Genomic DNA, 57446 nt, shown 5'->3' with positions numbered 1-57446 from the left:
TTCGCCTCGGCCAGGATCGTGGGTTTGCCTGGGCTCACGGCCACGCCGTGGACCAGCACCCGCGCCTGCGGCAGGCTGTCCAGCGCGGCCACGGTGCAGTCGCGCGCGCCAACGGAACTGCCGCCCGAGAGCAGCACCACGTCGTGATCGGCGAGCGCGGCCCCAAGCGCCTTGGCCAGGGCGGGCGTCTCGTCGGGGACGATACCGAGCATGGAGGGCAGGGCCCCGGCCTCGCGCACCATGGCCGAGAGCGCGTGGGCGTTCACGTCGCGGATGCGGCCCGGCGGCGGGGTCTCGTGCGCGGGCACGAGCTCGTCGCCCGTGGAGAGGATGGCCACGCGCGGCAAACGGCCCACGCGCGCGGCCCGGATGCCGAGCGCGGCCAGAAGGCCGATCTGCGGCGCGCGCAGGAGCGTTCCGGCGCGCAGCGCGATCTCGCCTTTTGTGGCGTCCTCGCCGCGCAGGAGCACGTTGTCGTTGGGCGCCAGCGGCTTTCTGAACTCAACGGTTCCGGCCCCCAGGTCGTGGGTGTGCTCGACCATGGCCACGGCGTTCGCGCCCTCGGGCAGCCAGCCACCCGTGGTGATGGCCGCGCACTGGCCGGGAAGGAGCGCGAACGTCGGCGGCTCGTGGATGGCCACGCTCCCGGCCTTTTCCAGGTAGGCCGGGCCGGATTCCGAGGTCCCGAAGAGGTCGGCCGCGCGTACGGCGTAGCCGTCCATGGAGGCACGCGCGGCCGGCGGCAGATCCTCGGGCGCGGACAGGTCGTCGGCCAGGAAGCGGCCATGGGCCGTGGCGAGGTCCGCCTCCTCGGCTGGCAGGCGGGGCCAGGCGGCGAGCAGGGCGCGGAACTCGTCCGCGGGCATCAGCGTCAGGAAATTGTGCGCCGGGTTCGGTTCTGTCATGGCGGGCAGGATAGCCTCGGCCGGGCGCATTGGGCAAGTGCGGTCAGGGCTGTGCGGACCGGGGTACAAAGGATTTGTTGACGCGACATGATAAAGCGGCGATTTTTGTGTAGAGCGATTCTTTACGGCTCGTTTCCCAAGTGGGACGGCCGCAAGGAATCAGCCGGAGGTGCGACGCATGGGTGGCAAGAAATCCAAGATCGAGATGGCCTTGAGGCGCGACGAGACGGCCGCCTTCTTCCGCAGGCTCGCGGACGGGCTCGAGGCCGGGAGTATGGATGTTTCGGGCGTTGCCCTTGAATTCGGGAACTTTTCCTCCATCAAGCTCGCGGCCAAGGGAGTGGGCGAATCCGTGTTCGTCTCCCTGAGCGTCAAGCGCGAGGCCGTGGGACCGGTTTGCGTCTGCGAGGAGAACGTCTGCGCCTGTGGCGCGGCCGAGGCCTTGGCCGAGCAGATGGGCGCGGAGCCCGGCGCGGGCGGCAAGCCCAAGTACAAAGGGCTCAAGAAGCGTTTGGAGAAGACCTGGAAGACCGTGCGCGAGGGGCTGGCCCTGGGAGTTTTGCCCGAAAAGATACTCATGGACCTTCTGGGCGGGGACTTCAGGGCCATGCTGACCTATCCGGGCAAGGGCGACGAGCACTACGAGGAGAACCGCAAGGCCCTGGAGGAGTTGCAGGAGGCAGTGGCGCAAGGCGATCTGGAGCGCGCCAGGCAGGCCGCCGCCCTTGTCGAGCGCCTGAAAAAGGAATGTCACAGGCGCTACAAATAGCGCCCGGCCGGACCTTTCGGCCCCTCGCAACCGGGATGTAACAATACGGTGATAGCCATGAACGCAATGGAAGTCGTTTCGCTCAAGCAGGGCGCGAATCGCCGCTGCGCCCTCCTCGACCTCGACGCCGTGCCGCGCGAGGTCACGGAGGATGACGCCCGCGCTTACGCGCGCGTCATTGACACCACCCTCACGCCGGAGCAGGCCGCCCGCATCGCCGAACCGGGCAAGACCTTCCCCATGCAGGCCGAGACCATGGCCGTGCACTGGCACCCCGAATTCGTGCCCATGGATCTCATCCGTGCGCGGATCCGGGCCTTGTACCCCAACAGCGGCAAGGAACTGATCATTCCCACGCAGCATAACGAGTTGCTCTTTTGGGACGACTACGCGGGCGTGGAGGTGGACTGCTACTCCTCCGGCTTCAACCGCAAAGTGCAGCTTCTGTTGCATTTTCGGCGCGACAAGGTGGAGGGAGAGCACCAGGCCGAGACACTCAAGTCCATGCTCGCCCACACCTTCGAATACCGCTCCGGGCAGCTTTTCGAGTTCCTGGACGCGGCCACGCTTCCGGGCATGGAACATCGTCGCCAGCAGGCGGCCGCGCTTTCCAACGCCGACGCCGAGATCGTGGAGTTCTCAGGCATCATCGCGGCCAAGCTCAAGCGGCTCATCGAGGACACGTGGGGCGAAACCCCGCGAGAGACCATCAAGAACAAGCTCCTGCGCAACTTTCTCGACGAGTACCGGCCCGCTTACGGCGATCTCGCCGTGAACAGGGCCCAGGTCTACCTCAAGGCCCTCAAGGAGCTGGTCAAGCAGGGTTTCTCCTTGACCTACTTCTATCGCGCCTCGGAGATCATCGAGGAGGCGCGCTCCTTGGGCGCGGGCGTCGTCATTCCCCATCCGGAGCAGTTCTGGCCCATCCTCCTGGCCGACTACGACGTGGACGGCATCGAGGTCTGGAATCCCCAGTCGCGTGAATACACGGAGTTCCTCATCCAGGCCGTGAACCGTCAAAACGAGAATCGCTGCCGCAACAGCCCGCAGATGCTCGTTTTCATGGGCGACGACTGCCACATGAGCGAGAAGGTCAAGGAGCCCGCGCTTCAGGATGCGGACAAGGCCGCGCGCGAGGTGGGGCTGCAACCCGTGTGGGACGACCTTTCAGTGCGCAAGAGCCTTATCCTGTGCGGAGCCTCGCGCGCCAAGATGATCGACGAATACAAGGCCCGGCTCGACGGATGAGCGCGGGAAAAGGCGGAACCCCGATGCCCGAAGCGAAATATTTCAAGTACGAGTCCGTGCAGGACATGGAAACCATCGTCCGCTACCTGGAGGCCCTGGCCGAGGGATTCCGCAAGGGCGAGTTGACCTTGGCGCGCGAAGGCGAGACGCTGGTCATGAAGCCCGCCGGTCTGCTCGGATTCTCCGTGGAAGCCAAGCTCAAGGGCGTGCGCCGCAAGCTCAAGTTCACCCTGGGCTGGAAGGAACAAGCCGAGTCCACGGCAGGCGGACAGCCTCCGCTCATCATCCGCGCGAGCGGCGAGCCGGGCGGCGGAAACGAGTAGCGGCCATGCAGGATCTCGAACAGAACATCCGCTTCATGCTGCTTGAGGTCACCAAGCAGATGGAGGGCACGCTCAAGGCTCTCGAAAAGCCCTCGGACGAAATCATCGAGAAGATCGAGAACCGCGACAACTACATCGACAACATGAAAAGCGTCATCGAGAACATCTGCTTCTCGCGCCTGCACGGCAAGGAGACGCTCACCAAGCGCGGAGTGGACCGGCTGCGCGCGGCCCACATCATTGCAAACAACCTGGAGCGGCTCGCGGACCACGCCGTGAACATCGTCCGCCAGACGCGCTATCTTTCCGACCCGGAGTTCCTGCGCCGCTACGACTACAAGCCCTTTTTCGACGAGTTGTTCAACTCCCTGGAGAAGGTCTACGATGCCTTGTTTCGGCAGGACATGTCACTGGCGTTTCGCATCTGCATCTCCGAATCCACCCTGGACAAGCTCTACAAGAAACAGTTCGACCGCATCTTGAACGAGCTGCGCGCGGGCGTGGAGACCGGGAACCTCATCACCACTCTGTTCATCTTCCGCTACCTGGAGCGCATCGGCGACGCCCTGCTGAACGTGGGCGAGGCCATCATCTTTTACATCCTGGGCGAGAAGTTCAAGATCCACCAGTACAACGCCCTGCGCGACACGCTCTCGGCCGCTGGCAAGGAAGTGCCCATCTCCGACGTGGAGTTCCAGTCCATCTGGGGCACACGCTCGGGCTGCCGCATCGGCCGCGTGCGCGAGGGCGGCGGCCGGGCCGAGTCCCAGGGGGTCATTTTCAAGGAAGGTGAAGCCAGGAAACTGCTCCAGGAGAAGGCCAACATCGAGAAGTGGGACGCCATCATGCCCGGACTGCCGCCCAAGGTGGTGGCCCTGCGCGAGGACGGGGCCTCGGCCTCGCTGCTGCTCGAATTCCTCTCGGGCTGCACCATCCAGGACATCGTCCTGTCCGGCGAGATGCAGTACCTGACCGACGCCATGCTGCTTCTGGAGCAGACCGTGGCTGAGGCCTGGGAATTCACGCTCAAGCCCGAACCTGTCAACGCCGACTACATCGGGCAGTGCCAAAAGCGGCTGCCCGACGTCTATCGCCTCTATCCCGAATTCGACACGCCCGTGCGCTGTCTGGGCAAGGTCACCATCCCGCCCCTCAAGGGGCTGCTCGGTGAGGCTAGGCAGATCGGCAAGACGCTCAACTCCCCCTTCTCGGTCTTCATCCACGGCGACTTTAACATCAACAACATCGTCTACGACCACGCCAACCAGCGCATCCACTTCATCGACCTGCACCGCTCGGCACAGACAGACTATCTACAAGACGTCTCGGTGTTCATGGTCTCCAACTTCCGCCTGCCCATCTTCGACCCCCAGGCCCGCGACCGCATCCGCATGGTGATTTCGGAGATGTACGCCTTTGCCCGCGAATTCGCGCGCAGGCACGACGACGTCACCTTCGACGCGCGGCTGTGCCTGGGGCTGGTGCGCTCGTTCCTGACCTCGTCGCGTTTCGAATTGAACCGCCGCTTCGCCAAGGACATGTACCTGCGCGGTGTGTACCTGTTGGAAAAGATAGTGGGCTTTCGCAAGCCCTACGAGGAGTTCCGCATGCCGCTGAACGTCCTCTCCTCGACCTGAGCCGGATTCCGGCGAAAACCAAGGATCGGATGGATGAAACGCATAGGTGTCGTCGGCATTCCGGGCGGCTGGTCCACGGAGCGCATGGTCGCGGCCGTGGAACAGCGCACAGGCTTTCGGCTGCTCGTGGACATGTCCAAGGTGCGCCTGGATCTTTCGAGCGGCAAGGTCTTTTACGGCGAGCACGACCTGAGCGCGCTCGACGCCCTGGTCGTCAAGAAGATCGCACCCTCCTATACGCCTAGCGCCCTGGACCGCATGGAAATCCTGCGCTTTCTGGAGGAGCGCGGCCTGCCGGTATTCTCCAGGGCCAGAAGCATCATCAGGCTCATCGACCGCCTTTCGTGCACCGTGGGACTTCGCTCCGGCGGCATTCCCATGCCGCCCACGACCGTCACCGAGGATGTGGAGGAAGCCATGGCCGCAGTCGAGGACTACGGCCGCGCGGTCTTCAAGCCGCTCTTCTCCTCCAAGGCGCGCGGCATGACCGTCATCGAGCCCGGCCCCGAGATGCAAGAGCAGATCGAGGACTTCAAGGCCGAGGGCAACCCCGTCATGTACATCCAGAAGATGGTCGAGCATCCGGGCCTGGACCTGGGCGTGACCTTCATCGGTGGGGAGTACGTGACCACCTATGCGCGCAAGGGCTCGGGCGCGTCTTGGAACACCACCACGCAAAGCGGCGGCAAGTACGTGGCCGTGACGCCCTCGCAGGAGGTCATCGATTTGGCCCACAAGGCCCAGGCGCTCTTCGACATGTCCTTCACCTGCGTTGACGTGGTCCAGACCCCCGATGGGCCGCAGATCTACGAGGTCTCGGCCTTTGGCGGCTTCCGGGGGCTGCTCGACGCCTGCGGTCTGGACGCGGCTGCCATGTACGCCGATCACGTGCTCGGGAGGCTCTCGTGAGCGCTCGCGTCGCGGCCCTGGCCGAAAAATTCCTGCGCGAGGCCCCGCTCACGCAGCAACTGGGCCTTCGCTTCGGCGACACGCGCATCGACGTGCGCTCCAACTCGGCCGCGCTCGTGGCCAAGCTCAGGGACTACTACCGTGATTTTCTGGGCGAGGGCGGCATCGCCGACATCGAGGTCGCGGCCATCGAGCGCGAGGCCGTGGATATAGGCCTGCCGCTGGCCCCCAAGACCCCGGAGCCGGGCAAGCGCAAGATCAAGGAGGAGTTCCTCGACCTGCCCGACGGCCGCGTGGTGCGCAAGCGCCTGACCGGCCTGGTCTGCCTCTTCGGCGGCGGCCTGAACCTGATCGTGGGGCCGTGCATCGCCAACGACAATCAGATCGTGAACTTCATCAACAACCGCTACATCGAGCGGCTCATCAAGCGCGGTTGCCTGCTGTTCCACGCCTCGGGCGTGGCCGTGGGCGAGCAGGGCCTGACGCTGGCAGGGTTCGCGGGCATGGGCAAGTCCACCCTGGCGCTGCACATCATGCGCCACGGCACGGACTTCGTCTCCAACGACCGGATGATGGTCGAGCGCGACACCGAAGGGCTCGTCATGCATGGCCTGCCCAAGATGCCGCGCGTGAACCCCGGCACCGTGCTGCACAACGACTCCTTGGGGCCGGTCATCCCGGCCGACGAGCGCGAGCGGTTCCTGGCCATGCCAGCCGAGGAGCTGTGGGATCTGGAGCACAAGTACGACGCCTTCATCGATGAGTGCTTCGGGCCGGACCGCTTCCGCATCCGCTGTCGCATGAAGGCCCTGGTGCTGCTCAACTGGCGGCGCGAGAAAGCCCCGTTGTCTATCGCCCGCGTGGACCTTACAGCGCGGCGCGACCTGATGCCCGCTTTCATGAAGGAGCTCGGGCTGTTCTTCGAAATGGACGCGGAGACGCGCGGGCGGGACATGTCCGAGGGTGCCTACTTGGCCATGCTCGGCGATTGCCCGGTGTACGAGCTTTCCGGCGGCGTGGATTTCGAGGCCGCAGCGGTCTTCTGCAAGAATCTGCTCGCTCCCTGACAGCCCGGGCCGCTTCGTTCGGTCTGGCCAAGCTCGCCTTGGCAAGGCGGGATGCAGCAACGCTTCAGTTTTTTGTCGGCGGCCAATCGTCGGCGGACGGGCGTCTTGCGCGGAGTGTGGCTGGCGATCGGGGGGCTTTTTCGTCGAAAATACGGCGAAACCCCCATTTGCGCACTGGCGTATCGCATATTATGAACTCCAGTGGCCATGCTTGGTCCAACCGGGCGCGGCATCGCATTCGACGACGGGGAGGGGCGACGTGGAAACGGTTCTGTTGATGCTTGTCTTCATCACGGCCACAGTGGTCATCCTGTATCTGTATTCCGCCTACGACAGGAACCGCCGCCGACTGGATCTGAAGCGTCAGGCAGCGAATCGCTTCCGCATGCAGGCCGAGCACCGCATGGGCTGCCTGCGCAAAACCAACGAAAATCTTCGCAGGCGTCTGGCCGACATCCACGGCCGCCTCATCGACATGGAACTGCGCGACGGGAACGCCTAGCCATGGGCGTGTTTCTTTCCGTGCTGGCCCTGAGCTTCATCGCCGTGGCCGGAATTCTCGTGGATAGACACCTGCGCGCCAGGTTCGAACAGGAAGAGCGCGATCTGGTCGCCGCCGAGGAAGACGTCAAAACCAAACTCGCCGAACTGTTGAGCGAGAAGCGCAAGCTCGAAAGCGACCTCATTCAGGCCGAGAGCCAGTTGACCGTGGCCGACTGGCATGCGCACGAACAGCAAATGCCCAAGGAATCCGCCGCGCCTGCCACCCCTCTCCCGCCTCCGGCCCGGCCCAAAGCCGCGGGAAAACCTCCCATGACATCGAACCAGCGCAACGAGCGCCAGGGACGCTGGCTTCTGAGCAACGGCAAGATCAGTCTTGAGCAGCACGAGAAGGCCGTTCGCCTCGTGGGTCAGGTGGCGCCCGATTTGCTTCAGACCTGCCTGCTTTTGAACTACATCGACAAGGATACGGCCAAGAAGGCCCAGGAAGCCTCCGCCTGATCGCGCGCGCGTGTGCCGCGCGTCGTTGCCGTATCGTCACATGGAAGAATGTATGCTATTCTTTTGCGCATGTGACGCACGTTCTCCATCCGGAGCCTCCCGATGACCCAGAAGATCAGCATCCGCAAATCCGCAACCGTGCCCAACGCCATGAAGCTGGCCCGCTTCAGGCGCTCCCCGGACCTTGGCCCGCGCGTGCTTTTCTTCAGCGGCGGCACCGCCCTGCGCGGTCTTTCGCGCGCCATCATCGACTACACCCACAACTCCATCCACCTCATGACCCCCTTCGATTCGGGCGGTTCCTCGGCCATCATCCGCGACGCCTTCAAGATGCTCGCCGTGGGCGACATCCGAAACCGGCTCATGGCCCTGGCCGACAGAAGCCTGAAGGGCAACCCGGAGATCTTCGCGCTCTTTGCCACGCGCCTGCCCAAGGACGAGGCCCAGGCCGCCCTGTGCGTCCGGCTCGAAGCCATGGTCCGGGGCCGCGATCCGCTCGTGGCGGCCGTGCCCGACCCCATGCGCAAGATCATCCGCAACCATCTGCAGTTCTTCCTCGAACGCATGCCCGCGAGCTTCGACCTGCGCGGGGCCAGCATCGGCAACCTGATCCTCACCGGCGGCTTCTTCAACCAGAAGCGCCACATCGACCCGGTCATCTACCTCTTCACCAAGCTCGTGGAGGCGCGCGGCGTCGTGCGCCCCGTGGTCAACCGCGACGCGCATCTCGCCGCCCGGCTGGCCAACGGCCGGGTGCTCGTGGGCCAGCACCTCATCACCGGCAAGGAAAATCCGCCCATCGATTCGCCCATCGAGGAACTCTTCATCAGCGACGACAAGGACGACCCCAAATCCGTCAGGCCCGCCATCAGGGCCAAGGTCAAGCGACTCATCGCCTCGGCCGAGCTGATCTGCTATCCCATGGGCTCTTTCTATTCCTCGCTCGTTGCCAACCTTCTGCCCATGGGCGTCGCCGACGCGATCCGCGAGAACGAATGTCCCAAGGTCTTCATCCCCAACACCGGCCGCGATCCCGAAATGATGGGGCTGAACGTGGCCAAAGCCGTGGCCGAGTTGTTCCGCTACCTGGACCAGGGGTGCTCAAAGATCGCCCCGCGCGATGCGCTGCTCAACTTCGTGCTCGTGGACAGCAAAAACGGCGACTACGGCGGCCCCATCGACGTCCACAAGATCAGACGCTCCGGCGTCGAAGTCATCGACACCCAGCTTGTCACGCCTCGTTCGGCACCCTACCTCGATCCCGATCTGGTGTTGGCTAATCTCCTCTCCCTCGTCTGAGGGGGCGGGTCGCTGAAAATTCCGCGATCACTGCGTTGCCGCGAAAGCGCCGACCCCTCGCGTATTTGTAATACGCGTCGGCCCTGGATTCGTCTTGCGCTTTGCCCTCGCGGTTTTTGACGTCTTGCCTTGATGGGTGGAAAGCGGGGCTTTGCCCCGCGCCCCGTCGGGGGGAATCATTCCGGGGGGAGATGATCTCCCCCGGACCCCCTGCGGTTCCCGAAACCGTCTGCGACGGTTTCGGGAAAGCATGGTTCTGGGGCGGACCACCGCCGCACCGGCGTCGGCTTTGCCAGCAATGGTTTCGAAGCGAATCGCGGGGTCCAGGGGGCTTGAGCCCCCTGGCGGAGGAGGTCAGGAGGAGGCAGCGCCTCCTCCTGCGGCCTGCGTCAGCCGACCTTGGCGTAGAGGCTCCAGGTTTGGTCGAAGGCCTTTTCGAAGGAGCGCGGCTCCATGATGCGCCTGGCCTCGGCGGCCATGGCGGCGCGGGTTTGCGGGTCCATGGCGAGGCGTTCGACGGCCCGGGTGAGTTCTTCGGAACTGCCCGCGCTCACGACCAGTCCGGTGACGCCTGGCTGCATGTTTTCGCGCGGCCCGCCCACGTCCGTAACGATGACCGGCAGGCCCGAGGCCTGGGCTTCGAGCACCACGTTGCCGAAGGTGTCGGTGGCGCTCGGAAAGACGAAGATATCGGACGAGGCGTAGCAGGCGGCCAGATCCTCGCCTTCGAGGATGCCGGTGAAGACCGCGCCGCTGCCCGCGAGCAGGGCCTGCATCTGGGTCCGGTAGGGGCCGTCGCCCACCACGACCAGATTCAGGTTCGGCATGTCGCGGCGCAAGGCCAAGTAGGTCTCGGCCAGCAGGTGCAGGTTCTTTTCCTTGGAGATGCGGCCCACGTAGAGCAGGGTCAGGCCTTTTTCCAGGCCGTGGCGCTTGAGGTAGCCGTTGCGTTTGGCCGGGTGGAAGAGTTCGGTGTCCACGCCGCGCGGATAGACCACGAGCTTTTCGGGCGGCAAGCCGCGTTCGGCCAGTTCGTCGGCCGTGGCCCGCGACGGCGCGTACACTAGGTCCATCTGGTTGTAATACCAGATGGTATAGCGCCAGGCCATGTCCTCCATGCCGGTGTCGCCCGTGAGCTGGTGCGCGTACTGAGGAATCTGGGTGTGGTAGGTGCCGTGGATGGGCAGCTTGAAGAGCCGGGATACGAGCAGCGCGGCCAGGCCGATGGGGCCGGGCGTGGCCGAGTGGACGTGGGTGAAGTCCTCTTCGAAGGCGAACTGGAGCATGTCCAGCACGGGCGGGTAGAAAATCTTCTGCTGCGGGTATTCGGGCAGGTCGTAGACGCCGATGGGCGCGAAGTTGCGCACGCCGGGCCGGGCCTCGCCGGGCGCGGGCGTGCAGGTCACGAGGGTCAGGTCCTTGCCGGTGCGCGCGGCCAGGGCCACGCTGCGCTGCAGGGTCTTGGCCACGCCGTTGATCTCATAGAAGGTGTCGGTGAAGTGGGCGACCTTGGGCTCGCGGGCGGCGGGCCGGCCGAGCACCGTGGCCAGGACTTCGCGGCTGAAGCGGCGGTCCTGGTGGAACAGGGTGTAGGCCAGGAAGTAGGGGGCCAGCATGGAATACAGGGCCCCGGCCGAGCCGACGGTGTGGAAGATGTCGAAGAGATTGCCGCCGGATACGTTGGAGAGCAGCTTGTCCGCGAAGCGGGTCAGGACCTTGTTCGTGGCCCCGGTGCAGAAGCGGTACCACAGCCCGCCCTTGTTCTCGGGCAATGGGCCGCCGAGGCGCGCGATGCGGGAAAGCTCGGGGTCGTCGTGGATCAGGCGTGCGGCCTCGCGGCGGCAGACGTCCTGCACCCGGCCGCTGTCGCCCGGCCGGGTCGAGAGATAGCGCCGCGTGGTCCAGTAAGTCTGGAGCCGGTCGATGACCGAGGAGGTCCGCGCCTCGTCCGCGCCCAGGAAGCGGTCCACGAAGCGCAGGAAGATGTCCTTGTTGACGTAGCGCTGCAGGCTGAACTTGTTTTTGTAGAACTGGTAGGCGATGGCGTAGAGGTTGTGGGCCATGGTCTCGGGCCTGGCCGCCTCGCCCCGGGCCTGCGAGAGCCCCTGGTCCACGCCGCGCAGGAAGTCGGCCAGGGTCTGGGCGCCGGGCACCTCGGTGTGGATGCGGGCGATGTTCAGCGCGCCGTGATCGTCCGATCCGCCGGTGAGACTCTTCTGCCAGGGCGCGGGGCCGTATGGCTCGATGCCCTGGCGCTCGGCCATGCGCTCGATGTCTTCGGGGCGCAGCGCGGCCGCGATGAGCCTGAGCGCCACGTTGGGCGCGTTGTCGCGCGCGCCGTTGATCTCCAGGTTGTTGAAGAGCAGCAGGAGGCGCTCCACGTGGTCCGGGGTCAGGCGGTCGTTGACGCCGAAGAGCGGGTGGGCGCAGACGTGGGTCACGTTCTCGCGCCTGAGATAGGCGGTTAGGTCGAAGATGTTCTCGCGGATCTTCTGGATCTCGGCGAAGCGCTTCTCATCGATGTCCAGCGCCAGGACGTGGACCTTGCAGCCGTCCTCGGGGAAGTAGGTGGTGACCTCCACGCTGACGAAGGCGTCCGGCAGGTGGGCGATCTCGAGCGCGCCGTTGATGGTGTTGTGGTCCGCGATGGTCACCATGTCCATGCCCTGTTCGCGCGCCAGGCGGACGATCTTCATGGGTTCGGTGAAGCTCTCGGGGCAGCCGATCTTTTGCAGCACCCATTGCGAGGGCCTGGTGGAGTGTTTGGAGTGCACGTGCAGGTCGATCTTCATGCCGCTCCCCTGGCGGCCGCGCGGATGCGCGAAGCGGCGGGAGTTCCCAGGGTGGGACGTCCCGCCGCTTCGGCGTTTCGCGCCGCTGCCGCGCGTCGTGTGATGAGGTCTTTTCGCATCGTCGTTCCCGAGCGGCCCCTGGCCGCAGGTTCCGGATGAACCGATCGAGGGCTTGACGTGCTCTAGGCCTTGGCCGTGACGACCGCATGGCGGATGGGGGCGCGCGTGTTACGGCGCGATTGATTTTTGGTTGCGGCGTAAAGGGCGGTAACGCGGCAGGCGGTGTTTTCGGGACGGTCTGCTGTCAGCCTTTCTTGATCCTGAGCCCGGCGGAAAAGGCCGGGGCCACGATCTCGCCCAGGCGGGCGTAGCTTTTGGCCACGCCGGAGATATAGATCAGGGGATCCATCTTCACGGGATCGGGCAGGCCGTCGGTGACACACGATTCGCTGACGTGCGTTTCCATGATCTCGCCCAGCACCAGAGTGTGCGTGCCGAGCTCGATGAAGCGGTCCAAGCGGCATTCGAGGTTCAGCGGGCACTCGGCAATAAGCGGAGCGTTGCTCTGGTTGCCGAAGAAGATAGTGAAGCCGCAGGCCGAGGTCTTGTCCTCCTTGGCGCCGCTGACGAGCCCGCAGTAGTCGGCCTCGACCACCAGCGAAGACGACGGGATGTTCACGGAAAAGGCCATGTTGGCGCGCAAACCCTTCATGGTCAGGCGCGACTCGCGCACGGCCACGGTGAGCATGGGCGGGGTCTGGTTGGCGATGCCGCCCCAGGCCGCGTTCATGAAGTTGGGACGGCCTTCGATGGTCGTGCCGACGAGCATCACGGGCATGGGATAGAGCAGGGGCGCGGCCCCCATATGCACCTTTTTCATGAACGTTCTCCTTCTTGCGGTCTCGTTATGCCTCCGGGCTCGCGTCCGGTCAGAAGAAATCCACCGCGCTTTCACTGGCAAAGAAGATGCGGCGCTTGTCGGCCGTGCTTCCCGGTTCCGCCGGGCGGCTGTCGGCCAGGGTCATGCGGTATCCAAAGGTCAGGAAGAGCGACCCGCGCTCGATCTTTTCTGGCTTGAGCAGGAAATCGAAGGGCGTGCCCGCTTCGGGTGTGAGCGGGCCGGGCAGGTAGACACGCACCTCGTCGGCCAGCACGTTGCCGTTTTTGTCGCAGACGTAGGCCGCGAACCACAGTTCGTCTATCCACTCGACCCATTCGGGCAGATTTTCCAGATTCGGGTAGGCCATGCCGCTGACCCGAAAGCCCCCGGCCTCGGGCGTGGTTGTGGCGGCAAAGCGCCAGAACTTGAGGGTCACGTCCTCGGTCTCGCCCATGGTCCAGGGAACGCGATTCAGGTGGCGCACGTTCATGGTGGCGCAGCCCGCGAGCGCGAGGACGAGGGCCAGGATCGCGAGGCGGGCGAAAAGGTGGATGGTGCGGTGGTCGCGCATGGTTCTCCCGGTGTGGATGATCTTTCGGCCGATCCGGTCACGCTTCTACCAGAGGCGCGGGACAAAGGAAACCTTTGCCGGGTTTCGGCCCCGGCCGCATCAGCAGGCCGCCCGGCCGCCCGCATGGCCAAAAAGCGCGTCGCGGCGGACGGGAAAACCCCTCAGGCCAGGAACGGCGGCACGAACGAGGCGGCGCGCGAAAGCCCGCGCTCGTGACGCTCGAAATCGGGATCGAGTTCGGCCACGCGGGCCCAGAAGGCCGGGGAATGGTCCATGCGGCGCAGATGGGCCAGTTCGTGGCGCAGCACGTAGCGCGTCAGGGCGAAAGGCAGGAAGAGCAGGCGGCAGTTGAGGCTGATGACGCCCCTGGCCGAGCACGAACCCCAGCGGCTGCGCTGCGCCCTGACCTGCACGGCCGCCACCTCCTCGCCCGCCTCGGCGGCAAGGGCGCGCAGAAGCGGCGGAAGGGTCTCGCGGGCGCGGCGGCAGACGAATCCGAGCAGCGCGTCGCGTCGTTTCTTTGCGTCGTCCGCCCCCGCCAGGATCAGTCGGCCCGCGTTCACGCGCAGCCGCACCGGACCGTTCGAATCGAGGACCGACAGATCCCAGGCTTCATCCAGTGCGCGCAAGGGCAGGGTGTCGGGCAGCAGCGGCACGGAGCCGGGAACGCGGCCGTGGCGGGCCGTGAGCCGGTCCACGGCCCGGGCGATCCACTCCGCCTTGCGGGCCACCACTTCCGGGGCGCGTTTCGGGTCGAAGCCCGGTGGGACCACCACTTCGAGTCCGCGCTCCATGCTCAGGCGCAGGCTCACGCGCAAGGCCCTCGGACTCGTGCGCAGACTGAAATCGGGAATATCGTGATTGGCGGGCATCTCTTTCCGGTCCCAAAGCGGGTGCGGTCGTTTTTATTAATTTTAGCCCATTTGACGGCTGTGGGGAAGGCGCGCCGAAAGACGAAGTCCGGTTCGCCCGGGCGCGGAGGGGGGCGTTTTTTTTCGGAAAAGAGCCTGTTTCACCGTGTTTTCGGTGCCAAAACATGGTCTTGCGGCGATGAAACGCCAAATGTGTTCGTTTGCGAAACGCAAAGCCTCGGCAAGGCGCATTTGCATGGACTTTTTGACTATTTTGGTATAGGGGGGCCAGACCATTGAGACGTGTCCCGGCCGGTTGGCGGCCGGGGAACCCCAACCGGAGTACGCCATGCGCGCCACAGTTCGCCTTTTCGCCCTGGTCGCGGCCTGCCTTTTCGCGGCGGTCGGCCATGCCGCCGAGCCCATCCGCATCGGAGCCATCTTTTCGGTGACCGGCCCGGCGTCCTTCCTAGGCGAGCCCGAGCGCAACACCGCACTCATGGCGGCCGACGCCCTGAACGCCGCAGGCGGTCTGCTCGGTCGCCAGGTCGAGGTCATCGTCTATGACGACGAATCAGACGTGAACAAGGCCGTGCTGGCCTCGGACAAGCTTTTGAAGATGCACCGCGCGGTCGCGGTCATCGGGCCCTCCATCTCGGGCAACACCCTGGCCATCATGAACAAGTTCGAGCGCGCCCGTGTGCCGCTCATCTCCTGCGCCGCGGCCGAGAAGATCGCAAATCCGGTCAATCCCTGGGTTTTCAAGACGCCCCAGTCCGACCGCCACGCCGCACAGCGCATCCTGGCCCACGCCAAGGCCGCGGGCCATTCGCGTCTGGCCATCGTCACCGTGTCCGACGGCTTCGGCCAGGCCGGCCGCGAGGTGCTGAAGGAACTCATCCCCGCGCAGGGCTTCACTCTGGTCGCGGACGAGGTTTACGGCCCCAAGGACACGGACATGACCGCCCAGCTCACCAAAATCAAGGCGCAAAACCCCGACGCTGTGATCTGCTGGGGCACCAACCCCGGCCCGGCGGTCATCGCCAGAAACCGCGTGCAGCTCGGGCTGGACGTGCCGCTGTACATGAGCCACGGCGTGGCCTCGCGCCGCTTCATCGAGCTTGCGGGCGACGCGGCCGAGGGGCTTTTGCTGCCTGCCGGGCGGCTGGCCGTGTTCGAGCAGATCCCGGAGGACCATCCGCAAAAGGCCCTGCTCACGACCTACGCCAAGGATTACGAGGAGCGCTTCAAGCAGCCCGTGTCCTCCTTCGGCGGCTACGCCTACGACGCCCTGATGCTCGTGGCCGAGGCCATCCGCCAGGGCGGCTCGGCCGAGCCTGCGGCCATCCGCGACAACCTGGAGCGCATCCAAGGATTTTGGGGCGCCACCGGGCAGTTCAATTTTTCCCCCGAGGACCACAACGGCCTGACGCAGGACGCCTTCGAGATGGTGGTCATCGAGAACGGCGACTGGAAGATAGTGCGCTGATCGCGGCCAAACAGGAACAAGGCGGGTGACGACATGAAACGTTTCGTGCTTTTTCTCTCCCTGTGCTGCGCCCTGGCGGGGCTGGCCGGGACAGCCCTTGCGGCCGAGCCCATCCGTATCGGCGCCGTCCTTTCCGTGACCGGTCCGGCGTCCTTCCTGGGCGAGCCGGAGCGCAACACGGCGGTCATGGTCGTGGAGCGCATCAACGCCGAGGGCGGCGTGCTCGGCAGGCCCCTGGACCTGATCGTCTATGACGACGAATCCGACGTGAACAAGGCCGTGCTGGCCGTGGACAAGCTGCTCAAGAAGGACGGCGCGGTGGCCATCATCGGCCCCTCCACCTCGGGCAACACCCTGGCCGTGATGAACAAGTTCGAGCGCGCCCGCGTGCCGCTCGTCTCCTGTTCGGCGGCCGAGAAGATCACCAACCCAGTCAACCCCTGGGTCTTCAAGGTCGCGCCCTCGGACCGCCACGCGGCCCAGCGCATCCTGGAGCACGCGGCGCAAAAGGGCTACAAGCGCCTGTCCATCATCACGGTGTCCGACGGCTTCGGCCAGGCCGGCCGCGAGGTGCTGAAGGAACTCATCCCCGCGCAGGGCTTCACCCTGGTCTCGGACGAGGTCTACGGCCCCAAGGACACGGACATGACCGCCCAGCTCACCAAGATCAAGGCGCAAAACCCCGACGCCGTGATCTGCTGGGGCACCAACCCCGGTCCGGCGGTCATCGCCAGAAACCGCACCCAGCTCGGCCTGGACGTGCCGCTGTACATGAGCCACGGCGTGGCCTCGCGCCGCTTCATCGAGCTTGCGGGCGACGCGGCCGAGGGGCTGCACCTGCCCGCCGGACGCCTCATCGTGGCCGAACTGCTGCCCGAGGACCATCCGCAGAAAGCGCTGCTCACGACCTACGCCCGTGAGTACGAGGCGCGCTTCGCGCAGCCTGTGTCCACCTTCGGCGGTCATGCCTACGACGCCATCATGCTTCTGGCCGAGGCCATGCGCATGGGTGGCTCGGCCGATCCGGCCGCCATCCGCGACAACCTGGAGCGCATCACCGGCTTCTACGGAACCGCCGGCCGCTTCGACTTTTCTGAAACCGACCACAACGGCCTGTCCCTGGACGCCTTCGAGATGGTGATCATTCGGGACGGCGATTGGAGAATCGCCGACTAGCCTCGCTCGGGGGACGGGTGCATGCCCGTCCCCCGAAGGCGCGACGCGACATGCTATGACCGCAAGCGATTACCTGCAGTTTCTGCTCAGCGGCCTGACCATGGGCTCCACCTACGGGCTCACGGCGCTTGGCTTCACCATCATCTTCAACACCACGGGCATCGTGAACTTCGCCCAGGGCGAGTTCGTGATGCTTGGCGGCATGCTTGCGGTCTCGTTCATGGCCATGGGGCTGCCCCTGCCGCTGGCCATCCTGTTGGCCGTGGCCTGCGTCACGCTCATCGGCGCGTGCATGGAGCGCCTCACCATCCGCCCTGTGCAGGACGCGCCGGTCATCAACCTGATCATCGTGACCATCGGCGTCTCCATCTTCGTGCGCGGTCTGGTGCAGATCACCCTGGGCAAGGACACGCACAGCCTGCCCGCCTTCAGCGGCGTGGAGCCCATCGCCTTCCTGGGCGCGGCCCTGCAGCCGCAGTCGCTGTGGGTGCTGGCCATCACCTGCGGCCTTCTGCTCGTGCTCAGGCACTTCTTTTCGCACTCCATCTGGGGCAAGGCCATGCTGGCCTGCGCCTTCGACCGCAAGGCCGCCTTCCTGGCGGGCGTGCCGGTCAGACGCATGGTGCTCATGTCCTTCATGATCTCGGCCGCGGTGGGCTCCATCGGCGGCGTGATCCTCGCGCCCATGACCATGACCTCCTACGACGTGGGCATCATGCTCGGGCTGAAGGGCTTTGCCGCGGCCGTGCTCGGGGGGCTTGGCAACCCCTTCGGCGCGGCCCTGGGCGGGCTGATCCTGGGCGTGCTCGAAGCCTTCGGCGCGGGGCTCGTCTCCTCGGCCTACAAGGATGCCTTCACCTTCGTCATCCTTCTCGTCCTCCTCTTCTGCAAGCCCTCCGGCCTCTTCGGCCGCAAGGGCTTCGAAAGGGTCTAGGCCATGCGCTGTCTGGGCTTCTCGCGCGACGTCATGGCCGTGGCCGCCTTTTTGGGCATCCTTTTGCTCCTGCCGAGTCTTCTGACCAACGAATACTACGTTTCGGTGCTCATCCTCTCCTGCTTCGCGGCCATGACCGCTGTTGGCCTGAACCTGCTGATCGGCTACGCCGGCCAGATCTCGCTCGGCCACGCGGCCTTCGTGGGCATTGGAGCCTACGCCACGGCCATCCTCACGACCCAGTTCGGGGTGCCCGTGCTGCCGTCCATCGGCATCGCCGTGGCCCTGACCGCGATCTGCGCCTGGCTCATCGGCATCCCCACGCTCAAGCTCTCAGGCCACTACCTGGCCATGGCCACGCTCGGCTTCGGCATCATCGTGGGCATCGTCTTCAACGAGGCCGTGTCCTGGACCGGCGGCCCCTCGGGCTATGTGGGCATTCCGCGTCTGGAGGCCTTCGGTTTCTACGTGGACTCGGACATCGACTACTACCGGCTCATGTCCGTGTTGCTGGCCCTGCAGATGTTCATCTTCCTGAACCTGATCCGCTCACGCACGGGCCGGGCGCTGCAAGCCATCCACACCTCCGAGGCCGCGGCCCGCTGCATGGGCGTGGACGTGGCCCGCGCCAAGCTCTTCGTCTTCGTCCTCTCGGCCGGGTTCGCCGGGCTTTCCGGCGCGCTCTACGCCCACTACCTGGAATTCATCGCGCCCAGTTCCTTCGGCTTCCTGCACTCGGTGCAGTACATCGTCATGGTCGTGCTCGGCGGCATGGGCAACGCCTGGGGCGCGGTGGCCGGGGCCTTCTTCCTGACCGCCCTGCCGGAGTTCCTGCGCGCCTTCGAGGACGTGGAGATCATGCTCTACGGCGCGATCCTGATTTTGTGCATGATGTTCATGCCCAGCGGCATTTTCGGCGGCCTGGCCAAGCTCATGGCCCGCCTTTCGGCGCTCGCGCGCCAGGGGAGGAGCCGTGGCTGAGACGCTTTTGAACGCCTCGGGCGTCTCGGTGCGCTTCGGCGGCGTGGCCGCCCTGACCGAGGCCGACTTCACGGTCGCGCGCGGCGAGATCGGCAGCCTCATCGGCCCCAACGGCGCGGGCAAGACCACGCTCTTCAACGCCATCACGGGCATGGTGGGGCTTCATTCGGGCAGCGTGCTGCTCGACGGCCGCGACATTTCCGGGCTGCCGCCGCACTGGCGCGCCGGGCACGGCGTGGTGCGCACCTTCCAGAATCTGCAGCTCTTCACGACCATGAGCGTGCTCGAGAACGTGCTCACGGGCGCGCATCGCCGCCTGAAGTACACAGTGGCCGAGGCGGTGCTGAAGCTGCCCCGCTACTGGCGCGAGGAGCGCCGCGCGCGCGAGATCGCGGCCGAGTGCCTCGATTTCGTCGGGTTGTCCGACCTGGCCGAGGCGCGCGCGGGCGATCTGCCCTACGGAAAGCAGCGGCTTCTGGAGATGGCCCGCGCCCTGGCCGCCGACCCCGCGCTGCTCTTGCTCGACGAGCCAGCGGCCGGGCTCAACCCGCGCGAAACCAAGGCCCTGGGCGCGCTCATCAGGCGCATCCGCGACGAGCGCCATGTGACCGTGGCCCTGGTGGAGCACGACATGGATCTGGTCATGGGCATCTCGGACACGGTCACGGTCCTCTCCTTCGGCCGGGTCATCGCGCGTGGCGCTCCGGCCGCCGTGCAGCGCGATCCCGAGGTCATCCGCGCCTACCTGGGCGGGGGGGACGACGATGCTTAGGCTGCGCAACGTGGACGTCTATTACGGTTCGGTGCCCGCGCTCACGCGCGTCTCCCTTCACGTGCGCCAGGGCGAGATAGTGGCCCTGGTGGGCGGCAACGGCGCGGGCAAGACCACCACGCTCACAGCCGCCTCGGGCCTTCTTCGGCCCAAGAGCGGCCAGATCACCTTCCAGGATCAGGACATCACGCGCCTTGCGCCGGACCGTATCGTGGACATGGGCCTGTCCCAAGTGCCCGAGGGGCGGCTGGTCTGGAAGCCCCTGCCCGTGGAGGACAACCTTCTGCTCGGGGCCTTCACCCGGCGCGGCCAGACCCGCGAGGTGGCCGACGACCTGGACCAGATTTATTCCATGTTCCCCATCCTGGCGGAGCGCCGCCGCCTGCCCGCGGGCGCGCTCTCGGGCGGCGAGCAGCAGATGCTGGCCATCGGCCGGGCGCTCATGGCCAGGCCGCGCATGCTGCTCCTGGACGAGCCGAGCATGGGGCTGGCCCCGGCCGTGACGAAGGAAATCTTCGCGCGTATCGTGGCCCTGCGGCAGGAGCGCGGCCTGACCGTGCTTTTGGTGGAGCAAAACGCCCGCATGGCCCTGACCATCGCGGACCGCGGCTACGTGCTCGAAACCGGTCGGGTCATTCTTCAGGGGCCGGCCGGGGAACTGCTCGAAAACCGCGACGTGCAGCGCGCCTATCTCGGCCGCGACGCCGGGGGCGACGAACGCTGAGGGGCGTTGAGTAGTTCCGTTTCGCAGGCTGTTCAGGTGGCGACGAAAGCGAGGAGGCGAAGGCCATGTACTACGATCCGGAATACGAACGCATGGACCGGGACACCCTTGAGGGGGTGCAGCTCGAACGCCTGCAATCCACGCTCAACCGCGTGGCGCGCAACGTGCCGCTCTACAGAACGCGCTTCGACGAGATGGGTTTCGAGCCCGACGACGTGCGCACCCTGGACGACCTCGCCAAGCTGCCCTTCACCACCAAGGCCGATCTGCGCGAGAACTATCCCTACGGCCTCTTCGCCGTGCCCCTGCGCGAGGTTGTGCGCCTGCAAGCCTCGTCGGGCACCACGGGCAAGCCCACGGTGGTGGGCTACACCAAGAACGACATCGCCCGCTGGGCCGGGCTCGCGGCGCGGCTGCTCGTGGCCGGCGGCGTGACGCGCGACGACTTGGTGCAGGTGGCCTTCCATTACGGCCTGTTCACGGGCGGCTTTGGGTTCCACTACGGCTGCGAGGCGCTCGGGGCCTCGGTCATCCCGGCCTCGTCCGGCGGCTCCAAGCGCCAGGTCATGGTCATGCAGGACTACCGCACCACGGCGCTGGTCTGCACGCCCTCCTACGCCCTGCACCTGGCCGACGTCATGGACGAGACGGGCGTCAATCCCAACGCCTTGTCGCTTCGCTTCGGGCTTTTCGGAGCCGAGACCTGGTCCGAGGCCATGCGCCGCGAGATCGAGCAGCGCCTGAAGCTGACGGCCACGGACAACTACGGCATCTCCGAGGTCATGGGGCCGGGCGTGGCGGGCGAATGTCTGGAGCGCAGCGGCCTGCACCTGAATGAGGATCATTTCCTGGCCGAGATCGTGGACCCGGACACGGGCGCTCCCCTGCCGCCGGGCGAGAAGGGCGAGCTGGTGCTGACCACCCTGACCAAGGAAGCCTTCCCGGTCATCCGCTACCGCACCGGCGACCTGACCCGGTTCATCGACGGCCCCTGCCCCTGCGGCCGCACCCTGCGCCGCATCGACCGCATCATCGGCCGCACGGACGACATGCTCACCGTGCGCGGCATCAACGTCTTCCCGAGCCAGGTGGAGGCGATCCTGCTTGAGGTCATCCACGGCCAGGGCGGCGCGCAGCCGCACTACCAGATCGTGATCGAGCGCGACGAGTCGCACCTGGATCAGGCGCAGGTGCTGGTGGAGGCCGAGGAGGAGGCCATCGTGTCCGGCTCCATCGGCGCGCAGCAGGATCTCATCCGCAAGATCGAGCGCCGCCTGTCCTCGGACCTCGGCGTGGCGTTCAAGGTTCGGCTGGTGGAGCCCAGGAGCCTTGAACGCTCCGAGGGCAAGGCCAACCGGGTGCTGGACAAGCGCGCGAAATAACGCGCCCCGGCGGGCCGCATTTGGGGCATCCCGAAGAAGGAACCGAGAAAAAGGCGGCAAAGGACGCTGCGTAACTCAGCCCCCCAAGGGCGGCAGTGTCAGGTGAATACTATCTCTGTACACCACAGTGCGATATCATGCATTACATTGTTTGCGGCGGAAGGTTAAGAGGGCACATGATCCGTATTGCTACTTTGAATATGAACCATAGGACAAACGCTATTCCAGTTCCAGGTTCGTTCTTCGATATTGTTATGGACCTCAGTCCTGATGTTTTAATTCTGACAGAGTATGTCCATGGGCGAAACAGTCATAATTTTGCATGTAGAATGAATGCTATGGGCTTTTGCTTCCACTGCTCCAACTATGTTCCTGGGCAGAATCAAGTATTGATAGCCTCCAAAGGGGAGATGCATATTGGTGGTATGTCAGTTCAGTGTGGAGATCCTTGTGATCCTCCAAATTTCCTTCATGTAAGGACTTTGGATATGGATATTTTTGGCGTTAGGATGCCTATTCCTAAAAACGCAGCTAAAAAGAGAGAATATTGGCTGCATATCACGAACAAATTATTGAATACAAATGGTCCGGCCATCTTGATGGGTGATTTCAACATGGACTTTTGGGGGCGTCAACGAAGCGCAGGGTGCCAGCAGATTCATGCTTTGTTGGCGAATGGTTGGCAATCGAAAAATCCAAATCCATTATCTGAAGGGAGCTATATTGGAAGTAGGAAGAACGGCGCTGGTGAGAGGGTATCCAGTCGTCTAGACCATTTCGTTGCATCAAGCCATTTTCGTGTTTGCTCTGCGATGTATTTGCAAGATGTTTCAGGAAGATATATCGTTGGAGATGAGTCTGGTTCTTTTACAGATCATGCTATCTTGAGCGTGGAGTTGGATCTGAATTATTAGCTCTTGATGAGGCGGATTCTAGAATGTTAATGAAGACTGATGCTAAGAGTAAATGTGCTGATATGAACCTATGGTTTGTACAGAAGTGAATTGATGAATTTTAAAAATATTTCTTATCCCTTTTGAATGATCATGCATTGTGAGCGTCTGAAGAGGCTTTCGCTCTCTTTCCTGCAAGCATTGTCCTGACTCCGTGGACGATGAGCCCAAGCAAGACGAATATCAGAATATAATCCGGGGAACACGAGGCTCCTCTTTCTGTTGCCATTGGCTCGATGACGATGAACAGGCCGATGGACAGCCGGAGAATCAGAAATCTCGTGAGACTGAGATTGTTCTGGAATCCGTAGTAAAGGTCATCTCGCGAAGATTTTTTCGTTCGCCTGATGCACAGGGTGATGATGCTCTCGATGCAATAAAGAAAAATCGCCGAATACTTTGCAATGGCGCAATGCTCGGTGAGGGTTTCGAAATACGCGTCGATGAGTGGTTCCATGGTCATTGCCATTTATTGCTTTCTCTTGTCTGGCATGCTTCACTCTTTGTTTGCACCTCGTCTCTCATCCGCGCTCCTTTTTTGCAGCTTGGCCGATACAGGTCAAGCGCGATTCGCGTCCATCCGGGCGACGAAAAGGCCGAGGAGTGATCCCCACGCGCAGGAAAGCCACGGACTGAGGCGTGAAGCGCCCGGCTTGCGGGGAGTCTGCGGAAGGCCGCATTGTCACAGGGCCAAGAAAACGTCTTGCGTGTTTATAGACTTTTTCGAGGCCGGTTTGGCGGGGCGGGAATCGTCGAAGGGGTCAGGCCACGGCCAGCAGGCGGCCGGGCAAGCGCTCCATGGCCGCACTTTCGCTCGATCTGGCGTAGGCGGCCAGGGCGGCCGGGCGGGCCAGGGGCGAAAACGTCGTCTCGTCGCCCAGGGCCGAGGCGCTGTCCGCTGTCCGGGCCGAGGACTGCACGGCCAGGGAGCGGGTCTGGGCCACGTCCATTTCGTCGGAGAAGACGCGCGAGAGGCGCGCGGCCGTGCGCTGCTCCTCCTGCCGGACCAGGGCCTCGGCGTCGATGTGGATGTCTTCGCTGACGTAGCGCAGGCCGAACCCGCCCAGGGAAAAGCCGAAGTCGCGCGTGGTCACGCGCGCGGTGGCCTCGGGCGCGGCGCGAGCGACCATGTCCGCCGCGAAGGCGCTCTGGTGGGCGAGGTAGGGATTGTCGGACGGACCCGACGAGCCGATGCGCATGCCGTCTCCGGGGGGCCGTCTGGCGGCCCGCGCTCCGTCCTGGGAGCGTCTGGTCGGCTGTCCGTCCGTGGAAGCATGCCGCGTCGTCGCGGCACACCTCCCCTATAGGCGCGCGTCGGAAACTTGGCAAGTCCCCGGCAAAACCCCGATCATCAGCAATTCCCGTGCCGATCTTGCCCGCAGAGGTTGATCCGGCTGCCGGGAAAATCGTTCGCAGCTCCCCAAGGGCCCGCCCGGTCCTGGGTGGGAGGTGGTGAGGGCCGCCTCAGGCGACCTTGGACCGGGCGGGCAGGTTGGGACGGGCCGGAAGGATCGCGGCGATGAGCTCGGCCAGGGCCGGATGCGCACCGGGGCCGGGCTCGAAGGGCTTGGCCAGCCGGTCGGCCAGCCTGCCCTGCTCCATGACCAGAAGCTCGTCGCAGGTCCTGCGGATGACCCGGATGTCGTGCGAGATGAAGAGGCAGGCCGCGTTGGTCTCGCGCCTGATTTCGTCGAGCAGGTCGATGATCTGCGCCTGCACGGCCATGTCCAGGCTGCTCACGGCCTCGTCGAGCACGAGGCAGGCCGGGCGCGGGGCCAGGGCGCGGGCGATGCACACGCGCTGGAGCATGCCGCCGCTGAACTGGTGCGGCAGGCGGTCGGCGTCGGCCTCGCCAAGCCCCACGCGCGAAAGGAGCGAAACGGCCGCATCGCGCGCGGCCGAGCCCGTGAGCCCGTCGAAGTTCTCCAGCGGCTCGGCCACGATCTTCCAGATCGGAAGGCGCGGATTGACCGCGGCCTGCACGTTCTGAAAGACCACCTGCACGTTGCGCCGGAAATCCGTGAAGTCAGCGCCGCGAAGCCCGCGCACGTCGCGGCCGCGCCACAACACCGCGCCCTCGTCAGGGGCCTCCAGGCCCAGCGCCAGACGGCCGAGCGTGCTCTTGCCCGAGCCGCTGCGGCCGATGAGCCCCAGGCAGCAGCCCGGCGTGAGGGAGAGTGAAACTCCGCGCACGGCCATCAGGTCGCGGCCCTTGCGGAACCATCCGCCCTGGCGGTAGCGGCGGCTGACGCCGGAAAGTTCGAGAATGGCCATGGCTCAGACTCCGCACGTTTCGGCCAGGGGCGAGAGGCCGGAAAGGTCGTGGTGCGCGCGCAAAAGTTCGCGCGTCACCGGGTGCCGGGGGGCGTCGAAAATCGCCTGCACCGGGCCGCGTTCCACCACCTCGCCGTGGTGCATCACGCAGACTTCGCCCGCGAGCCGGGCCACGATGGACAGGTCGTGGGTCACGAGCAGGATGCCCAGGCCCTGTTCGCGGCGCAGGCCATCCAGAATGTCCAGGATGCGCGCCTGCGCAACCACGTCGAGGTCCGTGGTCGGCTCGTCGGCCACCAGAAGCCGCGCGCCGCAGGCCAGGGCCAGGGCGATCATCACCCGTTGCAGCATGCCGCCGCTCATCTCGAAGGGAAAGAGCGGCAGCACGGTCTCGGGCCGTTCGAAGCCGACCCTGGAAAGGGCCTTGGCGAAGCGCTCCGGCTTTGGCTTCCCTGGCTCGTGGGCCCGCACGGTCTCACGGAAGTGGCTTGCGACGGTGTGCAGCGGGTCGAAGCAGGTCATGGGGTTTTGCATGATCAGCGCGGCCTCGCGGCCGAGCATCCGCCGGTGCTCGGCTTCGCCCAAGGCGTCGAGGTCGCGGCCGTGCAACGCCACGCGGCCGGCCGTGCGCCGCACGCCGGGCGGCAAAAGCCCGAGCCCGGCCAGGCAGGAGAGCGACTTGCCCGAGCCACTGGAGCCGATCAGGGCCGTGACCGCGCCTTCCCGCACGGCAAAGGAGACGCCCTTGACAAGGGTGCGTTGGTCGCTGTTGCGGCCGGTGGCCAGCGAGACGTTCTCGACGCGCAGCAGTTCGGCGCTCATGCGTCGGCTCCCTTGTCCGCGTGGGGGTCGAGGCGGTCGCGCAGCGCGTCGCCGAGCAGGTTGAAGGCCATCACCGAGAGAAAGATCATGAGCCCGGGCAGGATGATCAGGCGCGGGTGGTCCCAGATGTACTGGCGCGCGTCGTTGATCATCACGCCCCATTCCGGGCTTGGCGGCTGTACGCCGAGCCCGAGGAACGACAGGCCCGAGACGTGCAGCATCATGTGACCGATGTCCAGGGTGGCCAGCACGACGAGCTGCGCGGCCACGGGCGGCAGGATGTGGCGTGTGAGGATGCGGCCGCGCGACGACCCGGCCACGCGCGCGGCCAGCACGTATTCGCGGTTCCTGAGCGAGAGCACCAGGCTTCGGATGATGCGCGCGTACCAGGCCCAGTGCGTCATGGCGATGGCGATGATCACGTTGACCATGCCCGTGCCCAGGATGCCGACCAGGAACATGGCCAGGATGAAGGTGGGGAAGGTCAGGAAGACGTCGCAAAGCCGCATCAGGGCCGCGTCCACCTTGCCGCCCACGTATCCGGCCAGGCAGCCGATGAGCGTGGAGATGGCCAGCAGCAGGCAGACGATGCCCGCCACCGAGCCGAGCGAGGCGCGCGCCCCCCAGATCAGGCGCGAGAACACGTCGCGGCCCAGATGGTCGGTGCCAAGCCAGTGGTCCGCGCTGGGCGGCAGGAGCTTGGCGGTCAGGTCCACGGCCACGGGATCGTGCGGCGCCACGAATGGCGCGAACGCGGCCGCGCAAAGGACCAGGGCGGCCAGGGAGGCGGCGGCCATGACCATGCGCCGCCGCCAGAACGGTGTTTCGCAGCTCACGAGCGGTCCCCTTGCAGGCGTATGCGCGGGTCGATCCAGGCGTAGAGGATGTCCACGAGCAGGTTGCAGAGCACGAAGATGGAGGTCATGACCAGCAGAAAGCACTGCAGGATCGGGAAATCGCGGTTGTAGATGGCCATGACCGCGTAGCGGCCCACGCCGGGCCAGGCGAAGACCATCTCCACGACCACTGCCCCGCCGATGAGCTCGCCCAGGTGCATGCCGATGCTCGTGACCACCGGCACCAGCGAGTTGCGAAAGACGTGCCCCCAGATCACGCGCCGTTCGGACAGGCCGCGCGCCCTGGCGTAGAGCACCGAGCGGGCGTGCATGTTTTCGAGCATGTTGGCGCGCAGGAAGCGGATGTTGATGGCCGTGGACATGAGCGCCAGGGCCATGGCGGGCATGATGATGTGCGAGACGCCGCCCATGCCCATGGGCGGCAGGAGCTTGAAGGTCACGGCGAAGACGAAGATCAGCAGATAGGCGAACCAGAAGCTGGGCATGGACACGCCCACGAAGGCGAAGGCGCGCGTCACGTGGTCGATGGGGCCGTCCTTGCGCAGGGCCGCGAGCACGCCCAGGGGGATGGACAGGGCCAGGGTCAGGAACAGGGCCGCGGCCGTGAGCTTGAGCGTGGCCGGGAGGTAGTAGAGGATCTCGCCGAGCACGGGGTTGCCCGTGACCCAGGAGACGCCGAAGTCGCCTTGCAGCGCCTTGCCGATCCAGCGCAGGTATTGTTCCCAGACCGGCAGGTCCAGGCCCAGCAGGTACCGCGCCTCTTCCAGGGCTTCGGTCGTGGGCGGGATGTTGGAGAGCCTGAGGTAGGCCATGGCCGGGTCGCCCTTGGCCAGGCGGAGCATCAGGAAGACCACCACCGAGACCAGGAAGAGGATCGGGATCAGCATCCCGATGCGGCGCAGTATGTAGCGGAACATATCCGATCCCCTTCCTGTTCGGTCGCCCTAGTGAGGCTGTTGACAAACTCTATTTCCCAGACCGTTCAAAAAGCTTCAGATGCAAGGCGCAAGGGAAGTTCAAGGGCGACGCGTATTTCGCATACGCGAGGGTTTGAACTTTTTGCAGCAACACAGCAGATGAGGCTTTTGGGGCGGTCTGCTAGTCGGCCCAGCGCATGCGCTCAAAGGGAATGATCTGGCGCATGGGCGTGAATTCGACGCCCTGAAGCTTCGGATTGTGGGCGCGCACCGAGGTCATGTAGGTCAGGGGCAGATACACGGCCTGCTCGTGCAGCGTGGTCAGGATGTCGCGGTACATCGCCTGGCGCGTCGTCTCATCGGTGGTCAGGAGCACCTGGGTGATCTTTTGGTCCAACTCGGACTTCATGGGCAGCCCCACCTGGGCCTGGTAGTCGGCGTGCGACGGCGCGCGCATGGAGCCTACCATGGCGTGCGGCTCGTAGGGCGCGCCCCAGGTGTCGTTGAAGATCATGCCGAACTCGCCGTCCTTTTGGCGCTTGAGGAAGGAGTCGCTCTCCTCGCCGATGAGGTTCAGGTGCATGCCGATCTTGGCCAGCTCGCCCTGCAAGGCTTCGGCGATGGCCTTATGCAGCGCGTCGTTGCCAGTGAAGCAGAAGTCCACGACCAAGTCGCGGCCGTCCTTTGCACGTACGCGTGCGCCCGGCGCGAGCGTCCAGCCCGCCTCGTCCAGGATCTGCTCTGCCTTGGCCCGGTCATAGGCGAAAGGCTTAAGTCCCAGGTCGCAGTAAGGCATGATCGGCGTAAAGAGGAAGTCGGCCTGCTTCTCGACGCCCAGGAAGATGGCTTGGTTCAGAAGGTCTTTGTCCACGGCGTGCTGAATGGCCAAACGCACGGGCAACTCGCTCGTGGGCCCACGCGCCGAGTTCACGGCCAGCAACCGCGAGGAGAGCGGACCGGAGACGCCCGTGGAGAAGCGCCCCTCGCGTTCGAGACGGACGAAGGCTTCAAGCCCGATCTGGGCTGCGCTGTGGCCGCCCGCGCCGTAGATCAGGTCGATCTGGCCGGTTTGCAGCGCGATGACCCGCGACTCGGGATCGGGCAGCACCTTGACCGTGATTTTCTCCAGGGCGGGCTTTTGGCCCCAGTAGCGCTCGTTGCGCACGAAGACGTCGTATTCGCCTTTTTTGCTCTCGGCCAGAATCCACGGGCCGGTGCCGACAGGCGCGGCGATGCCCATGGAGGTGTTGCCGTCCGGGGGGATGGCCGCGGGCGAGAGGAAACGCAGCGGCCGGATCAGCGCCAGCTCCTGCAGGATGGGATAATAGGGGTTCTTGAGCTTCAGGCGCACGGTCATGTCGTCCACGATCTCGCAGCCCTCGATCTGGTTGATCAGTTCGAGCCACGAGTGGCGCTTCGCGTTCAAGAGCACCGCGTCCACGTTCATCTTCACGGCCTTGGCGTCGAAGGGCTCGCCGTCGGAAAAGACCACGCCGGGCCGCAGGCGGAAGGTGTAAAGCGTGCCGTCGGGGCTGATCTCGAAGCTCTCGGCCAGCCAGGGCACGACCGAACCGTCGTCGCCGTAATGGACCAGCGGCTCGTAGACCATGGCCTGGGCGTACATCTGGTTGGGCGAGTAGAGGTGCGGATTGAGCGGCCCGCAATTGGAAGGCCAGGAGAAGGTCAATTCGGTTTTGGCGGCCAGGGCCGGAGCCGCGCAGAAGGCGGCAAGGGACAGGCCGAGGAGCAGGGCTGCGAAAATGCGCATGGCGAAACTCCCTGGCGCGGCATGGCCGCGCACGTGTTGATGGAAAAAGACCTCTTTGTAATATTTATTACTAATTTCGTGGCACGGCTTGTTACAATTCTATCTTGCGTATGTCAACCGGGGATCTTCATAAAACCAAGCAAGGGAATGAAAAGACGCAGTGGCGCGGTCGGAAATGCTGCACTGCTCAGGCTGCCCGTGCCCTGACCCGTTGGTCTAGTGTGACGTCCGCAAAATACGCAAAACCGTATTTTGCGGAGGACCGCTACGCCGAAAACGTGGTTTTCGGCTTGTTCACGCCGCCGTTGGTGGCGGAGTCGGGCAGATGTCCGGCTCACGTGTCGAGTATGATAGTTGGGAAATGTACCAATCTTCTTCGTGGACGCGATACTAGGCCGTCCGCCCGGCGTCGGAAGGCGGCGTCAAGGCGGCGTGAACAGGCTCGTCGGAAGGATTGCGGTCGCTTGCGGAAGGTTGGGGATGGCTGCTGGAAGGGACGTTTATTCCCTGACGCCGGCCATGAGCAGCCCGATGGAGGCCAGGCGCTTCTCGTCGTCCGTGGGGATGGTGTCCATGATCCGGCCCCGGTACATGACCGCCACGCGGTCGGCGAGTTGCAGGGCCTCGGAGAGGTCGCCCGTGACCAGCAGCACGCCCGCGTTTTCTCGCGCGCACAAGAGGTTGCGCCAGACCTCCTCGGTGGCCGAGATGTCCAGGCCCTGGGTGGGCTGTTCGGCCACGATGAGCTTGGGCGTGCGGTAGAATTCGCGCGCGATGACCAGCTTTTGCAGGTTGCCGCCGGAGAGCTTTTTGGCCTGGGTGGCGGGCCTGGGCGGCTGCACGTTATGGCGCTCCACCAATTCGGCCGTGGTGGCGCGGGCGCGCTTGCGTTGCAGGAACGGGCCTTTGGAGAAGCCCTTGCGTGTGGTCAGGAGCAGGTTTTCGACCATGTCCAGGTCGGGGCAGGTGGCCAGGCCCAGGCGGTCCTCGGGGATGTAGGCCAGGGCGTCCTTCCAGGCCGGGCGGGCGAAGAACTCGCGCCAAGGGCGGCCGAGCAGCCGCACCTCGCCGTTCTCGGGCTCGCGCATGCCGGTCACGGTCTCCACCAGTTCCTTTTGGCCGTTGCCCGCCACGCCCACCACGGCCACGATCTCGCCCCGCCGCACGTGCAGGTTCACGTCGTGCAGGCCGCGCCCGGCGAGCCCCTCGATCGTGAGCACCACGTCGCCCGCGTCCAGGGCCTCGCGCTCCATGGAGAGCAGCACCTCGCGGCCGACCATGCGCTCGGCCAGCTCGGCCTTGGAGGCCACGTCCGAGCGCGGCATGCGGTCCACGACCCGACCCCTGCGCAGCACCGCGATTTCGTCCGCGATGGACATGACCTCGTCAAGCTTGTGGGAGATGAAGACGATACCCTTCTCCTGGGCGGCCATGCGGCGCAGGGCGTCGAAGAGCGCCTCGGCCTCGGGCTCGGTGAGCACGGCCGTGGGCTCGTCGAAGATCAGCACCCGCGAGTTGCGGGCCAAAAGCTTGAGGATTTCCACCCGTTGACGTTCGCCCATGGAGAGGTCGCGCACCCGCGCGCGCGGGTCCACGAAGAGGCCGTATCGGGCCGAGAGCGCGGCCACGCGCTCCTCCTGGGCCTTGGGCGAGACAAGAAAGGAGTCCTCCTGGCCGAGCAGGACGTTTTGGGCCGCGGTCATGGTCGGCACGAGCATGAAGTGCTGGTAGACCATGCCGATTCCGGCGTCGATGGCCTCGCGGCTGGAGTCGAAACGGGTCGGTTTCCCGTCCACCAGGATGCGGCCCTCGTCGGGGTGGTAGCGGCCCGAGAGGATGCTCATGAGCGTGGACTTGCCCGCGCCGTTTTCGCCGAGCAGCGCCAGGATACGGCCCGCGTGGATGTCCAGGGTGATGTCCTGGTTGGCCGTGACCGCGCCAAAGCGCTTGGTGATGTGTTCGAGCCGCACCACAGGGGGCCGCGAGGCGTCGAAGATGGCCGTGGGCTCGGCGCGTTCGACCGGGGCTTTGGGCGTGCGGCGCAAGAAATCGAGCAGGCCCACGGCTATTCCTCCGGCTCCACGTTGACGCCGAGCGCGCCCGGCGCGCCCGAGCGCGCGCCGCGCAGGTTGGCGACGACCAGGGCGAGGATGGTCAGGCCGTACGGCAACATGAGCAAGAGCGAGGACGGCAGGTTCGTGCCCAGGGCCTGGACCCTGAGTTGGAAGGCCATGACCCCGCCGAAGAGATAGGCCCCGAGCACCGCGCCGCGCGGCCGCCAGAAGGCGAAGATGACCAGGGCCACGGCGATCCAGCCGCGCCCGGCGGTCAGGTTGGTGGTCCACAGGTGCGTGTAGGCCAGGGAGAGATAGGCTCCGCCAAGCCCCACCAGGAACGCGCCCATGACCAGCCCCACCCAGCGCAGCTTGGCCACGGAAAGCCCGGCCGCCTTGGCAGCCGGGGGATACTCGCCAGCCGCGTCCAGGGCCGTGCCGAGCCTGGTGCGGGCGAAAAGGAACCAGACCAGCGGCACGAGCAGGTAGGAGCAATAGACCAGGGCGTCCTGCGAGAAGAGGATGGGGCCCAGAACCGGGATTTCGGACAGACCGGGCAGGGGGTACTTGAGGAAGCCCTCGACCTTCTTGCCGATGTAGGGCGTGCCCAGGGTGTCGGCCAGGCCAACGCCCAGGATCGTCAGGGCCAGCCCCGAGACCACCTGGTTGCCGAGGAAAACGATGGTCACGAGACCGTGCAGGCACGAGAACAGGGCCGCGGCCAAACCCCCGGCGAGAAAGCCGAGCCAGGCCGAACCCGTGAGCAGGCAGGTCAGGAAGGCCGCGAACGCGCCTACGAGCATCATGCCTTCCACGCCCAGGTTCAGCGTGCCGCTGCGCTCGGTGATCATCTCGCCCAGGGTGGCGAAGAGCACGGGCGTGCCGGACTGCACCGCGGCCGCGAGCAGCGGCACGATCAGGGCGAAAATTTCGGGGTTCACTTGGGCCCCCGGTCGATGCGGAAGCGGAAGTTGGTCACGAACTGCCCGGCCAGCACGGTGAGCAGGATGAGTCCTTCCATGATGCCGCCGAAGGCGGCCGGGACCTGCAAGGAGAGCTGCAGGGCCTCCACGCCCACGCGAAGCCCGGCCAGGAGCAGCGCCGCCAAGCCGATGGCCAGGGGGTTGAGGCGCGCCAGCCAGGCCACCACGATGGCCGTGTAGCCGTATCCGGCCATGACCGAGGGTTGCAGTCGGCCGGCCGAGACGGCCGTCTCGTTCAGCCCGGCCAGCCCGGCCAGGGCGCCGCATACGACCATCACCAGGCAGACCAGGAAACCGTAGGGCATGCGAGCGTAGCGCGAGGCCGCCGGGCCAAGGCCCGATGCCTTGATTTCATAGCCCAGGCGGGTCTTGGAGAGCCACAGCCACACGGCCAGTCCGGCCAGCACGCAGACCACGACGCCCAGGTGCAGCCGCGTTCCAGGCAGGCGCGGGAAGAACGCGGCGGCCGGGAACTGGGGGGTCATGGGAAAGCCGAAGGAAGTCGGGTCCTTCCAGGGGCCGTAGACCAGCCAGTGGAGAAAATTGATGCCGATGTAGTTGAGCATCAGGGTGGTGATGATCTCGTTGACCCGAAGCCGGGTCTTGAGCAGTGCCGGAATCAGGGCGTAGAGGCCTCCGGCCGCTCCGGCGCAAAGAAACATCATCGGCAGGAGCACCCAGGAGGGCGACTGGGAGAAATGCATGACCGCGAAGGTCGCGCCCACGGCCCCGAGCGCGAACTGGCCCTCGGCGCCGATGTTCCAGACCTGCATGCGGAAGGCCACGGCCACGCCCAGGGCGCACAGGTAGATGGGCACGGCCTTGAGCACCGTGTCCTGCAGGGCGTGGGTCGAGCCGAAGGCGCCCTCGGCCAGATAGGCCAAGCCGAGCAGCGCGGGCTTGCCCTGTACGGCCAGCAGCAGGCCGCACAGGGCGAGCGAAAGCGCGAGGGCTATCGGAACGACAAGGCAGGAGCCCCAGAACCAGGGCTCCTGCCTCCGTGTCGCGTACAGACGCATGATCCCCTTACTCGGTGGAGCCGATCACGCCCTTGACGAACCACATCATGCCGAGCAGGTCGCCGTCGGAGAGGCGCTCGCCCTCGGCGACCTTCTGCTCGCCCTTCTGGTCGAACAGGGGGCCAGCGAAGACGTTGTCCGTACCCGCCACAAGCTCCGCCTTGGCGGCGTCCACTTTGGCGCGCACGTCCTGGGGAACCATGTCGCCGTAGGGAGCGAGATCGACCACGCCCTTGTCCATGCCCCACCACAGATCCTCGCTCTTCCAGGTTCCGGCGCGGACCTGGTCGAGGACGTACTCGTAGATCACGCTCCAGTTCCAGGTGGGAGCGGTCAGGTGGGCCTTGGGAGCGAAGGCGGACATGTCGGTGTTGTAGCCCACGGAGTACACGCCGCGCTCCTGGGCGGCCTCCTGGGGTCCGGGGGAGTCCTGATGCTGGGCGATGACGTCGCAGCCCGCGTCGAGCAGGGCCTTGGCGGCTTCCTTCTCGGTGGCCGGATCATACCAGGTCTTGGTCCAGACAACGCGGACTTCGACCTCGGGGTTCATCTTCTGCGCGCCCAGGGTGAAGGCGTTGATGCCACGGATGACCTCGGGAATGGGGAAGGCGGCCACGTAGCCGAGCTTGCCCGAGGCGGACATGGCGCCGGCGACCATGCCGGAGAGATAGCGGGCCTGGTAGATGCGGCCGAAGTAGGTGCCCACGTTGTCGGCGCGCTTGAAGCCGGAGCAGTGCATGAACACGGTGTTGGGGAAGTCCTTGGCCACGTTCTGCATGGGGTCCATGTAGCCGAAGGAGGTGGCGAAGATCACGTCCATGCCTTCGCGCGCCATACGGTTCAGCACGCGCTCGGAGTCGGGGCCCTCGGGCACGGACTCCACGAAGGCGGTGGTCACGTCAGGCATGGCTTCGAGCGCCTGACGGCCCATGTCGTGGGCGTAGGACCAGCCAGCGTCGCCCACGGGCGAGACGTAGATGAAGCCGACCTTGTAGTCCTTCTTCTCGGGCGCGGCCGGAGTGGCCTCGGCCGCCGGAGCCGGGGCGGCGGCCTCGGTCTTGGGGGCTTCCTTCTTTTCCTCGGCGCAGGCCGCGAGGGCCAGGGCGAGCATGGCCATGAGCAGCACTTTCATCAGGGTTCGCATGACGACAGACTCCTTTGAAGACGGTTGAGTGAGCAGGGGGATCATTCCCCTTCGCCATTGCGCAGCTTGGCGATGGGCTGCACGAACTGATGCTCCGAGTCCCAGGGCTGGAGAATCCAGGTGTCCTGGCTGACCTCGGTGATGAACACGTCCACGGCCGGGCGTCCGGCCGGCTTGGCGTAGACCGTGGCGAAACGGGCCTTGGGCAGGAGCTTGCGCACGTGGCGCAAAGTCTGGCCCGAGTCCACGAGATCGTCCACCACGATCAGGCCCTCGCCGTCGCTCTCGATGGCCAGCGGCTTGACCACGCGGGGTTCGGCCGACTGGTCCTGCCAGTCATAACTGACCACGGAGATGGTGTCGATGACGCGGATGTCCAGTTCACGCGCGATGACCGCGGCCGGGAACATGCCGCCCCTGGTTACGGCCACCACGCCCCGGATGTCGGGCATTTCGGAGAGCCTCCAGGCCAGGGCCTTGGAGTCGCGGTGCAACTGCTCCCAGGAGACGGGGAACATGCGGGTGTAGCGTTCGCGGGACGACAAAGGGCTTCCTCCGGGACGGATTCGCGAATCAGATGCGCGGCGTCGGAAAAAAAGCCAAATTCCATGCCCCAAGCTTCATGTCAAGACGCCGCGTGTTCGTCGTCCTCGGTGTCAAGCGCCTGGAATCCCGGCTCGAAGCACTTGAGCAGCACCCAGCCGCCCTGCACGTGCGGCAGGTCGATGCCTCTGCTTCGCAGAAAGCACTGCGAATCATAGGAGCGCACGCCGGAGTTGCAAAAGAGCACCACGTCCTCACCCATGGGCAGTTCGTCGAGCCGATCCGGGATGCACTCCTGAGGGAAGGACTGCCAGGCGTCGGGATATTTCTCGGTGCAGGCCTTGGCCCCGCGCGCCACGCGGGTGTCCACCACGCGAAGCTCGCCCTTGTGGAAGCGTTCCAGGAATTCCTCCACGCCCATGGCGTTCAGGCGGCCGTCCAGGATGTTTTGCAGGGTGTTGGCCGTGGCGTTGAGCACGTCCATGGCCTGGGCGAAGGGCGGCGCGTAGGCGACTTCGAGGTTCGAGACGTCCTCCACGCTTGGCGCGTGAGGCAAGAGCGCGGCCACGGCGTCCACCCGGGCCTTGACCGCGTCGCCGTTGGCGCACACGGCCTCGATGCCCAGCACGCGGCGGGTTTTCTTGTCCGCGATGAGCTTGAGGTAGAACATGGACGCGCCGGGATAGAAGTGGGCCCGTTCCGTGGTGGGAAGGATGGCGTAGACCGGGTCGAACCCGGCCGCGCGCGCCTGGATTTCGGTCAGCCCGGCGCGGCCCGCGGCCAGCTCGAAGGCCTTGATGATGAACGTGCCGACCACGCCCTCGAAGCGGGCGTTGCCGCCCGTGACGTTGTCGCCGATGACCCGGCCCTGGCGGTTGGCCAGGGAGCCCAGCGGCAGGTGCGCGGTGTGGCCGCTCACCAGGTGGCGCACCTCCACGCAGTCGCCGCCCGCGTAAATCTTGGGGTCCGAGGTGCGCATGCGCGCGTCCACAAGGATGCCGCCCGACGCGCCAAGCGCCAGTCCGGCCTCGCGCGCGAGCGAGGTGTTGGGCCGCGATCCGGCCGCGAAGATGACCAGATCGCACTCGATCTCGCCCGCATTCTTGGTGCGCACGCCGCGCACCTTGCCGTCGGCGTCGCCGAGCACCTCGGTCACGGTCTCGGAGAGCAGCACGCGCACGCCGCCCTTTTCAAGCTCGTGCTGCACGATGCGCGCAAAATCCGAGCCGAGCGCCTGGGGCAGCACCTGGGGGGCCATCTCCACAAGCGTGGTTTCGATGCCCCACAGGTCGGCCAGGGCCTCGCACATTTCTATGCCGATGGCCCCCGCGCCCACGACCACGGCCTTGCCCGCGCCTTCGTTCTGCACGGCGTTCTTGACCGCGTCGGCGTGGTGCATGGTGGCGATGGCGTGGCAGCCCGAAAGGTCCGTGCCCGGCACGGGCGGCATAAAGGGCGTGGAGCCCGTGGCCAGGACCAGCACGTCGTAGGGGATGTCCTCCTCTGCGCCCGTGTTCAGGTCGCGCACGCGCACGACGCGGGCCTTCCGGTCGATGGCCAGGGCCTCGACGCGGGTGCGAACGGTGAGCCGCTTGTAGGCCTTGAAGAACTCGACGTCGCGCACCACGTGGTAGGTGGTGGTCAACAGGGCCTTTCGGTCCGGCACGTCGCCGCTGATGTAGTAGGGGATGCCGCAGCCGCCGTACGAGATGACGTCGTCGCGGTCGAGAAGCAGAATGTCGGCCTCGGGGTCGAGGCGGCGAGCGCGGCAGGCGGCCTTGGGGCCCAGGGCCACCGCGCCGATGATGACGATTTTCTTGCCCACGGCAGGTTCTCCTTCGTTTGAGAAACGCCGGGGCGTTGTACCCCCTGTGGGGCGCGGGCGCAACACCCGCGCGAGTCCTCCCGGACGGGGCGTTTCAGGGGAGAGCCCCGGCGCGCGAGCCCCACCGGGCCATACCCTACCCCGTCAGGGGTGTTCCACCTGGGCGGCCTTGTCGAGCGCTTCCGCGACAAAGCTGTTCAGACTTTTACCTTGGGCGGCGGCGCGCAGGGAGAGGCGCTGGTGCAGTTCGGGCCTGATGCGGACGTTGAAGCGGCCGGAAAACGGCTTCTCCGGTCTTCTGCCCAGGCGCGCGCAGAAATCGAGGTAGTCGTCCACCGAGTCGGCCAGGGCCTGCTTGAGTTCGTCGATGGAGCGGCCCTGGAAGGTGATCGTGTCGGCGAGGTCGATGACTTCGCCATGAAAGATGTCCGCCTCGGGATCGTATTCGAAACGGCCCTGGTATCCTTTGTAGTTCATGGTGTTCATGGTCTGACTCCAGCGCTTTCAAGGAAGCGTCTGACGGATTTCAAGGCACCCTTGTCGGTTGTTGGCGCTGGATGCGGCCGGTGAAATACGGCCAATCTGCCGTTCAACTCGATGCGCACGCGTGACCCCCGGCCCTCGTTGATTTGAGCACCCAAGGCCCGAAGCAGCGATTCAACATCCGCCCATGGCACGTCAGGGCTGACGGGATTTGCGAATATCGCCGCCAAGGTTTTGCGATTCTTAGTATTCATCGAATGGTACTAATTTTTAGTGACAAGTCAAGGCGTGGAACCTCGTTCCTTGACGAGCGGTCATCAAGATCATGTCCCCATGCGGGCGCGGCACTGCTCCACGAAGGTCTCCAGGGCCAGGGCCGAGGCGGGCTGGGCCGTGCCGTCGAAGGGCAGGGTGATGGCCGGGGCGCCGTGTGCCTCGGAGACCCGGCGCAGCAGCGCTTGGCCGATGGTGCCCGGCATGCAGCCGAAGGGAATGGCGTTGACGATGCCAAGGGCCCCGCGTTCGAGCATGTCGATGGCCTTGCCCACGGTGAGCACGGCCTCGCCCTCGAAGGTGTCGCGCACGTAGGGCGCGGCCCGGCGCAGTATCTCGGCCGTGCCGGGCTCGGGCACGGTGCGCAGGAACCCTTCGGCCGCGTGCTCCATGGCGTGGGCCGAGCTTTTTTGCGTGCGGTGTTCCAGCCACAGCCTGAGCATGGCCGAGAGATCGCGCTCCTGCCTGGCCCGGCGGCGTGAGATGTGGCCGATGTACAGAATCCACTCGTCCATGGGCGAGAGCCAAGCCATGCCGCCCAAGGCCTCGATGCGCCGGATCAGGTTCTCGTTGGAGAAGCGCGAGGAGCGCACGAAGATTTCGCCTACCACGCCGATCAGGGGGCGCGGCCGCCCGTCCTTGGGGATGGCCGCAAACTCGGCGGCCATTTCGCCCGTCACCTCGGCCAGATTCGGGGCCTGGCCGTTCTCCAGAATCCTTTCCAGCCGCGCGGCCCAGGTCTCGAAGAGGGCGTCGGCCGTGCCGGGCACGAGCTCGCCCGGCCGGTTCTCGTGCACGCACTTGGCCAGAAGGTCGAACGCCACTACGCCCTCCCAGGCGCGGCGGGCGAAGCGGCGGCCCACGATGCCGAGCTCGTGGTACAGGCGCTTGCCCTGCACGGGCGAGAAGAGCGCCGCGTCAAAGAGTCCGGCCTCGTCCAGCACCAGCCGGTGCAAGGTGCTGTAGAGGCCGAAACGGCAGGGGCCGGTGCCGCCGGGCATGAAGAAGACAGTGCGGCCGGGATCGAAGTCCTTGGCCTTGGCCGCGCGGAGCATCTGGGCCGTGGTCACGGCGCAGGGGTAGCACTCCTTGCCCGAGAGGTGGCGGCGGGCCATGCGCAGCGAGTCGGCGTCCGCGTCCTCCATGACCCGGGCGTCGACCCCGGCGTGGCGGAAGGCCGCAGCCAGGCCGCGCGAATGGTCGCACATGGGCGGCACGAGCACGGTGCGTCTGGCGGCCTCGCCGCGCGCCGAGAGAAACGCTCCGCGCCTGCGTGAAGCGCGCTTCTCGTCGTCGCGCCTGGGGCCCAGGCTGTCCAGGAAGGCTTCGAGCCGCGTCACCGCGCCCGCGTCCGCGCTGTGCTCGTCGATCTCCACGTGCAGCCAGGGGCGGGTGCCCATCTCGCGGCGGAAGAAATGGAGGATGAAGGAGTCCGGGCCGCAGGAGAAGTTGCCCACGAAGACCGGGTGCAGGTCGGGCCGGTCCTGCAAATAGCGGGCGGCGGCCAGGATGCGGCGGCCCGAGCGCCAGTACATGCCGGGCATCTCACGCGCGGCCCCGTTCACGTCCAGGGGCAGGAAATCCATGGGGATGGCGGTCTCGCCCAGGCTGGCCAGCTTGGCCGGGATGCCCAGGTTCATGCCGGGGTCGAAGGCGTTGTAGGCCCGGCCAATGATCACCAGGGCCCTGCCCTTGAGATTTTCGAGCACCTCTCGGCCCTTGGCGGCCAGGGTCCGGGCGAAGTCGTCCTGGGCCGCGCGGGCCACGGGCAGGGCGCGCAGCACCTCGCGCGCGGGCACACCCAGGGACTCCCCGATCTCCTCGGCCAGGGCCTTTTCGCCCAGACGCTGGATGATGGCCGGGGCGACGATCCCGATGTCCGGGAAGGCGGCCCTGGCCTGGTAGGGGAAACTCTGCGTCAGGGGACAGGACAGGGACGAGCCGCCTGCGTCGCCCGGCGTCGAGAGGTCCACGACGCTTGGCGCGAAAAGCCTGTCCAGGCCGCTTTCGGCCATGGCGCGCATGTGGCCGAGCGCGGCCTTGACCGGGAAACAGGTGTCGGCCAACGCGCCCTCGATGCCCTGCGCCACCACGCGGCGCGAGGTGGGGCCCGAAAGCACGGGCTCAAATCCCAGTTCCCAGAGCAGGGTGCTGTAAAACGGCAATTGATCGTGCAGGGAGAAGAGCCTGGGCAGGCCGATCTTGCCGCGCGGCGCGAGCCTTCCCGAGGCCGCGTGGGCCTTTTTGCGTTCCTCGTGCGCGGCGCACAGCGCCTTCTCGCGAAAGCGGAAGAGATCCTCCCCGCCGCCCTTGACGCGCCGGATGTCGTATTTTTCGCAGCGGCCGCCGTAGAAGAGCTTCTGGTCCGAGCCCTCGATGGTCACGCGGTTGATCTCGCAGCGGTTGTCGCATTCGGCGCACTGAAAGGAACTCACGGCATAGGGCACGCGGGCCAGATCGAAACCCCGGAAGGTGGTTGCCCGGCCCGTCTGGCGCATGTGGTCGCGGGCGATGAGGGCCATGCCGATGGCCCCGGTGACGTCGTGATGCGGCGGCACCACCACCGTGCGGCCCAGGCGTTTCTCGAAGGCCGCCACCACCGAGGCGTTGAAGGCCGTGCCGCCCTGGAAGAGCACCTTCTCGCCGATGGGCCTGCCCAGGACCACGCGGCCCAGGTAGTTCTCCACGATGGAGTAGGCCAGACCGCCGAGCAGGTCGCCCGTGCCCGCACCGCGCGCCAGGGATTCCTGCAGCGAATTCTCCATGAACACGGTGCAGCGCTCGCCCAGGCTGCACGGCGTTTTCGAGCCCAGGGCCAGACAGGCGAACTCCTCCTTGATGGCCACGCCGAGCTTTTCGGCCTGCTCCTCCAGGAAGGAACCCGTGCCCGCGGCGCAGGCCTTGTTCATCTCGAAGTCCACGATCACGCCGTTTTCAAGCGAGATGAACTTGGAGTCCTGGCCGCCGATCTCGAAGATGGTCTGCACGTCCGGCACGAAGGCCGCCGCGCCGCGCGCCTGGGCCGTGATTTCGTTCTTGACGATGTCCGCGCCGGTGAAGTCCGCGATCATATAGCGGCCCGAGCCCGTGGTGCCCACGCCCGACATCTCGGTGGACAGGCCGCGCGCGGCGAATTCCTCGGCGATCTCGGAAAGTCCCTGACGCACGGCCTCAATGGGCTTGGAGGCCGTGCGCAAGTAGCGCTTGGCCACCACGCCGCCGGACTCGCCGACCACGGCCAGGTTGGTGGAGATGGAGCCGATGTCGATGCCCAGGAAGAGTCGTTCTCCCGGCAGGGGGTCCTCGATCTGTGTTTCGGGCTTGCCATGGCGCTCGTCGAATCCGTCGTTTTCCGCGCGCAGGGGAGGCAGGCCGTCCATGGGCTTTCCCGACGCCCGGGCAAAGGCCCCGGCCGCGCGGGGCAGCGGCTCGCCCGCCTCGCGCGCGCGAAGCGCCGCGCCCACGGCCGGAAAGAGCACGCCGTGTCCGGGCACGAGCATGCCCGGCAGGCCGAAGACCTCGCGCATGGCCCGCACCACGCCCGTGTTCAGGGCCACGCCGCCCAGGAACAGGCACGGCTCGGGCACGGCTCGGCCGCGTACCACCGAGCCCTTGACGTTCCTGGCCACGGCGAAGCACAGCCCGGCCGCGATGTCGGCCAAAGGCGTGGCGATCTGCTGCAGGTGGATCATGTCCGACTTGGCGAAAACCGAACAGCGGCTGGCGATGTGCGGCGGATGGCTGCTTTGCGTGGCCAGATCGGCGAACTGTTCGATGGACAGGCCCATGCGCTCGGCCTGCTGGTCAAGGAACGAGCCGGTTCCGGCCGCGCACACGGAATTGAGCGCGAAGTCGGCCACGCGGCCCTGGTCGAGGAGCACGAACTTGGCGTCCTCGCCGCCCATCTCGATGGCGCAGGCGGCCGATGGCGCGAGCAGCCCGCAAGCCAAGCCCAGGGCGGCCAACTCGTTCAGGTGGGGAAGTCCGAGCAGGCGGGCCAGGTTTTTTCCGGCCGAGCCGACGCACACGGCGCGCAGGTCGGGGAAGTCCGCGCGCAGCGCGTCGAGAAGTTCGAGGGCGGTCTCCACGGCCTTGCCGCCGTGGCGGCGGTAGGCCTGGGCCACGACGCGCCCCTGCGCGTCCAGGACCGCATATTTGACACTTACAGAGCCGACGTCGATGCCACACGTGTAGGTCGTCATGGTATTTCGGCAAAGGCGTCGCCGCGAGCCGAAAGCGCCCGCGCCGCCCGGTTTTCAGTCCTCGAACGGCTTTCGGAAGACCCGGACCTTGGCCGTGGAGGGCCCAAGGTAGCGGTTCTTCAGGAAGCGCACGAACCGCTTGGATTCGTGCTGGGACGGGTTGATCTCCAGGGATTTCATCAGCCGGTCCATGGCCATCTTGATCTCGCCCTTCTCGAACAGGGCGCGAGCCATGTTGTGGTGGATGTTCTCGTCGTCCGGGGCCAGGTTCGCTGCCCGATCGTAGTATCTGAGCGCCAGATCGAAGAGGTTGCGCTTGCGCAGGCGGATGCCCAGGGAGTTGAAGAGGTGCTTGTGCTGCGCCTCGAAAGGCGCGGTCAGGTCCAGGATGCGTTGGAACACGTCCTGCGCCTTGCCCGCGTTACCCGCGTCGAGAAAGAGCATCCCCTGGTTGAAGTTGGCCGTGATGTTTTCCTCGTTGATCCGCTGGGCCTGTCCGAAGTCCATGCCCGCCAGGGGCAGGTTCTGCTCGCCGCCCACGCCAAGGCCCAGGATGTCGTCGAGTTCGAGTTTCTTCTGGGCCACGCTCTTGACGTAAAACTCAGGCTCCGGCTCGAAGCGGGCCAGGAACTCCTCGCGCGCCACGGTCCTGTTCTCGCCCATGGGCACGAAGTTCCTATTCATGGCCTGGGCCGCGAAGGTGCCATCTGGCTGCTCGCGCACGAGCCAGTAGGTCTTTTTGCCCGGCTTCTTGCCCGAGCCGTTGTCGGCCGTGGTGGAGAAGACTCCCCGGATGACGTCCATGGCTGTCCTTTGCTGCGCGGGCCGCAAAAGACCGCCCGCTCATCATGAACCTATAGCTCCATCGCGAAGCGGATGGCAACCGTGCCCGGCGGATTCATCCGTTTCAGGCGGCCATGCCTTGAATTCGCGGGCGGGTCGCGCTACACGTTCACATTCCGGCCCCTTGTTCGACGACCGACAACCCGGCGAGGACTGCATGCCCAAGGTCACGACGCTCGGCAACGATCCCTTGTGGTACAAGGACGCCATCATCTACGAGGTGCACGTCAAGTGCTTCGCCGACTCCGACGGAGACGGCATCGGCGACTTCCGGGGGCTGACCTCGCGCCTGGACTATCTGGCCGACCTCGGCGTCACGGCCGTGTGGCTTCTGCCCTTTTATCCCTCGCCTCTGAAGGACGACGGCTACGACATCGCCGACTTCATGCGTGTGAACCCGGACTACGGCACCCTGGGCGACTTCAAGGCTTTCTTGCGCGCCGCCCACGCGCGCGGCATCCGGGTCATCACCGAACTGGTCATCAACCACACCTCGGACCAGCACGCCTGGTTCCAGCGCGCCCGGCGCGCCAAGCCCGGCTCGGTGCACCGCGACTTCTACGTCTGGAGCGACACGCCCGAGCGCTACCAGGACGCGCGCATCATCTTCAAGGATTTCGAGACCTCCAACTGGTCCTGGGACCCCGTGGCCAAGGCCTATTTCTGGCACCGCTTCTACTCGCACCAGCCCGACCTGAATTACGACTCACCCCACGTCAGGCGCGAGGTCATGCGGGTCATGGATTTCTGGTTCGACATGGGCGTGGACGGCATGCGTCTGGACGCCATTCCCTACCTCTTCGAGCGCGAGGGCACCAACTGCGAGAACCTGCCCGAGACCTACGAGTACCTGAAGGAGCTTCGGGCGCACGTGGACAGGCGACACAAGAACAAGATGCTCCTGGCCGAGGCCAATCAGTGGCCAGAGGACGCGGTCGCCTATTTCGGCGAGGGCAAGGCCTGTCACATGGCCTTCCACTTCCCGCTCATGCCGCGCATGTTCATGGCCGTGCAGATGGAGGACCGCTTTCCCGTCGTGGACATCCTGGACCAGACCCCGGCCATTCCCGAGACCGCGCAGTGGGCGCTCTTTTTGCGCAATCACGACGAATTGACCCTGGAGATGGTCACGGACGAGGAGCGCGACTACATGTACCGCATGTACGCCCGCGATCCGCGCGCGCGCATCAACCTGGGCATCCGCCGTCGCCTGGCCCCGCTTCTGGAGAACGACCGGCGCAAGATCGAATTGATGAACGTCCTGCTCTTCACCCTGCCGGGTTCGGTGGTGCTCTACTACGGCGACGAAATGGGCATGGGCGACAACTACTACCTGGGCGACCGCGACGGAGTGCGCACGCCCATGCAGTGGTCGGCCGACCGCAACGCCGGGTTCTCGCGCGCCAACCCGCAGCGCCTCTACCTGCCGGTGATCATCGATCCCGAATACCACTACGAGGCCGTGAACGCGGAGAACCAGGAGCGCAACCGCTCCTCGCTGCTGTGGTGGATGAAGGGCATGATCGCCATGCGCAGGCGCTTCAGGAGCCTTGGCCGGGGCAACATGGAGATCGTCTCCGGGAAGAACCCGAAGACCCTGGCCTACGTGCGCGTCCACGGCGACGAGGCCCTGCTGGTGGTGGTCAATCTCTCGCGCCATCCCCAGATCGTGGACCTCGACCTTTCGGCCTGGGCGGGCCGCGTGCCCGAGGAGGTGTTCTCGCGCCAAAGCTTCCCGCCCGTGCGGACCGAGCCCTACGCTTTCACCCTGGGGCCCCACGGTTACTACGTCTTTTCGCTCGTGCCCGAGGAAGAGGACGCGCGCGCGGCCGCGATGCCCCACCTGGAGCTTCCCCCGCCCGGCGGCTTCCTCGACCGCGACGTGCGCGAGGCCCTGGAGCGCGAGATTCTGGCGGGCTACGTGACAAGGCGGGGCTGGCTGGCCCCGGATCAGAAGCTGCGCTCCATGCATCTTCTGGAAGTGCTGCCCGTGGGCTCGCCGCGCGCGCCCGCCTGGGTGTTGATCTGCCGCGCGTTCTCGGCGGCGCATGCGCCCAAGCTCTTCACCTTGGTCGTTTTTCTGGCCCAGGGCGAGAGCGCGGACAAGGTCATGGCCGAGCGGCCGCGCGACGTGTTGTGCGTCTTCGCCCCGGCCGAGCAACACCACGGCCAAACCTTGCTGGCCGAGGGACTGCCCCTGGCCGAACCCTGCGGCGGGCTGCTCGAACTCGCCTCGCGGCGGAGGCGCATGCGCGGCTGGTCCGGGGAGCTTTCCGTGGACGTGGTGGGCGCGCTGGCGAGAAAGGCCCTGGCGGTGCGCGACGAGTGCAAAACCTCGCATTTCGTCAGCCAGCGCATCAATACCATCGTCTTCTTCGGCGACGCCTGGTGCCTGAAGATTTTCCGTCAGGCCGAGGAAGGGCCCAACCCCGACGTGGAAATCGTGCGCTACCTGCGCGAGCAGGCAGGGTTCGACCACACCCCGGCCATCGCGGGCAGCCTGCGCTACCATGTGCCCGGCGCGGACGACGCCGTGACCGTGGCCGTGCTCAAGGAATACGCCGTGGCCGAGTCGGACGCGGCCCATGTCTGCCGGGGGGCGCTCTCGCGCTTTTTCGAGCGCGTTCTGGCCGCCGCGCCGGACGCCGTGCGCGCACCGCGCGTTTTGGCCTCGCCCGTGGCCGCGGCCCTGGCCCCGCTGCCCGAAGCGGCACGCGGACTCATCGCGGACGGCGACCTCGAATTCCTCTCCCTGTGCGGTCGGCGCACGGCCCAGATGCATCTGGCCCTGGCCCGCGAAACGAACGATCCCGCCTTCGCGCCCGAGCCCTTCTCGCGCCTGTACCAGCGCTCGGCCTACCAGACCATGCAAAGCGTCATGAAGCGCGCCTTGCAGCGGCTGGCCCAGGTCTTGCCGGGCCTCTCGGACAGGCTTGCGGAACGGGCCGCCGAGGTACTGGCCGGGCGCGAGAAGCTTCTGGAGGTCTTTCGGGCCTTCGCGGACCACAAGATCAGGTGCCAAAAGACTCGTGTGCACGGCGATCTGCATCTGGCCCACATGCTGTGGACCGGACGCGACGTGGTCTTCATCGATTTCGAGGGCAAGCCTGAAAAGCCCCTGCCCCAGCGCCGCCTCAAGCGCTCGCCCTTCCGCGACGTGGCCGACGTGCAGCGCTCGCTCTCGGCCCTGGCCTGGGAGGCGCTGCACCAAAGCGGCCAAGTCAGGCCCGAGGACCGCGACCGCCTCGCGCCCTGGCGCGACGCCTGGCTTGCGGCGGCCTTCGGAGCCTTCCTCTCCGCCTATCTGGACGAGGCGGGAGAGGCGGCCATAATCCCCGATTCCAGGGCGGACATGGCGGCCATGCTCGACGCCTACATTCTGGAGAAGGCCCTGGCCGAGCTTTCCCGCCTCGCGCAGGAGAGCCCCGGCGAGGAGCTTCGCCCGTCCCTGCACACCATCCGCCGCATGCTCGAACGCTAGCGGCCATCCCAAGGAGAGACCATGCACCGGCAAAGCGGCGTCATTCTGCATCTCACGAGTCTGCCCTCGGAACACGGCATCGGCGACCTGGGACCGGGAGCGGCCTGGTTCGCGGACTTCCTGGCCGAGTCCGGCCAGGGATTGTGGCAAATCCTGCCCATCGGCCCGACATCCCCGGCTATCGGCAACTCGCCCTATTCGTCCTTCTCGGCCTTCGCGGCCAACCCCTTGCTCATAAGCCCGGACAAGCTCGTGGAGGACGGCTGGCTGCCCCGCTCGGCCCTGGCCGACCACCCGGCCTTTCCCCGCGAGCGTTGCGACTATCCGGCCGTGGAGGTCTACAAGCTCGGCCTTCTCTACGCCGCCTTCAAGGACAACCGGAAACGGCTGGCCGATGACCCGTTCTATGCCCGCTTCTGCCGTGACCAGGCGTACTGGCTCGACGACTATGTCCTGTTCGCCTCCATCAAGGCCGAGCAGGGCGGCCGCATGTGGAGCGAGTGGCCAAGCGAACTGCGCGACCGCGATCCGGCCGCGCTCGACGCCGCGCGCGAGCGTCTGGCCGCGACCGTCGAATACATGCGCTTCGAGCAGTACCTCTTTTTTTCGCAGTGGCAGGAGTTCAGGAAAATGCTCCGCGAGCGGCGCATCCATCTGGTGGGCGACGCGCCCATCTACGTAACCTACGATTCGGCCGACGTCTGGGCTAACACCGACTGCTTCAAGCTCGACCACGACAAGCAGCCCACGGCCGTGGCCGGGGTGCCGCCGGACTATTTTTCGGCCACGGGGCAGCTCTGGGGCAATCCGGTCTTTGACTGGGCGCGGCTGCGCGAGCGCCGCTTCGACTGGTGGATCGAGCGCGTGCGCCACAACCTCTCCCTGTACGACTTCGTGCGCATCGACCATTTCCGTGGATTCGCGGGCTACTGGGAGATCCCGGCCGGGGAGAAGACGGCCGTGAACGGCGAGTGGGTGGACGCGCCGGGCATGGAATTCTTTTCGGAATTGGAGGCGGCCTTTCCGAGCCTGCCCATCATTGCCGAGGATCTGGGCGTGATCACCCCGGACGTGCGCGAACTTCGCGATACGTTCAATTTGCCGGGCATGCGCATCGTGCAGTTCTGCTTCGGCCCCGGCATCGGCGAGAACCTCGACGCGCCGCACAACCACGTGCGCCGGGCCGTGGCCTACACCGGCACGCACGACAACAACACCTCGCGCGGCTGGTTTGCGCACGAAACCAGCGAGGAAGACCGCCGCCGCCTCTTCGCCTATGCGGGCAGGGTCTTCGGCGAACGCGAGGCCGCCTGGGAGTTGATCCGGCTGACCTGGGCTTCGTGCGCGGCCTTTGCCCTGTGCCCCATGCAGGATCTGCTCTCCCTGGACGAGTCCGGCCGCATGAACACGCCCTCCAAGGCCAAGGGCAACTGGGAATGGCGGCTCTCCTGGGAGCAGTTGGGCGGCGAGTTGAAGAGCCGCCTGCGGGCCATGACCGAACTTTTCGGCCGCTGCTGAACAGGGCCGAACGCCCTGGACTCCGCGCCGGACGGGCCTTCCCACGGGTGCTGAATACCGCTTGCCTTTATCGGTTTTCCAGGGCATACGGTCGCCTCCCAACGGAAAGGGTATCCCTTTCCGCTGGTGAGAGGAAAACGCCGCCCCCGACCGATGCGGACTGCGAAGCCCCGAAATTGTTGACAAACCCCTTTTCCAGGCTGTTTAAAAAGGCTCAGATGCAAGGCGCAAGAAAAGCTCAAGGCCGATGCGTATTTGCAATACGCGAGGATTTGAGCTTTTCGCGGCAACGCAGCAGATGGGATTGTTTTCAACAGCCTGACCCCGCGCATCCGCTCGGGGTCTTTGTTTCGTCAGGCGCGGGAGACAGAGCGAAAGCGCCGTCCCGTAGTGAAATTCTTTACCCATGCCATTGACTTAATTCGCGCATCGGGTAGCGTTATTATTACGTTTTCATCTCATCGGCGTGAGGGGTTCGATCGGGCGTGAAGCCCGGATATGGCATGCGCGTCCGGCAACGCGGAACCGGGCGAGGGAGCTTGTCCGATCCGGTCTCGCGCAATCCTGCAACACTACGAGCGTCATCATGAAGAACATTCCCATCGGCGCAAAACTCATCGGCAGCTTGTCGCTTCTGCTTGTCCTGGTCTGCGGGGGGCTTGGCTACATCGCCTACGACCGGGCCTCGACCGCAGTCACCAATGCCGTGCACGAAAACATGCCCACCATGGCCGAAGAGGGCGCCAAGCTCGTGCGCAGCCGCCTGGACTACCATCTTTTGGCCGTGCAGGGCGTGGCCAACCGGCACGTCGTGCGGTCCATGGACTGGAGCCTGCAGGCCCCGGCCCTGGAAGACGAGACCAAACGGCTTGGCTACCTGGGCATGGGCATCATCGCCCCGAACGGGCAGGCGCGCTATCCGGACGGATCGACCGCAGACCTCGGCGACCGCGACTACTTCAAGGCCGCCATGGCCGGTGAAACAGTGGCCTCGGACGTCATCATCAGCCGGGTGACCAACTCGCCGGTGATGATCACGGCCGCGCCCATCCGCAACGAGCGGGGACAGGTGGCGGCCGTGCTTATCGCCCGGCTCGACGCCACCATGTTCAGCCTGATCACGGACGAGATCAAATACGGCCGCACCGGCTACTCCTACATCATCGACGGCAAGGGCACGCTCATCGCCCACGGCAACCGCCAATACGTGCTCGACCAGCGTAACTTCATCGAGGAAGCCAGGACGGATCCTCAGTTCGCCCGCCTCGCCCAGATGCTGCAGCGCATGACAAAGGGCGAGCGCGGCTATGACGAGTACTATTTTGCGGGCAGCGACCGTTATTTCGGCTACGCGCCCATCCCCGGCACGAAATGGTCCATCGCCGTGGGAGCCGTGAAGGACGACGTCATGGCCGACGTGTACGCGCTCAGGAGCGCCATTGCCTGGGCCTCGGCCGCCTTCCTTTTCGTTGGCGTGATCGCGGCCCTGCTCATCAGCCGGGTCGTCACCGGGCCGGTCAGGCGTCTGATGGCCTTTGCCGGGGCCGTGGCCGGGGGCGACCTCAAGGCCACGTCCGGCATCGACCAGAAGGACGAGATCGGCAAGCTGAACGTCAGCATCCAGCAGATGGTGGACTCGCTCATCGCCAAGATGGAGGAGGCCGAGGAAAAGAGCCGCCTCGCGGCCCAGGAGACGGAAAAGGCCAGGCAGGCCACGGCCGAGGCCGAGCAGGCCAGGAAGGAGGCCGAGCAGGCCAAGCGGCAGGGCATGCTCCAGGCGGCCGGTCGCATCGAGGGAATCGTGGAGCGTATGACTTCGGCCTCCGAGGAGTTGAGCGCCCAGGTGGAGCAGGCTTCCAGGGGTTCGGAGGAACAGAAGCACCGCGTGGCCGAGACGGCCACGGCCATGGAGGAGATGAACGCCACGGTCATCGAGGTGGCGCGTAACGCCTCGCAGTCGGCGGCCGATGCGGACAACGCCAAGGGCAAGGCCCAGGGCGGCGAGACGTCCGTGCGCGAGGTCATCGCGGCCATCGAGGACGTGAAGGCGCAGGCCGAGGCGCTGCAAACGAGCATGGAAGGGCTCGGCAGGCAGGCCGAGGACATCGGCCGCATCATCGGGGTCATCGAGGACATCGCGGACCAGACCAACCTTCTGGCCCTGAACGCGGCCATCGAAGCGGCCCGCGCGGGCGATGCCGGGCGCGGCTTCGCCGTGGTCGCGGACGAGGTGAGAAAGCTGGCCGAGAAGACCATGAGCGCCACCAAAGAGGTCGGCCAGGCCATCTCCTCCATCCAGGGCGAGGCCAGAAAGAGCGTCACGGCCACCAGCGAGGCCGCCAAAGCCGTGGCCAAGTCCACGACCCTGGCCGAGCATTCGGGCGCGGCACTCATGGAGATCGTGACCATCGTCTCCAACACGGCCGGACAGGTGGCCTCCATCGCCACGGCCGCCGAACAGCAGTCCGCGACCTCCGAGGAAATCAACCGAGCCATCGAGGACATCAGCCGCATCTCCAACGAGACGGCCCAGGTCATGTCCGAATCGGCCAAGGCCATCTCGGATCTGGCGCGTCAGGCCTCGGAGCTTCAGGCCCTGGTCGAGGACCTCAAGAGCTGATTCGCACCTTCATTCGATTGAAAAAGGCCGCCGCGACTGCTGTGTCGCGGCGGCCTCGGACCGCTGAAAAGACGCCGTCTGCGGCGTTGCTGCGAAAGCGCCGACCCCTTGCGTATGTCTTTATACGCGTCGGGCCCGGCGCTTTCTTGCGCCTTGCATCCGACGCCTTTGAGCGGTCCGTGGAATTGTGTTCGTCAACAGCCCGCGCCTGACGCAATCAAGCCTGATTTCTACTCGCGCTTCAAGCCCTGCACCGGGAAGGATACATCCTCGGCCACGAAGGCCTCGGCCTCGGTGCCGACGGGGTAGGATGCCTCGTCGCCGCGCGCGAAAAGCAAAAACGGGCAGCAGCCCATGCCGAAGATCGTGGTCGAGGTCTCGCTGTCCTCGCCCGTGGCGCTCTCCATGCCAGAGCCCAGGAAGACGTTGACGTTGCCCTCGGCGGTGACGCTGACGACCTTGAATTGGATGAATCCGGCCTTGCCTTCGTGCTCGGCGCGCCTGACCTCGGTGACGCGGCCGACGGCCGGGGCGCCCTCGGGAATGACCACATACCCGTCCACTTTCACGGGTCGGGTAACGGCCAGATAGACTTGGTCGCCCTCGTCGTGGACGTCGCTGGAGAGCGCCCGCGTCAGTTGCAGATAGACCGGGGTTCCCTTGGTCAGGGTCACTGTCTGATCTGGGGCGCCGGACTGGGCGTGGGCCGGGGCGTGCGTCAGGGCGACGGAGACGAACAGGGCGAGAGCGGCGAAGGCGAGCGAGGTCCAGGATTTCACGGGGCGTCTCCCAATGGGCGAGGGGTTGGACGGTCCAGTCGGAACACGAGCGAATCGATCATTCGGCAATAGCGTGGATGACAGAAGAGGGCAATGGTTGATCCGGCGATTGCGCCGCTGAGCAGCTTGAGCGCCGTGTCGCTTTTCCACAGGCCGTGGTTGGCCGAAAGGCCGTCGAGCAGGCAGGGAATGAGCCCGGCGACGAGAAGCCAGCCGGGCAGGGGCCGGGCGCGGGCAAGGAGCCCCAGCGCAACGGAGAGGGCCATGCCGCCGTAAAGCGCCATGCAGCGCGCACAAAGCCCCAGCCGCGCGTCGCCCAGAAACAGGCTGCGGGTGGGCAGTTGGTGGCAGATGCCGCCGAGCAGTCCGTAAATCTCCCGCGAGGTGGGGTCGCCCTGCATCCGCAACAGTGGCGCGGCCAGGGCGGCAAGCACGATTCCCCAGACGAGCAACACGGGCAGGGATTTGAGCAGGGCGGCGAGAACCGCAAGCCTCCTGGGCGGACGGGCGTGCCTGGGCTCGGAAGGGGCGGCGGATGAGGATGGTTGTCGTTGGGCCCGCATGGACACGGCATAGCCCAGAGCGCGGCGAGCGGCAATGCGGACCTGGCAGGGAATACTCAGCCGGTCGTGCAGCCGGGGCAGTTCGTGGGCGGCTGTGCGGCGAAGTGGGTCTCCCAGTCCGGCGCCAGGCAGTCGATGGTCGCACCGAACGAGGCTCTGAACGCCTCGGGCCCGGGTACGGCCGGGGCGCGCGGATCAGGGCACACGGCCCTGGACTTGTCCAGTCGGCGGACCTCGTCGGGGCTCACGTATTCGAGCGCGCCGCAGAACACGCATTTGAAGTAGGTGGCCTGACGCAGGCAATTGCAGTCGGTCTTGGCGAAGAGGTGTTTGCGCATGACGGACTCAGCTCCGGCCAGTGCCGTTTTCGTCGCCAAGCGGCAGCAGGCGGCTTTCACGCAGCAGCAGGATCGCGCCCAGAAGTGCGCCCGTGGCGTCGGTGAAGGGCGTGACCGTGGTGAAGTGCATTTCGCCAGTGGCGCGTTCCGCCAGGATGATATTGTAAGGGGCGGGGGTTTCAGCCAGCCGGGCAAGGTGTCTTTCGTCCGCCGGGTCGAGGGGTTCGAGCCAGCCGGAGAGGGGCGCGCCGCCGCTCGCGTCCTGATCCGCGCCAAGGCGGGTGGCGAAAAGCCGATTGCACAGGGCCACGTTTCCATCCAGATCGACCAGGACCATGGCGTCGGCCATGGCGTCCATGACCTGGCGCAGCATGGCCAGATGCGCCTCGAGGTCGCGCTTTGCGCCCATGGAGCGGGTCACGTCCATGGCCGCGCCGAAGAGTCGTGTCCTGCCGGCCCCCCCGGAGACCGTGACCTGCTCGCGCACGAACAGCATCTGGCCGTCGCGGCCGTAGAGCGGGACGACACGCGCGAGCGTCGTGCCCGGAGCCAGGGCGAGGCAGGCTTCCCAGTCGGCCGGATCGGCGTAGACCTGCTGGCCCATGTTCACGACGCGCTCGCGCGTCGCCTCGGGACCGTCGTCGCCGAGCATGGCCGCGAAGGCGGCGTTGACCAGAGTGTAGCGTCCAACGGCGTCCGCAGCCCAAAGCCCCGCTCCGCACAGCTCGAAGCAGGCCAGGGCGTCGTTTTGCTCCGCCCTGGACGGCGTGGAGCGTTGCACATCGCAAGGGCCGACCTGCCCGTTTGTCATGCGAACCCCCCCCTCGTCATGGTGCGCCCGGAACGAACCGGCGCGTTCGAATCCCGCTCCCGGAACTTCGGGAGCCTCTGCGGATGTGGACGCACTGCGTCCAGGCTACGCTAGGAAAACGGCCTGCGTTTGTAAAGACGTCTCGCAGCGACGGAAAGCTTGGTTCTCTCCAGATACTGCCGGAAGGGCGCAAGGATGACGCATGTTGCGAAGTTGGGGAAACCTGCGGCACGGGGCGGATTTTTTGCGAAACTGATTGACAGGGCCCATGACTGGAGTATGGTCGAAATATGAATCTTAAGAACCCTCATGACGAGGGCGGCAAACGTCTCGAAGTCCTGCCTAGCGCGGAAGCCTATTGTCCCACCTGCGGACGTATGCTCGCCGCCGGAGAGCCGCTGTACACCTGTGGCACCTGCGGCGCGAGGATGTGCGGCGTGAGCGAGCGGGCGCTATCGTGCTCCGGCTGGCTGTACTGCCCCATCTGCCGCACCATGGCCCGGCCCGAGTGGTTGCAGGTTTCGACCGCGACAGTCTGATACGAGCCGCTTTCGACGACCATGACCCCTCGTTCAGCCCGCGCATCGCGGGTGTCCACGCCTTCTTCTTCCCTCCGAACCCGCTTCCGTGTATACAAGCCCCGTAGGTGCCAATCGCACCGGCATATTTCTCCAAGGAGCCGTTTTTACTGATGAAATCCCCCGAGATGCCCCGCGTCACGCCTGTCCCGTCCGCCCCGGCCGATCTGGTCGAGCCGCGCCTCAACCCCAACGCCGAAGTCGTCCTGACCAAGCGCTATCTGCGCAAGGGGCCGGACGGTCTGCCCCGCGAGGACTACAGGCAGATGTTTTGGCGGGTGGCCGCGACCATCGCCGCCGAGGAGAGCAAGTACTCCTCCTCGCCCTACTCCGTGGCCGAGCTGGCGCAAGAGTTCTATAGCCTGATGACCTCGTGGCGCTTTCTGCCCAACTCGCCCACGCTCATGAACGCGGGCACGGAGCTCGGGCAGCTCGCGGCCTGCTTCGTGCTGCCGGTGGACGACTCCATCGACGGCATCTTCGACGCGGTGAAACACGCGGCCATGATCCACAAATCTGGCGGCGGCACGGGCTTCTCCTTCTCGCGCCTGCGCCACGAGGGCGCGCGCGTGGGCTCCACGGGCGGCGTGGCGTCCGGCCCCATCTCGTTCATGAAGATCTTCAACACCGCCACCGAGCAGATCAAGCAGGGCGGCACCCGGCGTGGGGCCAACATGGGCATCCTGCGCGTGGACCATCCGGACATCGTTCGATTCATCGAGTCCAAGGCGCGCCAGGGAGAACTGAACAATTTCAACATTTCCGTGGCCCTCACCGAGGGCTTCATGCAGGCCGTGGAGAAGGACGAGGAATACGATCTCGTGGCTCCGCATTCCGGCAAGGTCAAGGGCAGGCTCAGGGCGCGCGAGGTCTTCAACCTGCTCGTGCAAAAGGCCTGGGAATCCGGCGATCCGGGCATCGTCTTTTTGGACCGCGTGAACCGCGACAACCCCACCCCGGACCAGGGCGAGATCGAGTCCACCAATCCTTGCGGCGAACAGCCGTTGCTCCCCTACGAGGCATGCAACCTGGGCTCCATCAACCTGGCGCTCCTGGCCAAGCCCGAGGCGCGCGACGGCGTGGACTGGGAGGAGCTTGCGCGCGTTGTGCACCTTTCCGTGCGCTTCCTGGACAACGTCATCGACGCCTCCAACTACCCGCTCCCGCAGATCGGCGAGAAGGTGCGCACCAACCGCAAGATCGGCCTGGGCGTCATGGGCTTCGCGGACCTGCTCTTCCAACTCCGCGTGCCCTACGACTCGCAGGAGGCCCTGAATCTGGCCGAAAAGATCATGAAGTTCATCCAGACCGAGTCCAAGAGCGCCTCGGCCCAACTCGCCGAGGAGCGCGGCCCCTTCCCGGCTTACGAGACCTCGGTTTACGGAAAACGCAACGAGGGACCCTACCGCAACGCCACGACCACGACCATAGCGCCCACGGGCACCTTGTCGATCATCGCGGGCTGCTCCTCGGGCATCGAGCCGCTCTTCGCGCTCGCCTTTTCGCGCAACGTCATGGACGGCGAACGCCTCATGGAGGCCAACCCCTATTTCGAGGAGGCGCTCAAAGCCGCCCAGGCCCACTCCAAGACGCTCATGGAAGACGTGGCCAAGAAGGGCAGCGTGGCGCACATGGAGCACGTGCCCGAGGACATCCGCCGCGTCTTCGTCACGGCCCACGACGTGGCCCCGCAGTGGCACCTGAAGATGCAGGCCGCCTTCCAGAAATACACCGACAACGCCGTGTCCAAAACCGTGAACCTCCCGCATGAGGCCACGCAGCAGGACATCTGGAACATCTACTGGATGGCCTACGAGATGGGCTGCAAGGGCGTGACCGTGTACCGCGACGGCTGCCGCGCCGACCAGGTTCTGTGCACCGGGGAGACGCCCGGCGCCAAGCCCGCCGAGCCCAAGAAGCCCATCAACGGCGTGGTGAACGTGAAGAAGCGGCCCGACGTGGTCTACGGTTTCACCCAGAAGGTCAAGACCGGGTTCGGCGACCTCTACCTGACCATCAACGAGGTGGACGGCAAGCCCTTCGAGGTCTTCGCGGTCATCGGCAAGTCCGGCCAGTCGCGCATGGCCAAGGCCGAGGCCATCGGCCGCTTGGTTTCGCTGCTCTTCCGCTCCGGCATCGGCGTCAGGCCGGTGGTGGCGCAGTTGGAGGGCATCGGCGGCGAGTACTCGGTCTTCACCAAGAAGCGGCTGCTCAAGTCCATCCCCGACGCCATGGCTTACGTGCTCAGGCAGCGTTACATGGCCGACGAGCAATTGCAGGAGGACGGCGAGTCACTGCGTGCCTCCTGCCCGGAGTGCGACGGCGTCCTGGTCTTCGAGGAAGGCTGCAACAAATGCCACTCCTGCGGCTACACCAAGTGCGGCTAGCGGCGCGGCCAAGGATTCGGCGGTAGACCATGGTTCATCTGGAGCGGGTGTCCTTCAACTTCGGCAAGAACTGGGCCCTGAAGGACGTTTCCCTCAGCCTGGACAAGGGCGAGTTCCTGTTCCTGACCGGCCCCTCGGGCGCTGGCAAGACCACGCTCATGCGGCTGCTCTACGGCGCCCTGCCCGTGACGCGGGGAATGAAGGCCGAGGTCTGCGGCTTCGACTTGAAGAAGCTTACGCGCTCGCGCATCCCGAAGCTCAGGCGCGAGATCGGCGTGGTCTTCCAGGATTTCAAGATCCTGCCCAAGCGCACGGTCTTTGCCAACGTGGCCCTGGCCCTGGAGGTGCGCGGCACGCCCAGGAACCTCATCGAGCGGCGGGTGCGGGCGGTGCTGCGCGTGCTCAAGCTCGACGACAAGGCCTACGAGGCCTGCGAGCGGCTCTCGGGCGGCGAACAGCAGCGCGTGGCCATCGCCCGGGCCGTGGTCGTGAACCCCAAGCTCATCTTGGCCGACGAGCCCACCGGCAACCTGGACATGGGGCTCTCACGCCGCCTGATCGAGGTCTTCAAGCAATTCCACGCCTACGGCGCGAGCATCATCATGGCCACGCACAACGCCGAGGTGCTGCACATGGTGCCCGAGGCGCGGGTGCTGCACCTGGACGACGGCACGGTCTGCGAGGCGCAGTGCTCCGTGGAGAGCCGTGGGGAGCCGCTCTCGCGGCCCATCGACCAGGATGCCTCGGCCGACATGGAAGGGGAGGGCTGAGATGGGCTCCGTCATCCGCATGGCCGTGCGCGGCATCCGCGAACTCGGCGACCATCCCCTGGCCCAGGCCTTCACCCTGGCGGCGGTCACGCTTTCCGCCTTTCTGGCCGGGCTCTTCCTGCTGCTTTTGCACAACATCGACCGCGTGGTCACGGAGCAGCGCGGCGAGGTGACCTTCCAGATCTACTGGCAGGCCAAGCTCCCGCAGGACCAGGTGGCCAAGGCCTGGGAGGAATTGCGCCAGGATCCGGCCTTAAAGAGCCTTGAGACCTTCACCCCGGAGCAGGCCTTCGGTGAGTTGTCCAAGGCCTTTGGCGGCCGGGGCTCCCTGGCTCCTGGCCGGGAGAATCCCCTGCCGCCCACGGCCAAGGCCACCTTCGCCGTGCCCAAGGACGACGCGGCCTGGGCCCAGGGCATCAGGGACCGGCTGCGGGGCATGGCTGGCGTGACCGACGTGCATTACAACCCCTTGCAGATGGACCTGGCCACCTCCTGGGTGCGGGTCAGCCGGGGCGTGGTCTGGCCACTCATCGGGCTGCTCGGGCTCGTGGCGGGTTTGATCGTGGGCAACACCATCAAGCTGGCCCAGATCTCGCGCCTGGACGAGGTGGACATCCTGCGCCTAGTGGGCGCGACCAGGGCCTACATCCAGCTTCCCATGCTCTCGGGCGGGGCCTTCCTGTGCCTCGTCGCGGGCGTTCTGGCGCTCTTGCTGCTCAAGGGTTTCCAGCTTGTGGCGCACAACGCGCTGAACGTGGCGCCGCTCTTCGTGACCATCGAATTCCTGCCCATGACCCAGGCGCTGGGACTCTTCGGCGCGCTGATCGGCGTGGGGTTGGTGTCGAGCTGGGTCGCGGTCAAGGAATAGCTAGCAGGCCGTCCCAAAAGCACTGTCTGTGGCGTTGCCGCGAAAGCGCCGGTCCCGACGCG

50 protein-coding genes (1 of these 50 running past the window's edge) are annotated in these 57446 nt (G+C 65.9%); 24 read left to right on the top strand and 26 right to left on the bottom strand.

Going from position 1 to position 57446, the window contains the following annotated elements:
- On the bottom strand, nt 1–905 hold the 5' portion of the coding sequence (locus DSAT_RS06180) for a molybdopterin molybdotransferase MoeA (RefSeq protein ID WP_152490248.1). 346 nt of this gene lie to the left of the window's left edge; only the first 905 of its 1251 coding nucleotides appear in the window; the start codon lies at nt 903–905; its stop codon lies beyond the left edge, outside the window.
- Nucleotides 906–1083: 178 nt separating this feature from the next.
- On the opposite strand from DSAT_RS06180, the gene DSAT_RS14820 reads away from it, so the two are divergent.
- From DSAT_RS14820 to DSAT_RS06135, 9 genes are all read left to right on the top strand, one after another.
- Complete coding sequence (locus DSAT_RS14820; protein WP_020885454.1) at nt 1084–1674, top strand: GAK system XXXCH domain-containing protein; 591 nt, start codon at nt 1084–1086, stop codon at nt 1672–1674.
- Nucleotides 1675–1731: 57 nt separating this feature from the next.
- Nucleotides 1732–2922, top strand: coding sequence for a hypothetical protein (locus DSAT_RS06170; RefSeq protein WP_020885453.1), 1191 nt, complete (start codon nt 1732–1734; stop codon nt 2920–2922).
- Between the two features lie 23 nt (nt 2923–2945).
- Nucleotides 2946–3245, top strand: a complete 300-nt coding sequence (locus DSAT_RS06165; RefSeq protein ID WP_020885452.1) for an amphi-Trp domain-containing protein — start codon at nt 2946–2948, stop codon at nt 3243–3245.
- A 5-nt stretch (nt 3246–3250) separates the two neighbouring features.
- A complete protein-coding gene (locus tag DSAT_RS06160; RefSeq protein ID WP_020885451.1) occupies nt 3251–4882 on the top strand; it encodes a PhoU domain-containing protein in 1632 nt (543 codons plus the stop codon).
- Nucleotides 4883–4915: 33 nt separating this feature from the next.
- Nucleotides 4916–5791: a GAK system ATP-grasp enzyme gene (locus DSAT_RS06155; RefSeq protein ID WP_020885450.1), complete on the top strand. Its 876-nt coding sequence runs from the start codon at nt 4916–4918 to the stop codon at nt 5789–5791.
- Complete coding sequence (locus DSAT_RS06150) at nt 5788–6858, top strand: HprK-related kinase B (protein ID WP_020885449.1); 1071 nt, start codon at nt 5788–5790, stop codon at nt 6856–6858. Before DSAT_RS06155 ends, DSAT_RS06150 begins: the two co-directional genes overlap by 4 nt.
- Nucleotides 6859–7117: 259 nt before the next feature.
- Nucleotides 7118–7360: a hypothetical protein gene (locus DSAT_RS06145; protein WP_020885448.1), complete on the top strand. Its 243-nt coding sequence runs from the start codon at nt 7118–7120 to the stop codon at nt 7358–7360.
- Nucleotides 7361–7362: 2 nt separating this feature from the next.
- Complete coding sequence (locus DSAT_RS06140; protein ID WP_020885447.1) at nt 7363–7860, top strand: hypothetical protein; 498 nt, start codon at nt 7363–7365, stop codon at nt 7858–7860.
- 102 nt (nt 7861–7962) lie between these two features.
- On the top strand, nt 7963–9159 hold the full coding sequence (locus DSAT_RS06135) for a GAK system CofD-like protein (RefSeq protein WP_020885446.1): 1197 nt from the start codon (nt 7963–7965) through the stop codon (nt 9157–9159).
- A gap of 389 nt (nt 9160–9548) precedes the next feature.
- Here DSAT_RS06135 and DSAT_RS06130 read toward each other — a convergent pair whose 3' ends face one another.
- From DSAT_RS06130 to DSAT_RS06115, 4 genes are all read right to left on the bottom strand, one after another.
- Entirely contained in the window at nt 9549–11951 is a 2403-nt protein-coding gene (locus DSAT_RS06130) for a glycosyltransferase (RefSeq protein ID WP_020885445.1), read from the bottom strand.
- A gap of 304 nt (nt 11952–12255) precedes the next feature.
- Nucleotides 12256–12831, bottom strand: coding sequence for a flavin reductase family protein (locus DSAT_RS06125; protein ID WP_020885444.1), 576 nt, complete (start codon nt 12829–12831; stop codon nt 12256–12258).
- A gap of 49 nt (nt 12832–12880) precedes the next feature.
- Nucleotides 12881–13402 (bottom strand): hypothetical protein, encoded by a 522-nt coding sequence (locus DSAT_RS06120; protein WP_020885443.1) that lies wholly within the window; start codon nt 13400–13402, stop codon nt 12881–12883.
- Nucleotides 13403–13563: 161 nt separating this feature from the next.
- Nucleotides 13564–14274, bottom strand: a complete 711-nt coding sequence (locus tag DSAT_RS06115; RefSeq protein ID WP_020885442.1) for a M48 family metallopeptidase — start codon at nt 14272–14274, stop codon at nt 13564–13566.
- A gap of 328 nt (nt 14275–14602) precedes the next feature.
- Here DSAT_RS06115 and DSAT_RS06105 point away from each other — a divergent pair, with 328 nt between their 5' ends.
- From DSAT_RS06105 to DSAT_RS15345, 8 genes are all read left to right on the top strand, one after another.
- Nucleotides 14603–15742 carry an ABC transporter substrate-binding protein gene (locus DSAT_RS06105; protein WP_020885441.1) on the top strand — a complete coding sequence of 380 codons (1140 nt, stop codon included), beginning with the start codon at nt 14603–14605 and terminating at the stop codon, nt 15740–15742.
- Nucleotides 15743–15775: 33 nt separating this feature from the next.
- Nucleotides 15776–16918: an ABC transporter substrate-binding protein gene (locus DSAT_RS06100; RefSeq protein WP_020885440.1), complete on the top strand. Its 1143-nt coding sequence runs from the start codon at nt 15776–15778 to the stop codon at nt 16916–16918.
- A 55-nt stretch (nt 16919–16973) separates the two neighbouring features.
- The gene (locus DSAT_RS06095; RefSeq protein ID WP_020885439.1) at nt 16974–17852 is read left to right on the top strand and encodes a branched-chain amino acid ABC transporter permease; all 879 of its coding nucleotides are present in this window, start codon (nt 16974–16976) and stop codon (nt 17850–17852) included.
- 3 nt (nt 17853–17855) lie between these two features.
- Complete coding sequence (locus tag DSAT_RS06090) at nt 17856–18833, top strand: branched-chain amino acid ABC transporter permease (RefSeq protein WP_020885438.1); 978 nt, start codon at nt 17856–17858, stop codon at nt 18831–18833.
- Entirely contained in the window at nt 18826–19605 is a 780-nt protein-coding gene (locus DSAT_RS06085; RefSeq protein WP_020885437.1) for an ABC transporter ATP-binding protein, read from the top strand. Before DSAT_RS06090 ends, DSAT_RS06085 begins: the two co-directional genes overlap by 8 nt.
- The gene (locus DSAT_RS06080) at nt 19598–20329 is read left to right on the top strand and encodes an ABC transporter ATP-binding protein (RefSeq protein WP_020885436.1); all 732 of its coding nucleotides are present in this window, start codon (nt 19598–19600) and stop codon (nt 20327–20329) included. The genes DSAT_RS06085 and DSAT_RS06080 overlap by 8 nt, the downstream gene beginning before the upstream one ends.
- Before the next feature lie 65 nt (nt 20330–20394).
- Nucleotides 20395–21711, top strand: a complete 1317-nt coding sequence (locus tag DSAT_RS06075) for a phenylacetate--CoA ligase family protein (RefSeq protein WP_020885435.1) — start codon at nt 20395–20397, stop codon at nt 21709–21711.
- Nucleotides 21712–21887: 176 nt separating this feature from the next.
- On the top strand, nt 21888–22625 hold the full coding sequence (locus DSAT_RS15345) for an endonuclease/exonuclease/phosphatase family protein (RefSeq protein ID WP_020885434.1): 738 nt from the start codon (nt 21888–21890) through the stop codon (nt 22623–22625).
- Nucleotides 22626–22755: 130 nt separating this feature from the next.
- Here the strand turns inward: DSAT_RS15345 and DSAT_RS06070 are convergent, their stop codons facing one another.
- The 17 genes from DSAT_RS06070 to DSAT_RS05995 form a co-directional block, all read right to left on the bottom strand.
- Nucleotides 22756–23121: a hypothetical protein gene (locus DSAT_RS06070; protein ID WP_152490247.1), complete on the bottom strand. Its 366-nt coding sequence runs from the start codon at nt 23119–23121 to the stop codon at nt 22756–22758.
- A gap of 304 nt (nt 23122–23425) precedes the next feature.
- Nucleotides 23426–23863: a hypothetical protein gene (locus DSAT_RS06065; protein WP_020885432.1), complete on the bottom strand. Its 438-nt coding sequence runs from the start codon at nt 23861–23863 to the stop codon at nt 23426–23428.
- 265 nt (nt 23864–24128) lie between these two features.
- Complete coding sequence (locus DSAT_RS06060) at nt 24129–24938, bottom strand: ABC transporter ATP-binding protein (protein WP_020885431.1); 810 nt, start codon at nt 24936–24938, stop codon at nt 24129–24131.
- Nucleotides 24939–24941: 3 nt separating this feature from the next.
- Nucleotides 24942–25760: an ABC transporter ATP-binding protein gene (locus tag DSAT_RS06055; RefSeq protein WP_020885430.1), complete on the bottom strand. Its 819-nt coding sequence runs from the start codon at nt 25758–25760 to the stop codon at nt 24942–24944.
- Nucleotides 25757–26596 carry a nickel ABC transporter permease subunit NikC gene (gene nikC / locus DSAT_RS06050; protein ID WP_235695926.1) on the bottom strand — a complete coding sequence of 280 codons (840 nt, stop codon included), beginning with the start codon at nt 26594–26596 and terminating at the stop codon, nt 25757–25759. The genes DSAT_RS06055 and nikC overlap by 4 nt, the downstream gene beginning before the upstream one ends.
- Complete coding sequence (nikB, locus tag DSAT_RS06045; protein ID WP_020885428.1) at nt 26593–27534, bottom strand: nickel ABC transporter permease subunit NikB; 942 nt, start codon at nt 27532–27534, stop codon at nt 26593–26595. The genes nikC and nikB overlap by 4 nt, the downstream gene beginning before the upstream one ends.
- Before the next feature lie 181 nt (nt 27535–27715).
- Nucleotides 27716–29302 carry a nickel ABC transporter substrate-binding protein gene (gene nikA, locus DSAT_RS06040; protein ID WP_020885427.1) on the bottom strand — a complete coding sequence of 529 codons (1587 nt, stop codon included), beginning with the start codon at nt 29300–29302 and terminating at the stop codon, nt 27716–27718.
- A 500-nt stretch (nt 29303–29802) separates the two neighbouring features.
- Nucleotides 29803–31365, bottom strand: a complete 1563-nt coding sequence (locus tag DSAT_RS06035; RefSeq protein ID WP_020885426.1) for an ABC transporter ATP-binding protein — start codon at nt 31363–31365, stop codon at nt 29803–29805.
- 2 nt (nt 31366–31367) lie between these two features.
- Nucleotides 31368–32297: an ABC transporter permease gene (locus DSAT_RS06030; RefSeq protein WP_020885425.1), complete on the bottom strand. Its 930-nt coding sequence runs from the start codon at nt 32295–32297 to the stop codon at nt 31368–31370.
- Entirely contained in the window at nt 32294–33358 is a 1065-nt protein-coding gene (locus DSAT_RS06025) for an ABC transporter permease (RefSeq protein ID WP_020885424.1), read from the bottom strand. Before DSAT_RS06025 ends, DSAT_RS06030 begins: the two co-directional genes overlap by 4 nt.
- Nucleotides 33359–33365: 7 nt before the next feature.
- On the bottom strand, nt 33366–34502 hold the full coding sequence (locus DSAT_RS06020; protein WP_020885423.1) for a BMP family ABC transporter substrate-binding protein: 1137 nt from the start codon (nt 34500–34502) through the stop codon (nt 33366–33368).
- Between the two features lie 41 nt (nt 34503–34543).
- Nucleotides 34544–35047: a xanthine phosphoribosyltransferase gene (gpt, locus tag DSAT_RS06015; protein ID WP_020885422.1), complete on the bottom strand. Its 504-nt coding sequence runs from the start codon at nt 35045–35047 to the stop codon at nt 34544–34546.
- Between the two features lie 80 nt (nt 35048–35127).
- Entirely contained in the window at nt 35128–36870 is a 1743-nt protein-coding gene (locus tag DSAT_RS06010; protein WP_020885421.1) for an FAD-dependent oxidoreductase, read from the bottom strand.
- A 144-nt stretch (nt 36871–37014) separates the two neighbouring features.
- Nucleotides 37015–37356, bottom strand: a complete 342-nt coding sequence (locus tag DSAT_RS06005; RefSeq protein ID WP_020885420.1) for a type II toxin-antitoxin system HicB family antitoxin — start codon at nt 37354–37356, stop codon at nt 37015–37017.
- On the bottom strand, nt 37353–37607 hold the full coding sequence (locus DSAT_RS15110) for a type II toxin-antitoxin system HicA family toxin (protein ID WP_084712777.1): 255 nt from the start codon (nt 37605–37607) through the stop codon (nt 37353–37355). The genes DSAT_RS06005 and DSAT_RS15110 overlap by 4 nt, the downstream gene beginning before the upstream one ends.
- 69 nt (nt 37608–37676) lie before the next feature.
- Nucleotides 37677–41828 (bottom strand): acyl-CoA dehydratase activase, encoded by a 4152-nt coding sequence (locus DSAT_RS06000; protein WP_020885419.1) that lies wholly within the window; start codon nt 41826–41828, stop codon nt 37677–37679.
- Between the two features lie 54 nt (nt 41829–41882).
- Nucleotides 41883–42632: a hypothetical protein gene (locus tag DSAT_RS05995; RefSeq protein WP_020885418.1), complete on the bottom strand. Its 750-nt coding sequence runs from the start codon at nt 42630–42632 to the stop codon at nt 41883–41885.
- A gap of 196 nt (nt 42633–42828) precedes the next feature.
- Between DSAT_RS05995 and treS the strand changes: the two genes are divergently transcribed.
- From treS to DSAT_RS05980, 3 genes are all read left to right on the top strand, one after another.
- A complete protein-coding gene (treS, locus tag DSAT_RS05990; RefSeq protein ID WP_020885417.1) occupies nt 42829–46152 on the top strand; it encodes a maltose alpha-D-glucosyltransferase in 3324 nt (1107 codons plus the stop codon).
- A gap of 21 nt (nt 46153–46173) precedes the next feature.
- A complete protein-coding gene (gene malQ / locus DSAT_RS05985; RefSeq protein WP_020885416.1) occupies nt 46174–47670 on the top strand; it encodes a 4-alpha-glucanotransferase in 1497 nt (498 codons plus the stop codon).
- A 586-nt stretch (nt 47671–48256) separates the two neighbouring features.
- Nucleotides 48257–50290, top strand: a complete 2034-nt coding sequence (locus tag DSAT_RS05980) for a methyl-accepting chemotaxis protein (RefSeq protein WP_020885415.1) — start codon at nt 48257–48259, stop codon at nt 50288–50290.
- 230 nt (nt 50291–50520) lie between these two features.
- On the opposite strand, the gene DSAT_RS05975 is transcribed toward DSAT_RS05980, so the two are convergent.
- Genes DSAT_RS05975 through DSAT_RS05960 form a run of 4 tightly spaced genes read right to left on the bottom strand, consistent with a single transcriptional unit; the run spans nt 50521 to nt 52781 of the window.
- Entirely contained in the window at nt 50521–51069 is a 549-nt protein-coding gene (locus DSAT_RS05975) for a hypothetical protein (RefSeq protein WP_020885414.1), read from the bottom strand.
- Complete coding sequence (locus tag DSAT_RS05970; RefSeq protein ID WP_020885413.1) at nt 51066–51632, bottom strand: DUF2085 domain-containing protein; 567 nt, start codon at nt 51630–51632, stop codon at nt 51066–51068. The genes DSAT_RS05975 and DSAT_RS05970 overlap by 4 nt, the downstream gene beginning before the upstream one ends.
- A gap of 56 nt (nt 51633–51688) precedes the next feature.
- Nucleotides 51689–51970, bottom strand: coding sequence for a hypothetical protein (locus tag DSAT_RS05965; RefSeq protein ID WP_020885412.1), 282 nt, complete (start codon nt 51968–51970; stop codon nt 51689–51691).
- A 7-nt stretch (nt 51971–51977) separates the two neighbouring features.
- On the bottom strand, nt 51978–52781 hold the full coding sequence (locus DSAT_RS05960; protein ID WP_020885411.1) for a PAS domain-containing protein: 804 nt from the start codon (nt 52779–52781) through the stop codon (nt 51978–51980).
- A gap of 290 nt (nt 52782–53071) precedes the next feature.
- Between DSAT_RS05960 and DSAT_RS15340 the strand changes: the two genes are divergently transcribed.
- The 4 genes from DSAT_RS15340 (at nt 53072) to DSAT_RS05940 (ending at nt 57384) form a co-directional block, all read left to right on the top strand.
- Complete coding sequence (locus DSAT_RS15340; protein ID WP_020885410.1) at nt 53072–53320, top strand: hypothetical protein; 249 nt, start codon at nt 53072–53074, stop codon at nt 53318–53320.
- A 152-nt stretch (nt 53321–53472) separates the two neighbouring features.
- A complete protein-coding gene (locus tag DSAT_RS05950; protein ID WP_020885409.1) occupies nt 53473–55746 on the top strand; it encodes a vitamin B12-dependent ribonucleotide reductase in 2274 nt (757 codons plus the stop codon).
- Nucleotides 55747–55775: 29 nt separating this feature from the next.
- The gene (gene ftsE / locus DSAT_RS05945) at nt 55776–56516 is read left to right on the top strand and encodes a cell division ATP-binding protein FtsE (protein WP_020885408.1); all 741 of its coding nucleotides are present in this window, start codon (nt 55776–55778) and stop codon (nt 56514–56516) included.
- A gap of 1 nt (nt 56517) precedes the next feature.
- A complete protein-coding gene (locus DSAT_RS05940; RefSeq protein WP_020885407.1) occupies nt 56518–57384 on the top strand; it encodes a cell division protein FtsX in 867 nt (288 codons plus the stop codon).
- Nucleotides 57385–57446: the final 62 nt, after the last annotated feature.

Origin of the sequence: Alkalidesulfovibrio alkalitolerans DSM 16529, from assembly GCF_000422245.1 — a bacterium.
Taxonomy (GTDB): Bacteria; Desulfobacterota; Desulfovibrionia; order Desulfovibrionales; family Desulfovibrionaceae; genus Alkalidesulfovibrio; species Alkalidesulfovibrio alkalitolerans.
Note: the sequence above shows the minus strand (reverse complement) of the source record. Positions and strands in the feature narration are given on the sequence as shown.

Bases quoted from the DNA above. Each gene is read 5' to 3' on its own strand.
- DSAT_RS06160 (WP_020885451.1), top strand. From the start codon at position 3,251: ATGCAGGATCTCGAACAGAACATCCGCTTCATGCTGCTTGAGGTCACC.
- DSAT_RS06125 (WP_020885444.1), bottom strand. From the start codon at position 12,831: ATGAAAAAGGTGCATATGGGGGCCGCGCCCCTGCTCTATCCCATGCCC.
- DSAT_RS06120 (WP_020885443.1), bottom strand. From the start codon at position 13,402: ATGCGCGACCACCGCACCATCCACCTTTTCGCCCGCCTCGCGATCCTG.
- DSAT_RS06005 (WP_020885420.1), bottom strand. From the start codon at position 37,356: ATGAACACCATGAACTACAAAGGATACCAGGGCCGTTTCGAATACGAT.
- DSAT_RS06055 (WP_020885430.1), bottom strand. From the start codon at position 25,760: ATGAGCGCCGAACTGCTGCGCGTCGAGAACGTCTCGCTGGCCACCGGC.
- DSAT_RS06060 (WP_020885431.1), bottom strand. From the start codon at position 24,938: ATGGCCATTCTCGAACTTTCCGGCGTCAGCCGCCGCTACCGCCAGGGC.
- DSAT_RS06105 (WP_020885441.1), top strand. From the start codon at position 14,603: ATGCGCGCCACAGTTCGCCTTTTCGCCCTGGTCGCGGCCTGCCTTTTC.
- nikB (WP_020885428.1), bottom strand. From the start codon at position 27,534: ATGTTCCGCTACATACTGCGCCGCATCGGGATGCTGATCCCGATCCTC.
- DSAT_RS05995 (WP_020885418.1), bottom strand. From the start codon at position 42,632: ATGGACGTCATCCGGGGAGTCTTCTCCACCACGGCCGACAACGGCTCG.
- nikA (WP_020885427.1), bottom strand. From the start codon at position 29,302: ATGCGCATTTTCGCAGCCCTGCTCCTCGGCCTGTCCCTTGCCGCCTTC.
- DSAT_RS06025 (WP_020885424.1), bottom strand. From the start codon at position 33,358: ATGCGTCTGTACGCGACACGGAGGCAGGAGCCCTGGTTCTGGGGCTCC.
- DSAT_RS06070 (WP_152490247.1), bottom strand. From the start codon at position 23,121: ATGGAACCACTCATCGACGCGTATTTCGAAACCCTCACCGAGCATTGC.
- treS (WP_020885417.1), top strand. From the start codon at position 42,829: ATGCCCAAGGTCACGACGCTCGGCAACGATCCCTTGTGGTACAAGGAC.
- DSAT_RS06095 (WP_020885439.1), top strand. From the start codon at position 16,974: ATGACCGCAAGCGATTACCTGCAGTTTCTGCTCAGCGGCCTGACCATG.
- DSAT_RS06115 (WP_020885442.1), bottom strand. From the start codon at position 14,274: ATGCCCGCCAATCACGATATTCCCGATTTCAGTCTGCGCACGAGTCCG.
- DSAT_RS14820 (WP_020885454.1), top strand. From the start codon at position 1,084: ATGGGTGGCAAGAAATCCAAGATCGAGATGGCCTTGAGGCGCGACGAG.
- DSAT_RS06140 (WP_020885447.1), top strand. From the start codon at position 7,363: ATGGGCGTGTTTCTTTCCGTGCTGGCCCTGAGCTTCATCGCCGTGGCC.
- DSAT_RS06170 (WP_020885453.1), top strand. From the start codon at position 1,732: ATGAACGCAATGGAAGTCGTTTCGCTCAAGCAGGGCGCGAATCGCCGC.
- DSAT_RS06155 (WP_020885450.1), top strand. From the start codon at position 4,916: ATGAAACGCATAGGTGTCGTCGGCATTCCGGGCGGCTGGTCCACGGAG.
- DSAT_RS05960 (WP_020885411.1), bottom strand. From the start codon at position 52,781: ATGACAAACGGGCAGGTCGGCCCTTGCGATGTGCAACGCTCCACGCCG.
- malQ (WP_020885416.1), top strand. From the start codon at position 46,174: ATGCACCGGCAAAGCGGCGTCATTCTGCATCTCACGAGTCTGCCCTCG.
- DSAT_RS06165 (WP_020885452.1), top strand. From the start codon at position 2,946: ATGCCCGAAGCGAAATATTTCAAGTACGAGTCCGTGCAGGACATGGAA.
- DSAT_RS15340 (WP_020885410.1), top strand. From the start codon at position 53,072: ATGAATCTTAAGAACCCTCATGACGAGGGCGGCAAACGTCTCGAAGTC.
- DSAT_RS06000 (WP_020885419.1), bottom strand. From the start codon at position 41,828: ATGACGACCTACACGTGTGGCATCGACGTCGGCTCTGTAAGTGTCAAA.
- DSAT_RS15110 (WP_084712777.1), bottom strand. From the start codon at position 37,607: ATGAATACTAAGAATCGCAAAACCTTGGCGGCGATATTCGCAAATCCC.
- DSAT_RS06075 (WP_020885435.1), top strand. From the start codon at position 20,395: ATGTACTACGATCCGGAATACGAACGCATGGACCGGGACACCCTTGAG.
- DSAT_RS06100 (WP_020885440.1), top strand. From the start codon at position 15,776: ATGAAACGTTTCGTGCTTTTTCTCTCCCTGTGCTGCGCCCTGGCGGGG.
- DSAT_RS05965 (WP_020885412.1), bottom strand. From the start codon at position 51,970: ATGCGCAAACACCTCTTCGCCAAGACCGACTGCAATTGCCTGCGTCAG.
- DSAT_RS05950 (WP_020885409.1), top strand. From the start codon at position 53,473: ATGAAATCCCCCGAGATGCCCCGCGTCACGCCTGTCCCGTCCGCCCCG.
- DSAT_RS06080 (WP_020885436.1), top strand. From the start codon at position 19,598: ATGCTTAGGCTGCGCAACGTGGACGTCTATTACGGTTCGGTGCCCGCG.
- DSAT_RS05940 (WP_020885407.1), top strand. From the start codon at position 56,518: ATGGGCTCCGTCATCCGCATGGCCGTGCGCGGCATCCGCGAACTCGGC.
- DSAT_RS06135 (WP_020885446.1), top strand. From the start codon at position 7,963: ATGACCCAGAAGATCAGCATCCGCAAATCCGCAACCGTGCCCAACGCC.
- DSAT_RS06020 (WP_020885423.1), bottom strand. From the start codon at position 34,502: ATGCGAACCCTGATGAAAGTGCTGCTCATGGCCATGCTCGCCCTGGCC.
- ftsE (WP_020885408.1), top strand. From the start codon at position 55,776: ATGGTTCATCTGGAGCGGGTGTCCTTCAACTTCGGCAAGAACTGGGCC.
- DSAT_RS05980 (WP_020885415.1), top strand. From the start codon at position 48,257: ATGAAGAACATTCCCATCGGCGCAAAACTCATCGGCAGCTTGTCGCTT.
- DSAT_RS06065 (WP_020885432.1), bottom strand. From the start codon at position 23,863: ATGCGCATCGGCTCGTCGGGTCCGTCCGACAATCCCTACCTCGCCCAC.
- DSAT_RS05970 (WP_020885413.1), bottom strand. From the start codon at position 51,632: ATGCGGGCCCAACGACAACCATCCTCATCCGCCGCCCCTTCCGAGCCC.
- DSAT_RS15345 (WP_020885434.1), top strand. From the start codon at position 21,888: ATGATCCGTATTGCTACTTTGAATATGAACCATAGGACAAACGCTATT.
- DSAT_RS06090 (WP_020885438.1), top strand. From the start codon at position 17,856: ATGCGCTGTCTGGGCTTCTCGCGCGACGTCATGGCCGTGGCCGCCTTT.
- DSAT_RS06130 (WP_020885445.1), bottom strand. From the start codon at position 11,951: ATGAAGATCGACCTGCACGTGCACTCCAAACACTCCACCAGGCCCTCG.